Origin of the sequence: Methylobacterium sp. BE186 (assembly GCF_031457035.1) — a bacterium.
GTDB lineage: Bacteria > Pseudomonadota > Alphaproteobacteria > Rhizobiales > Beijerinckiaceae > Methylobacterium > Methylobacterium segetis.
This window is the reverse complement of sequence record NZ_JAVDVV010000015.1, coordinates 55694-110040: the sequence shown is the minus strand read 5'-3', so window position 1 is coordinate 110040 and position 54347 is coordinate 55694. Positions and strand designations below refer to the sequence as shown.

The window sequence follows — 54347 nt, the reverse complement described above, 5'->3', positions numbered from 1 at the left end:
ACCTTGCGCGCCGGGTGGGCCCGACGGTCCCTGGAGGCCAGCCGCGCCGGGCTCGCCTCGCTCGCCGGGCGAACCCTGCGCCCCCGGCGGACCTTGCGCCCCGGGTGGGCCGGGCGGTCCCTGAAGGCCGGCCGCGCCGGGCTCGCCCCGCTCGCCGGGCAGGCCCGCCGGCCCGAGGGCGCCCTCGGGCCCGGCCGGACCCTCAGGCCCGGCAGCCCCCGCAGGCCCTGGGAGACCTTGCGCGCCGGCAGGCCCGGGCGGCCCCGCAGGTCCGGGTGGCCCAGGGGGTCCGGGCGGCCCCGCGGCCTCCGTCCGGGCGGCCTGCTGACCGGCGGGACCCGGCGATCCTGTCGGTCCGGGTGGCCCGGCGGGACCGGTCAGCCCGGCGCTGCCCGGCGGCCCGGCCGTGCCGCTCGGCCCGGCGGGGCCCTGCTGACCGCACTCGCCCACCACCGCGGCGCGCTCCTGGTTTCGCGCCCGCAGGGTCACGATGCAGGTCGCCGGGTGATAGGCGAGGCGAAACTCGAAATTGCCGCCCCGGTCGGTGCGGGCGGAGAAGCGCTCGTCGAGGGTGATCTCGGCCTCGACCGGATCGACCGAGCCGAGCACCCAGAGCTCGCCGCCCGTGATCTTGGCCGCCAGCACGCGGATCTCGGCCCGTGCCGGGGCGGCGAGGGTGCCCGCCCAGAGCGCCAGGGCGAGGATCGACCGTCGCGGGCCGGTTCTGTGCCGCCTCATGCCGTGCGTCCTCCCGACGGAGCCCGAACAAACTGCCCCGTTTCCGTAGGAGGCGGAAGACGACTTCCCGCGGGTCCACACGGTTCCACGCTGCGTACGCTCGCCGACAGGGCTCGCGGCAAAGGGAAGGCCGAGGCGAGGCGGCCCGCAGATTCCCGCTTCGCCCGCATCGCGGACATGCTACCGTCGCGGCCCGGCCCGTCCTGCGGGCCGGAGCCGAGCGTCGCGCCCGACTGACGCCAGCGAGGTGGCCCGCCATGAGCGCGCAACGGACACGGTCGGCGGACGAATGGGCCGCGATCATCGCCGAGGCCTACGCCGCCAAGACGCGGCCGCCCCTCACGCCGCAACTCCTGGCCGAGATGCGGCTCGTGCTGGCCGAGGCCGTCCGCGAGGCCGAGGCGTCCCACGTGCCCGGAGCCGAGTGGTGCGAGCGGGTGAACCTCGTCCTCGACCGAAGCGAGATGTCCCTCCACGCCGCGGTGGGTCCCCGACTCGCGGCGATCGATGCGGCCGCCGGCACCGTCGCGATGGCCCACCGGTCGGAGGCCGGCCGCCCGCTGCGGGCCTTCGGCGGCCAGTGATGGGCGCAGCGAACCCGGCCCCGGCGGGCCGTACCGAAGGGCCGATTGGCGGATGGGAGTGGCGTGATGGGTGAATTGTCCGAGGATTCCAGGCCCGGCCTCGAGGCCCCGGCCGAGGCACCCCCGGCGCCCGGCGCGGAGGCCGACTGGCCGACGGTCCGCGCGTGGCGCAAGGAGACGCGCTCCGCGCTGATCGCGCAGCGGATCGCGCTGGAGGCCGAGATGCGTCTTTCGGCGAGCCGCCGGATCGACCTCGCCCTCGCCCAGGCGGTGCAGGCGACCGGGCGCGGGCTGATCGGTTTCTACTGGCCTTTCCGGGGGGAGTACGACCCGCGCGGGGTGATGGCCGCCCTGCGCGAGCAGGGCGCCCGCCTCGCGCTGCCCGTGATCGTGGCCAAGGGCGAGCCGCTGGCCTTCCGGGAATGGACGCCGGGCAGCCTGATGACCCAGGGCATCTGGAACATCCCGACCCCGGAGGCGGGCGATCCCGTCCAGCCCGAGCTCCTCGTCGTGCCCCTCGTCGGCTTCGACGGCCACGGCTACCGCCTCGGCTATGGCGGCGGCTTCTACGACCGGACCATCGCCGCGATGACGCCCCGGCCGCGGACGATCGGCGTCGGCTTCGCCATCGGGCGGCTCGAGACGATCCGCCCGCAGCCGCACGACATCGCCCTCGACCGGGTGATCACGGACGGGTAGCCGCCCCCCGCTCAGGTCCCGACCGCGTCGGTGACGCACTTCTTCGTGAAGCTCGCCTTGGCGGCGCCCGCGAGCTTCTTGTCGCCGGCGGCCGTGTCGCAGGTCGTCTGCGCGTCGCTCTCGCACTTTTTCATGAAGCTCGTGAGCGCGGCGCCTGCGAGCTTCTTCTCGGTCGCCCGGGCCTTGCAGCTGCTCTCGGCCGCCATCGCGGGCGCGGCCAGGGCCAGAACCAGGATAGCAACGGACACGGCGCGCATGATCGTCTCCTCTCGACCGTTTTGGTCAAGGGAGAGGAGCACGGCGGCGAGGTTCCGCAAAGTCCCGCGCCCGGCCGCGCCACCCTTGTGCACCGTCGATTCGGACCCGCTTCCCTCAGCGCCCCGGCAGCGAGGCGGCGGCGCTGCGCAGGGCCGCCTTGGCGTCGGCGGCGTCCGGCGCGTCGATGTGCCGGTAGCGGGCCTGGACGAGGCCGAACACGCCGAATGCGAACAGGCCCGCGGCGGTCACCGCGAGCAGCACCCAGCCGAAGGGCTGGCGGCCCAGGAACTGCAGCGCCTCGCCGAGACCCTTGGCCTCCGACGAGCGGCTGTGGACGGCGGCGAGGATGAGGAAGGCGCCGATCAGCGCGAAGACGAGGCCGCGCGCGGCAAAGCCCAGGCGCCCGATCGGCACGGCCCAGCGATGGACCTCCCGGGGCAGGACGAGGCGGCGGAGCACGTCCCCCTTCCAGCCCTTGCGCAGGTAGGCGAGCCCGACCCCGATCACGACCGCTCCGACGAGGCCGGCGAGCACCTGCCCGAAGGGCTTGGCGAGGAGCCACGCGGTCCAGTCCTGGGTCGCCCGGTCGCCGCCACCGCCGCCGGTCCCGAGCGCCAGCCGCGCGGCCGAGAGCGCGAGCCCCCCGTAGACGACGCCGCTGATTACGTGGCCTGCGCGGATCGCGAGGCCCTTGGCCGACCCGCCGTGCCGGTCCGCATCGGTCGCCGCCTCGACGATCCGCCAGATCGCGAAGCCGGCAAGGCCCGCCGCCACGAGGCCGAGCCACGCCTGCCCGAAGGGCTGCGCGAGCAGGCTGCGCAGGGCGCTGCGGCTGCCGCCCGTCTGACCGCCCGAGCCGATCGCGGCGAGCGCCGCGAGGCCGCCGACGAGGCAGTAGACGATGCCGCGGGCGCCGTAGCCGAACCGGGCCAGCCATTCGAGCTTCGGGATGTCGGCGTGGAACACGGGCAGCCTCCGAGCCGGTGCCGAGGAGGCTTGAGTAACGGGGCCGTGACCGTCCCGTTCCGGAGATCGTGGGGCCGCGACGGTGCGGCGGGGTTTCCCCCGCCGCCCGAGGCCGCGTTCGCCTACTTGTTGATGCCGACGCTGCCGGTGACGCCGCCGAGCAGCCCGCCGACCGTGCCGAGAAGTCCGCCCGCCAAGCCGCCGACCTGATCGACCACACCCGAGACCGCGCCGAGTTCCTGGCTGGCATCGACGTGCAGGCCCACGCCGAGGCCGACGTCCAGACCACCGCCGACCTCATCCAGCTCCGCGGCGTCGAGCTCACGGATGGTATCGAAGTTCTGCGACATAAATGTTCTCCTAGATTACAGGCTATTGGCTAGAACATCTCCTAGCCTCCAGAGAAGCGCTCTAAGCAACGCCTCCTCAATTAGGGGAGCATGACTGGCGTTGATCATCAACCCGGCTCGATTGTGCAGAGCAACATCGACGAAGTGGCATCCAAAATTCCGGCACCGGCCGATCCCCGGCCGGGCCGCGCTATCCCACTCGCGAAACGCTGCTTTCCGAGGCGGTGCGCGGCCCGGCCGCCCGCTCTGTGGCGACATCGTGGCGCGGCCGCATTGTCGTCCGATTTCCGGCAAGGCTCGGGGAGGGCGGCCGAAATTCCGCTGGCTGCGGTCGGATGACGCAGAGGCGACCGCGCGGTGCGGCGGGCGAGCGTTCAAACGGTCACGCATCGGCTCAGGCATCGCCCGCAAATGCCTGGAAGCCGGGAATTTTGTCCCGTTCCGTACCGAGAGCGGCTGCCCCCGGCCGGTTCCTGCTCCTCGGCGCGCCATGGTGCACTGCAGCATTCCGGCCCGCCGCCATCCGCGGCGGGATCGGTACGGTGCGGACGAAAACCCCCTTGATCTCTCCTGTGCGGTCCGGCCAAAAGGGCGCCGATGACGTCGCCGCTCTTTCGCCGCGAGGTCGCCGCGGCCCGGCGCGATGCCTGGCTCGGCGAAGCCCAGCTCGTCCAGCCGCTGCCCCTGCGCCTCGCGACCGGGATCTGCCTCGCCCTCGTCCTCGCTGCGCTCGCCTACGCCGCGCTCGGCACCTACACCCGCCGCGTCCACGCGCAGGGCCTGCTCACGCCGAATGTCGGCCTGATCACGCTGACGAGCCCCGTCGCGGGCCGGGTCAGCGCCGCGGGCGGCCGCGAGGGCGGCCGGGTCGAGCGGGGCCAGCTCCTCTACACGATCGATCTCGACGCGGTCTCCGCGCGCGGCCCGACCCAGACCCGGGTCATCGACGAGCTCGGCCGCCAGAAGGAGAGCGTCGAGAAGCAGCGCTCCTTGCGCGCCTCCACCGCCGAGACCGAGAAGCGCGCGCTCTCCGAGCAGATCGAGAACCTGGAGGCGCAGGCGCGCCAGCTCTCCGAACAGATCGACCTGCAGGAGAAGCTCGTCCAGCCGCTGCGCGAGCGCGTCGACGTTCTCGCCAAGGCGGTCACGAACGGGCTCGCCCGCGCCGCCGACCTGCAGAGCCAGAACTACCTCTACATGCAGGCGAGCACGCAGCTCGCCCAGTTCAGGCAGACGAGCCTGCAGCTCACCGGCCGGATCGCCGACCTCAGGTCCCAGCGCGCCACCTTCGACGACCGCCTCGCCCGCGACCTCGCCGACATGGACCGCAGCGCCGCCCAGCTGGAGCAGCAGCGGGCCGAGAGCGAGGCGCGCCGGGCGATCGAGGTGCGGGCGCCCGAGGCCGGGATCCTCACCTCGATCCGCGCCCAGGCCGGCCAGAGCGTCGGCGCGGGCGCCACGCTGCTCACCCTCCTGCCGAGCGAGGGGCGGCTGCAGGCGAACCTCTACGTCGATTCCGCCTCGATCGGCTTCATCGAGACGGGCGCGGCGGTGATGCTGCGCTACGCCGCCTTCCCGTTCCAGCGCTTCGGCCTCTACCGCGGCGTGGTGACGGAGGTGACCCGCGCCCCCCTCGAAGGGGGCGACGTGCCCGAGACCTCGGGCGTGCGGAAGGCGGGCGGCATCTACCGGGTGGTGGTGCGGCCCGAGGAGGACGGCGTGATGGCCTATGGCGAGCGGCGGCGGCTCGAGGCGGGTATGCGCGTCGAGGCGGACATCGCGCTGGAGAAGCGCCCGCTCTACCGCTGGCTCCTCGACCCGCTCTACCGGGTCAAGCGCAGCGTCGATCTCGTCACCGAGGGCGGCTGAGGCGTGGCCCTGCGCGACGCCCTCCAGTTCGGCTTCGGCCGGCGCCTGCCCGTGGTCCTGCAGGCGGAGGCGGCCGAGTGCGGCATGGCCTGCCTCGCCATGGTGCTCGGCCACCACGGGCACGCGATCGATCTCGGGGCGCTGCGCCGCCGCCACGCCCTCTCGCTCAAGGGCATGACCCTGCGCAACCTCATCGACCTCGCCGGCACGATGGGGCTCTCGACGCGGGCCCTGCGCGTCGAGCTCGCCGATCTCGGGCGCCTCAAGCTGCCCTGCATCCTGCACTGGGGCCTCAACCATTTCGTGGTCCTGGCCGAGGTGCGGGGCAGGGGCATCGTCGTGCACGATCCCGCCCGCGGGCGCCGCAGCCTGACCCTGGCGGAGGCCTCGCGCGAGTTCACGGGCGTCGCCCTCGAGGCGAGCCCGGCGCAGGGGTTCGTGCGCGCCGAGCCGCCGCCGGCCTTCCGCCTCGCGGACCTGTTCCGCAGCATCGGCGGCGTGCGCGGGGCGCTCGCGCGGATCCTCGCCCTGTCGCTCGGGATCGAGCTCGTCGCGATCCTGATGCCGATCGCCTCGCAGATCGTGATCGACGAGGTGATCGTGAACGCCGATCTCGACCTCCTGCTCGTGGTCGCGATCGGCGTCGTGCTCCTGCTCCTCGTCCAGCTGGCGCTGGCGGTCGCCCGCACCTGGGCGATCATGCTGGCGGGCTCGACGCTGAACTACCAATGGTCGGGCAGCCTGTTCGACCACCTCTCGCGCCTGCCCCTCGACTATTTCGAGAAGCGGCACGTGGGCGACGTGATCTCCCGCTTCGGCTCTCTCGCGTCGATCCAGAAGGGGCTCACCACCGACCTCGTCCAGGCGGTGCTCGACGGGATCATGTCGATCGGCATGCTGATCATGCTCGTCGTCTACGGGGGCTGGCTCGCCCTCGTCGCCCTCGTCTCGACGGCGCTGTCGACGGCGCTCAGGGCGGCGGCCTTCGCCGCCTACCGGGAGGGCACCGAGGAGGCGATCGTCGCCGAGGCGCGCCAGCAGACGCATTTCATCGAGACGGTGCGGGGCATGGCGAGCGTGAAGCTGCTCGGCCTGCGCGAGCGCCGCCGCAGCACCTGGATGAACCAGTTCGTCACGGCGCTGAATGCAAGGCTGCGCCTGCAGCGCCTCGACCTCGTCTTCGGCCGGGCGAACGAGCTGCTCTTCGGCGCCGACCGGCTGATCCTGCTGGTGCTCGGCGCCCGGGCCGTGATCGAGCAGTCGATGACGCTCGGCATGCTCGTCGCCTTCCTGACCTACCGGGACCAGTTCTCGCAGCGGGTCGGCAACCTCATCGAGTCGGGCTTCAAGCTGCGCATGCTCGACGTGCAGACGGACCGGCTCTCCGACATCGTGCTCGCCGAGCCCGAGGAGCAGCCCGGCGCGGCCCCGCCGGAGGTGGCCGCCCCCGCCCTCGGCGGCTCGCGGGCGGGCGCCATCGCCGTGCGCGGCCTCGCGCTCCGCTACGGCGCCGACGAGCCCTGGATCTTCCGCGGCCTCGGCTTCGAGGTGCCGGCGGGATCGAGCTTCGCCATCACCGGCCCCTCCGGCTGCGGCAAGACCACCATGATGAAGATCATGATGGGTCTGCTCGTGGCGACCGAGGGCAGCGTCGCGGTCGACGGGCGCGACATCCGCACGATCGGCCCCGCCGCCTACCGCCGCCGGATCGCGGGCGTGATGCAGAACGACGGGCTGTTCGCCGGCTCGATCGCCGAGAACATCTCCTGCTTCGACGAGCGGCCGGACCAGGGCTGGATCGAGGAATGCGCCGCCCGGGCCGCGATCCTCGCCGACATCCGCCGCACGCCGATGGGCTTCGAGACGCTCGTCGGCGACATGGGCTCGACGCTGTCGGGCGGTCAGAAGCAGCGGGTGATCCTCGCCCGCGCCCTCTACCGGCGGCCCGACATCCTGTTCCTGGACGAGGCGACGAGCCATCTCGACGAGCCGACGGAGGCCGCGATCGCCGCGGCGTTGCGCGACCTCGCCATGACGCGGGTCATCGTCGCCCACCGCCCCGCCACGATCGCCCATGCCGACCAGGTGCTCGGATTCGAGCCGCCCGAGCCGCCGCTGGCCGCGCTCCCGCGGGCGGCGGCGCGGGCGGCGGAATGAGGGGGGTTGGGGAGGCTCAGGCCTCCATCAGCACCTGCACGTGCGCGGCGACGGAATCGGCGAGCCCGGTCAGGTCGTAGCCGCCCTCCAGCAGGGAGACGACGCGGCCCTGGCACGAGCGCTCGGCCTCCTCCAGCACCTGCCGAGTCGCCCAGGCGAAATCGTCCGCCTCCAGCATCAGGTTCGCCAGCGGGTCGCGCCAATGCGCGTCGAAGCCCGCCGAGACGATGATCAGGTCCGGCCGGAACGCCTTGAGGCGCGGCAGGATGCGGCTCTCGAAGGCCTCGCGGAAGGTCTCGCCGTCGGAGCCGGGGCGGAGCGGCGCGTTCACGATGGTGCCGTGCTCGCCCTCCTCGGAGAGGGCGCCGCTGCCGGGATAGAGCGGCATCTGGTGGCTCGAACAGAACAGCACCGAGGGATCGTCCCAGAAGATGTCCTGGCTGCCGTTGCCGTGGTGGACGTCCCAGTCGACGATGGCCACGCGCTCGGCCCCGTGCGCGCTGCGCGCGTGGCGCGCCGCGATCGCCGCGTTGTTGAAGACGCAGAACCCCATGGCCCGGGTCTTCTCCGCATGGTGGCCGGGCGGGCGCATCGCCGAGAAGACGTTCTTGGCCGCCCCCGTCATCACCGCGTCGACGCCCTGCACACCCGCGCCCACGCCCCGCAGCACGCACTCCATCGTGCCCGGCGACAGGACGGTGTCGGAATCGATGCTGACGAGCCCCTCCGTCGGCGCCGCCGCCACGATCGCCTGCACCCAGGCCTCGGGATGGGCGAGGGCCACCGTGCCGAGGGAGGCCGGCTCGGGCGCGCGACGGTCGAGCCCGGCGAAGGCCTCCGCCTCAAGCGCCTTCTGCACCGCGCGCATCCGCTCGGGGCGCTCCGGGTGGCCGTGCGGCGTCCGGTGCTCGAGAGCGGCGGGATGGTGGAACAGGATGGTCATGCGGGCGCCCTCCGTTTATTGGCATTCCATATACCAGATTGGCGACGGGACGGCTACGAGGGTGTGGGCCGCCCCTGAGCCGCGGGGCCGCGCTGTCACATTCGGACGCAGACGACGCGGGAGTGGAGAGCCAGGGCTTGACGGCGGCAAGCGGCGCTGCCAAGTGGGGAGAAACAGGCTAACTCATTGAAAGTGCTGTAGATTTCAACAGTTCTAATCTAGCGGTCAAAGCGGTGCCGCAACTCGGATTTTCGATTTCCCGGGTTCGCGGCACCTTCCGATCCACCGGTCGGGCGGTCTGCCCGCACGGCCGTCCGTCACCTTGCGGCCCGTTCCGCATCCCGAGTCGCGGTCCCGAATGATCGTCTGTTCCTGCAACGTCCTGTCCGATGGTGCCGTGCGGTCCTGCCTCGGCCCGGGTCCGGGCTGCCCGCGGACGCCCGCGCAGGTCTATGCCTGCCTCGGATGCAGCCCGAAATGCGGGCGCTGCGCCCGCACGATCCGCTCGATCATGCAGAAGGCCCTTGATGAGGCCGCACATTCCTGTTCGCCCGCTTGCGCAAGCGCCTGCTCTTTGGTCAAGGTCCAAACAGCAGAGGAGGGGATCGCCGCCTGACACGCGCAGGACCGCCCCTCCCGGCTGACAAGTGCCTCAGGGAGACAGGCGGATGAAGGGCGACGCTAAGGTCATCGAGTACCTCAATCGCGGGTTGCGTAGCGAGCTGACGGCGGTCAGCCAGTACTGGCTCCATTTTCGCATGCTCAACGATTGGGGCTATGTCGAGCTGGCCAAGTACTGGCGCAAGGAATCGATCGAGGAGATGAATCACGCGGATCGCTTCGTCGACCGCATCCTCTTCCTCGAAGGCTTCCCCAATCTCCAGGAACTCGACCCGCTGCGGATCGGGCAGAACGTCCAGGAGATCATCGAGTGCGACCTCGCCGCGGAGAACGAGGCGCGGTCGCTCTACCTGGAGGCGGCGAAGTACTGCGACTCGATCAACGATCGGGTCTCGAAGATCCTGTTCGAGGATCTCGCCACCGACGAGGAGGGCCATATCGACTTCCTCGAGACGCAGCTTGAACTGATCAAGCAGATCGGCCTGCCGCTCTACGCGCAGCGCCATATCGGCGGCCTCGACAAGATCGAGCCCGAGGTCGACTAGCCCCGCACGCTCCGGACGGCGCACCGCGCGCCGGGCCGGGCCTGCTCGGACCATCGTGAGCAAAAACATGCGACGCCGTCCGGGCTGGATCCGGGCGGCGTTCTTTTTGGCGCGAAATGCTTTTGGTCGAACGGGGCGTCTTCACTGCTTTGAAATGGGCAATTAATCGAAACTATCTACATCTTGAGGAGAGAATAGCTTTTTATTGATGATGACTGATTGGACAGAGCGATGAGGTTGTCGATCAAGTCCGTCTTGATGTCGCTCTTCGGCGCGATGGCCTTGATGGCGGCGGCGCAGGGACTGTTCATCGTTCAGGAAACCGTGAAGATGCGCGGGCACCTCGATGAGATCGCGACGAACTGGCTGCCTTCCGTCGACATCGTCCACCGCATGAACACCATCACGTCGAGCTATCGGCTGCGGCAATACCGTCTGGCGACACTCGAGGCCGATGCCCGCTCGCTGTCGGAGGCGGCCGATCTCCTGGGCCGGCAGCTCACCCTTCTGGCCGATGCGCGAAAGGCCTACGAACCGATGATCGCCTCGCCGGAGGAGCGGGCGACCTACGAGACCTTCTCGACGTTCTGGGCGCACTACGTCGCCGTCACGGCGCCGATCCGGGCGGCCGCCGAGCGCGGGGATTCCGCCCGAGCCCTGGGCCTCCTCGTCGATCCCGAGGCGCGCAAGTCCTACGACACGTCCGGCGATCTCCTCGACAAGCTCGTCGAGATCAACCGCCGGGGGGCCGTGCAGGAATTGGCGGGCGGCGTCGCGAGCGCGACGCGCTCCGGGCGCGTGAGCCTCGCGAGCCTGATCCTGGCGAGCGGGCTCGCCCTCGGTGCCGCCGCCCTGTGCTTCTTCTGGATCGCCCGGCCGATCACCAGCATCACGGACGCCATGCGCGTCCTCGCGGAGGGGGACACGGGAGGGGCGATCCCCGGTGCGCGTCGCCGGGACGAGATCGGAGCGATGGCCGCGGCCGTTCAGGTGTTCAAGGACAACCTGATCCGCACCCGTCAGCTCGAAGAGGAGACGGCGCACGCCCGCGCCGATGCCGAGACGCAGCGCAAGGCGGTGATGCGTGACCTCGCCGACCGGTTCGAGCAGGCCGTCGGCGGGATCGTCGGCACGGTCTCCGGCTCGGCGGGCCAGCTGCAACGCACCGCGACGGGCATGACGGGCGCGGCGAGCGAGACGGCCGCCCAATCCGCGACGGTCGCCGCCGCGGCGGAGCAGGCCGGATCGAACGTCGCTACCGTGGCGGCGGCCGCCGAGGAGCTCGGCGCGTCGGTGGCGGAGATCGGCCGGCAGGTCGACGGCTCGTCGCAACTCGCCGCCTCCGCCGTCACGGAGGCGGACGCGACGAACACGCTCGTGCAGAACCTCGCCGAGACCGCTGCCCGCATCGGGGAGGTCGTGGCCCTGATCTCGACGATCGCGGATCAGACGAACCTGCTGGCGCTGAACGCGACGATCGAGGCGGCGCGCGCCGGGAAGGCGGGGCGCGGCTTCGCGGTGGTGGCCACCGAGGTCAAGGAACTCGCCGGCCAGACGGCGCGGGCCACCAGCGAGATCGAGCGCCAGATCGGCGCGATCCAGGCCGCGACGGCGCAGGCGGTCGGCGCGATCGGCGGCATCTCGGCCCGCATCCGCGAGATGAACGCGGTCGCCACCGCCATCGCGGCCGCGGTCGAGGAGCAGGGCGCGGCGACGCGGGAGATCGTGCGCAACGTCGGCCAGGCGGCCATCGGCACCGGGGAGGTCTCCGCCAACATCGCCGGGGTGGCGAGCGCGGCCGACGAGACCGGCGCGGCCGCCGCCCAGGTCCTCGCCTCCGCCTCCGACCTGACCGGGCAGGCCGCCACCCTCGACCGCGAGGTCAGGAGCTTCCTCGCCACGATCCGCGCCGCCTGACGGCCGCCGCCCTCGGGAGCCCCGTCCGGGGATTCCCGCCCTCCGCGTTCCCAGAGTTCGAGTTGCGTTCATGGCCGGAGGGTTGCGTTCGCGTCTGTGCGGCATGCTTCTCGCCGCAGCCCTGCCCCTCGGCGCGCCCGCCCGGGCGGCCGATCCGGTGCCGGGCCCGGCGGCCCTTGCCGCGGGCCTCGATGCCGGGCGCGCGGCCCTCAAAGAGCGGGGCGTCGAGATCGGCCTCACCTCGATCGGCGAGACGGTGGGAGCCCTGCGCGGCGGCCTGCGGCGGGGCGCCGTCTACGAGGGCCGGCTCGATGTCCAGCTCGATGCCGACCTCGAGACGCTCATGGGCTGGCAGGGGCTCCGATTCCACGCCAACGCCTACCAGATCCACGGCACCGGGCCGACGCGCTACCGCGTCGGGAGCCTCGCGCCCGTCAGCGGGATCGAGGCGCTGCCGGCGACGCGCCTGCACGAGCTCTGGCTGGAGCAGTCCTTCCTCGACCGGACGCTCAGCCTGCGGGCCGGCAACCTCGCCGCGGACGCGGAATTCCTGGTCAGCCCCTCGGCGACGCTGTTCGCGAACGGCACCTTCGGCTGGCCCGTGATCGCCGCGGCCAACCTGCCCTCGGGCGGCCCGGCCGCGCCGCTCGCGACCCCGGGCCTGCGGGTCCGGTGGGAGGCCGCGCCGAAGGCGAGCCTGATGCTCGGCCTGTTCAACGGCGACCCGGCCCATGCACGCGGGAACCGCCTCGCCCTCGATCCGCAGCGCCGCAACCCCGACGGGACGGATTTCAGCCTGCACGGATCACCTTTCCTGATCGTCGAGGCCGCGAAATCCTACAGCCTCGGCGGCCCGGGGCCGGAGCGGACGGGCGTCGTGAAGGTGGGCTTTTTCCACCATTTCGGCGCCTTCGACGATGTCCGGATCGACCGCGACGGCGTGCCGCTCGCAGCACCCTGGAGTTCCGGCCTGCCGGCCCGGCGACGGGGCGACGACGGCCTCTACGCGCTGATCGACCAGACGATCTTCCGGGAGGACGAGGCGAGCGACCGCGGCGCGGCCCTGTTCGCGCGCGTGGCCGCCTCGCCCTCGCCCGCGAGCCTCGTCAGCCTCTACGCGGATGCCGGCCTCGTCTATAAGGGCCTGCTGCCGGGCCGGCCCGACGACGTGGCCGGCCTCGGGCTCGCCCATACCCGCATCGCCCGGCGCGCCCGCCTCTCCGACTGGGACCGCGCCCTCTTTTCGGGGATGCCCCTGCCTGTCCGGCGCAGCGAGACGGCCGTGGAGCTGACCTATCAGGCGGTGGTCGCCCCCGGCTTCACCGTCCAGCCCAGCCTGCACTACATCGCCGCGCCCGGGGGCGGCGTCCGCAATCCGCTGCGGCCCGACCGCGCGCGGATCCGCGACAGCGTGGTGCTCGGCCTTCGCGCGACGGTTCAGTACTGACCGGCGGTGCGCGGGCGGCGGCCGTCACCGCGAGGCGCCTCCGCGGGCTCGGCGGTGCAGACGAAGCAGCTCAGGCGCTTGCGCGAGCCGGTCTGGACGACGGCGGCGGGCGAGTTCGCGGCCGAGGTCCTGCCGGAGGTCTCGGGCACGATCTGGGCCTGCGTCGGCGCGGCGCCGAGGACCGCGAGCGCGACGCCGGCGAGGGCGAGGGCGAGGGCGAGTCTCGCCATGGGACGCATGACTTTCATAACCCTGTCTCGTTACGGAAAACTAATGCTGGTCGCGGCTCGGCGTTGCAAGTCCCCGGCCCCCCTCGGCCAACAGCGTTTCCGGGGCCTGCGGCGGGTGGATGCGGGCCGAGATGCCGCGGTGGTTTTGAGGCGCCGGAGCGGGTAACACGCTCGTGACGCCCGCCATCAGCCCGACCCGCGAGACCCGTTGAGCAAGCTGCCCGCCCCGAAGTCGCTCCTCAATCCCGAGAGCCGCCCGGACGACGTCGACCAGTCGATCCGCCCCCTGAGCCTCGCCGAGTTCGTGGGTCAGCGGGCGGCGCGCGCCAACATGCAGATCTTCATCGAGGCCGCCCGCAAGACGGGCCAGGCCCTCGACCACGTGCTCTTCGTCGGCCCGCCCGGCCTCGGCAAGACGACGCTCGCGCAGATCGTGGCGCGGGAACTCGGCGTGAACTTCCGCTCGACCTCGGGCCCGGTCATCGCCAAGGCGGGCGACCTCGCCGCGCAGCTGACCAACCTCGAAGAGCGCGACGTGCTCTTCATCGACGAGATCCACCGCCTCAATCCGGCGGTGGAGGAGATCCTCTACCCCGCCATGGAGGATTACCAGCTCGACCTGATCATCGGCGAGGGTCCGGCCGCGCGCTCCGTGAAGATCGAGCTGCCGAAATTCACCCTCGTCGGCGCCACCACCCGCGCCGGCCTGCTGACGACCCCCCTGCGCGACCGGTTCGGCATCCCGATCCGGCTCGAATTCTACGACATCGACGAGCTGGAGCTGATCGTCAGCCGCGGCGCCCGGGTGCTCGGCCTCGGCATGTCGCCGGAGGGTGCCAACGAGATCGCCAAGCGCGCCCGCGGCACGCCCCGCATCGCGGGCCGCCTGCTGCGCCGGGTGCGCGATTTCGCGATCGTGGACGACGCGCCGATCGTGACGCGCGCGATCGCGGACCGCGCCCTCGAGATGCTCGACGTCGACCCGGTCGGGCTCGACGTGATGGACCGCAAGTATCTGACGATGATCGTCAATTCCTTCGGGGGCGGGCCGGTCGGCATCGAGACGATCGCGGCCGCCCTCTCGGAGCCCCGCGACGCGATCGAGGACATCATCGAGCCCTACCTGATCCAGAAGGGCTTCGTGCAGCGCACGCCGCGCGGGCGCGTGCTGACCCCCCACGCCTACCGCCACATGGGCTTCGCCGAGCCGCGCCGCGACCCGGCCACGCAGTTCGGTCTGTTCGCGGATGGTGGGGAGGATTGAGGGCACCCGTGGGCCGCGGTCTCAGCGGGGATCCCGGCCGCCGACCGACTGCGACGTCGCCGAGGTTTCCGACGCCTGACGTGAGGATGGTCGCGTGAGCGATTTCAGTTTCGAGGGCGCTCACGCGCTGCCGGTGCGCGTCTACTACGAGGACACCGACTTCTCGGGCTTCGTCTACCATGCGAGCTACCTGCGCTTCATGGAGCGCGGGCGCACGGAATTGCTGCGGAATCTCGCCGGCGACCAGTCGGACCTGCACCGCGACGCGGACGGCCTCGTCTTCGTGGTGCGGCGGATGGAGATCGACTACCTCAAGCCCGCTCGGATGGACGACGGCTTGACGGTGCTCACCGCCACCCGAGACTTGCGCGGCGCCTCCATGCATCTCGCGCAGGCCGTGCGCCGGGGCGACGAGACGCTGGTGCGCGCCGAGGTGGTGGTCGCCTGCGTGCGCGCCGGCCGGGCGATCCGCCTGCCCGATTCCCTCCGGCGCGCCCTCGCGCCGCCGGCCTGAGGCGCGGCCGGCAACCATTCCTTAACCCTGCCGCCCCCTTAACTCGTCCGGTCGAAGTGTTCGGGCGGGCGGCCCAAGCCTGGCCCTTACTTTCGACAGATTCGACGGCGATTCCCGTTGATATCGCTCGTGGATCTGAGCTGGGGCGGGCGGGCTGCGCCCGCGCCTCGGTGGCCCGGGGATTTGAGGAACTTGCCATGAACCCAGCCGATGCCATGCAGGCGGCGCAGGCCCCCGTCGCCGACATGACGCTGCTCGGCCTGTTCCTGCAGGCCCACTTCGTGGTCAAGCTGGTGATGCTGGGGCTCCTCGGCGCCTCGGTCTGGTGCTGGGCGATCATCGTCGACAAGACGCTCCTGTTCCGCCGCACCAAGGTGGAGATGGACGCGTTCGAGGACGCGTTCTGGTCGGGCCGCTCGCTCGAAGAGCTCTACCGCTCCTTCAACGACCGCCCGGCCACGGGGCTCGCCGCCCTCTTCGTCGCCGCGATGCGCGAGTGGAAGCGCTCCTTCGAGGGCTCCGGCCGGCAGATCCAGTCGCTCAACCAGCGCATCGACAAGGTGCTCGACGTCACCATCCAGCGGGAGGTCGAGCGCCTGGAATCGCGCCTCCTCTTCCTCGCCTCGATCGGCTCGGCCGGCCCCTATATCGGCCTGTTCGGCACGGTCTGGGGCATCATGACCGCCTTCACCTCGATCGCGGCCTCGAAGAACACCTCGCTCGCGGTCGTGGCGCCCGGCATCGCCGAGGCCCTGTTCGCCACCGCGATCGGCCTGTTCGCGGCGATCCCCGCCGTGCTCGCCTACAACAAGCTGCAGGCGAGCGTGGCGAAGTCGCAGTCGCGGCTCGAGGGCTTCGCCGACGAGTTCTCGGCAATCCTGTCCCGCCAGATCGACGAGCGCCTCTCGCTCGCCGCCTGATACCCCCGACATCCGAGGACGAGCAGCATGGGCATGGCCCACGGAGCGGCACAGGGCGGCAAGCGGCGGCGGCGCGGCCGGCGCACGGCCGCCATCAACGAGATCAACATGACGCCGTTCATCGACGTCGTGCTGGTGCTGCTGATCGTGTTCATGGTCGCCGCCCCCATGATGACGGTCGGCGTGCCCCTCGACCTGCCGCAATCGAAGGCGAGCCCGCTCAACTCCGACACCAAGCCCGTCACCCTGTCGATCCGCCAGAGCGGTCAGATCTTCCTCGGCGAGGATGAGCTGACCGACGAAGCCATCGTGCCGAAGCTGAGCGAGGTCTCGAAATCCGGCTTCGACGAGCGGGTCTTCGTGCGCGGCGACAAGCGGGTCGATTACGGCCGTGTGGCCCAGGTGATGGCGATCGTGACCGGCGGCGGCTTCAAGAAGGTCGCCCTCGTCACCGAGCCCGAGCAGAAGTAGCGGATCGACCGCCGTGGCGCTCACCTTCGACCGCAGCGAACCCGGGTTCTGGCTCTCGGCCGGCGTGCACGTGGCGCTGCTGACGCTTGCCCTCGTCGGCATCTCCGCCGAGGCTCTGCCCGAGGCGCAGGAGGGCGTGCCCGTCGAGGTCATCACCGAGAACCAGTTCTCCGAGATCACGAAGGGCGAGCGCAACGCCGAGAAGCCCCTCTCGGACGCCAAGCCCCGGGCCGACCGCAAGGCCGAGACCTTCGAGGAGCGCGAGCCCGAGAACGCCAAGGTCGACGCCCCGGCCGCTCCGACCCGCACCGCCGACATGAAGGTCGCGAGCGTCGACGAGGTGCCGCTGCGCATCGACGAGCCCGACCCGCAGGAGGTCGCGAAGGCCGCCAAGGCCGCGAAGGAGAAATCCGAGAAGGCGGCGCAGGAAAAGGCCGAGAAGGCCGCCCAGGAGAAGGCCGCGGCGGATGCCAAGGCCGCCGCCGAGGCGAAGGCCGCTGCAGAGGCGAAGAAGGCCGAGGCCAAGGCGGAGGCCAAGGCCAAAGCCGAAGCGAAGGCGGCCCAGGAGAAGGCCGAGACCGAGCGCCGCGAGCAGCTCGACAAGCTGATCGAGCGCCAGGAAGCGGAGGCCGCTGCCGCCGAGGCCAAGGCGAAGGCCGAGGCGAAGGCCAAGGCCAAGGCGGACGCCGAGGCGAAGGCCGTCGCGGAGGCGAAGAAGGCCGAGGCCAAGGCGAAGGCGGACGCCGAGGCGAAAGCCAAAGCGGAAGCCGCCAAGGCCGAGGCCGAACGCCAGAAGGAGATCGCCGAGGCGAAGGCCGAAGCGGAGGCCGAGGCGAAAGCCAAGGCGGAAGCCGCCAAGGCTGAGGCCGCCGCCAAGGCGAAAGCCAAGGCCGTGGCCGACGCGGACGCCAAGGCCAAGAAGCAGGCCGAGCTCGCCGACAAGTTCAACGCGGGCGACATCCGGCAGATGCTCGCCTCGAAGGTGCCCTCGCAATCGACCGGCGCGACGGGGCACGAGGTGCAGCGCACGGCCTCGCTCGGCGCCGCGACCGGCACGGCGCAGCGCCTGTCGCCCTCGCTCCGCGACGCCCTCGTGGGCATGCTGCAGCAGCAGATCGAGCGGTGCTACTCGGCCCCGCCGGGTGCCGCCCAGGGCGTCGTCCTGCCGATGCTCGACATCCGCCTGAACCAGAACGGCTCGCTCGCCGCCGAGCCCCGGATCATGCGCGGCGGTGCCAGCGCCGTCGACCAGTCGATCGCCCAGGCCGCGCTCCGCGCCGTTCGGCGCTGCGCGCCCTACAAGATCCCGGCCCAGTACGCGCCGTACTACAACGACTGGAAAGCCATCAACGCGGAGTTCGAGTTCTCGGCGGCCTGACGCCGCCGCCTAACCCCTCCCAGACAGCTCAGACGTTCCCGAAAAAAAGCGAAGCCCCATGCCTCATCGCCCGACGCCGCGGCGCCGCACCGTCGCCACGCTGCTCGCCGCCCTCGCGCTCGCCCTGTTCGGCGGCCTCTCGCCCGCTCTGGCCCAGCTGCAGCTGCGCATCGGCGGCGGCGCCTTCCAGCCGATGCCGATCGCGGTGACGGACTTCTCCGGCGATCCGAGCCTCGGCAGCCTCGTCTCGAGCGTGGTGACGAACAACCTGCGGCGCTCGGGCTATTTCGCGCCGCTGGAGAAGGCGCGCTTCCCCGAAGTCCCGTCCTTCGACGCGGCCCCGAGCTTCGAGAAGTGGCGGGCCACCGGCATCCAGGGCCTCGTGACGGGGCGCGTCTCCCGCGACGGGGGCGGCCGCCTCAAGGTCGAGTTCCGGCTCTGGGACGTGACGTCCGGCCAGCAGATGACGGGCCAGCAATACGCCACCGACCCGGCCAACGCCCGGCGGACCGGCCACCTCGTCTCGGACGCGGTCTACACCAAGATCACGGGGCTGGGCCCCTTCTTCGACAGCCGCATCGCCTTCGTGGACGAGTCGGGGCCGAAGGAGAACCGCCGCAAGCGCCTGATGGTGATGGACCAGGACGGGGCGAACGTGCGCGCGCTCACCACCGGCGAGACCTCGATCGTGGCGCCGCGCTACTCGCCGGCGACGCAGGACATCGCCTTCATGACGCAGCAGACCGGCCACCAGCCGCGCATCCAGGTCATCAACCTGGAGACGGGCACGCGGCAGGCGGTCGGCAATTTCGACTCGATGAGCGCGAGCCCGCGCTTCTCGCCGGACGGGCGCCGCCTCGTGCTCAGCGTCCAGCAGGGCGGCAACGCCGACATCGTGACCATGGACCTCGCCTCGAAGGCGCAGCGCCCGATCACCCAGGGCATGGCCATCGACACCTCGCCGACCTACTCGCCGGACGGCAGCCAGATCGTGTTCGAATCCGACCGCGGCGGCTCGCAGCAGATCTACGTGATGGGCGCGGACGGCGGAAACCCCCACCGCATCTCCTTCGGCGAGGGCTCGGCTTCCCAGCCGGCCTGGTCGCCGCGGGGCGACCTCATCGCCTTCACCCGCCAGCGCAAGGGCGGCTTCGCGATCTGCGTGATGAAGCCCGACGGCTCGGGCGAGCGGGTGCTGACGGAAGGCTTCCACAACGAGGGGCCGACCTTCGCGCCGAACGGCCAGTACGTATTGTTCTTCCGCGATCCGGGCGGCCAGGGCGGCGGCAAGCTCTACATGGTCGACATCACCGGCCGCGTGGAGCAGCCCGTGCCGACGCCCTCCTACGCCTCCGACCCGACCTGGTCGCCGCTGCTCTCGGGCAAGTGAAGGGTCGAGGGAGCGGGGAGCCGGCGCGGGTCAGAAGTCCAGCCGGTTCGTGACGGCGCCCGTGCCATAGCCGAGACAGACCGTGTCCCAGCGCGTCCCGACGCTCGACCCGTCGGCGAGCGTCTGGGGCGCGTCGCTCTCGAAATCGTCGGTCACCGAGCCCTCGACATTGTCGAAGGCGACCTTCGCGTCCTCGGTGTAGAAGCCGACCTTGCCCTCGCGATAGGGCCGCTCCGTGTCGGTGAAGCTCACGAGGCGGCGCCCGTCGAGCGTGACCGTCATCGTCGCATCGCTCATCCGGATCTCGAAGCGGCGGGCGACGCCGATCAGGAAGACCTTCGTGACGTCGGCAAGCGAGCGAGATCGGCGGCGTTGGGCGCGCGGCGAGGGCGGATCAGGATACGGCCGCGAGTTTGTCCGCCATGGATTGCGCCTTGTCCCGCCGGGTCGAGAAGATCAGCGTGAAGAAAGTGCGCTGGACGCCGAGCTCGGCCAGCCGCGCCTCGCAGCGCTCGGCGAGCGCGCAGATCTCGGCGAGTTCGCCCTCAATGTTCGTGCCGTTCGGATGCATCGTGGCGTCGAGCCCGCTCGCCTCGATGATGGCCTTGATTTCCTTCACGTAAGGGGAGACCGACGGTCCCACGCCCATCGGCACGATGCACAGGTCTGCGGCGACTTTCATTGGCTGGCTCCGGAGGCAGGTTTGCGGGGCGCGCGCGGCCGCGTCGGCGGATCCGAACGGCCGGCCCGACCGGAGACATGGCACGCGGCCGGCCCCGGCGCATCCTCGCCGGGGGCCTGCTTCCGCCCCTGGGGAATCTCGGCGGCCGGCGCTATCGTCTGCACCGGCACGGGCCGCGAGGGGAGGGGACGATGCAGAGCCTGATCGAGCATTACGGGCTGGCGATGGTCCTCCTCGCCGTCGCGGTGGGCATCGTGGTCGTCGCCCTGCAGAAGCCGACCCCGAAGTGACGGCGCCGGTCGCCTCAGGCGATCTGCGCGTCCTCGATGTCGAGCTGCGTGCCTCGACCGTCCAGCACGTCGACGATGCGCGCCTTCATCTCGGGGCACAGGCCGGGCACGCGCATGTGTACGGTGCTGCCCCGCGCGGTGCCGGTGACCCACATCCGGTAGCGCAGGCCTTCCGCGCGGAGCTGCGCCAGCAAGCGCTCGGAGGAATCCTGGATGATGACGTTGTTCAGCGTGATCAGCTTCTCGTCCATCGCGGACCCCGTCGATTAACCTGAGTTAACCCACAGGCCCGCGAAGGGTTGCGCCGGTCCCTCGCGAAGCGCCGGCTCCGGACGCTCACGCGCTGTTGGGGTGCGTCAACCGTCGCGATGGCCCGCGCTCACCGCCATGCCCGTCAGAGGGCGGCCTGCGAGGCGGCGCGGACCCGGCGCGTGGACTGGTCGACGGTCTCGGCCTCCCGCGCGATCGCCTCGAGACCTTCCGCGACGCCGCCCGCGCCCCTGGAGGCGGCCTGCATCGACTCCGACATCTCCCGGGTCACGGCGGATTGCTCCTCGACGGAGGCGGCGATGGCGGCCGCGATGTCGTCGAGCGTCCGGATCGTGTCCTGGATGGAGCCGATCGCCGCCACCGCCTCCTGCGTCGCGGATTGCGTCGCCTCGATCTGCTCGGCGATCTGATGCGTCGCCCGCGCGGTCTGATCCGCGAGCAGCTTGACCTCCTGCGCGACGACGGCGAAGCCCTGGCCGGCGCTCCCGGCACGCGCGGCCTCGATCGTCGCGTTGAGTGCCAGCAGGTTGGTCTGCCGTGCGATTCCCTCGATCAGGGCAATGATCGCGGTGATCCGACCCGCCTGATCGGTGAGGCCCGCCACGACGCGGCCGGTGCGATCCGCCTCCTGCACGGCCCGCCCCGAGATCTCGGATGCGTGCGCGACCCGCTGACCGATCTCGCCGACCGAGGCCGCCAGTTCCTCGGCGCCCGCGGCCACCGCGGCGACGTCCCGGGAGATTTGACGCGCTTGCCCGGAGGCGTCCCCGGTCCGGCGCATCACGCCGTGCACGGCCTCGCCGATGCCGGTCAGGTCGGCGTCGATCGTCTGCTGCGCCGCGGCGCGGCGCTGCCGCTCGCGGACCTGGGCGGTGACGTCGGTGGCGAACTTCACGACCTTGATCACGCGGCTGTCGGCATCGGTGATCGGGTTGTAGGTGGCCTGGATCCAGATCTCGCGGCCGCCCTTGCCCAGCCGCCTGTACTCGGCGGCCCGATACTCTCCGCGCGCGAGCGCCTGCCAGAAGGCGGCATAGGCGGTGGAACCCGCCTCGGCGTCGTCTACGAACAGGCGGTGATGGCGGTCCTGCACCTCGTCGAGCGCGTAGCCGGTCACGGCGAGGAAATTCGCATTCGCGGTGATCACCGTGCCGTCGGGCCGGAAGGCGATGACGGCGAGCGAGCGCTGCAGGGCGGAGATCTGGCCGGCCGTGTCGATCTCCCGCCGCTTCTGCTCCGTGATGTCCGTCGCGAACTTCACGATCCTGACCGGCCGTCCGTTCCGGCCGAGAATCGGGTTGTAGCTCGCCTGAATCCAGATCTCGCGCTGCCCCTTCGCGAAGCGCCGGAAAACGGCGCTCCGGGTCTCGCCCCGGCGCAGATCCTCCCAGAAGGTGCGATAGCCCGCACTGTCGCGCTCCTCCGGCGCGACGAACAGGCTGTGGTGGCGGCCGCGCAGATCCGCGAGCGTGTAGCCCATCACGTCGAGGAAGGCGGAATTGGCCGTCAGCACCGTGCCGTCGGGATCGAACTCGATCACTGCATGCGAGCGATCGATCGCCGCGAGTTGAGCACGGGCCTGTCCGGCACCGAAGGAAAGCATCCGTACGTCTCCGAAAGCGCAGAAGATCCGCAGCTCATGCCGTGCCGGCCACTTGGCCAGCCGCGGCATCCGCGGCGCAGGCCCCGATGATGGGGCAGCGGCGCTAACGGCATGTGCAGATCAGGCGCGAAAAAGACGCGCAGTGCCGCAATTTTCGTCCAGAACTCTACTTCAAGTTGTGCTTTGAATGTGCTGACGACACGAAATGATCACTTGATGACCATCGCGCGCATCCGGGTATCTCTGCGCGGGTTTCGGGGCTGCGGGTCCCCGTCGCCCCGCCGACCAGGATCGCGCGCTCGCTGCGGCCTCACTGCCCCGGATCCCGAGCCGGCGTCGCACCGGCTCGGCCTCGCTCACGAGGTCGACCACTCGCGCTTGACCTCGTCGGCCGGCCGGTCGAGGCGCACGGTGTTGCCGTCGATCGACTGCACGAAGTCGACCGGGATGAAATGGTGCAGGCCGCCGGCATCCGGATCCTTCCGTGTGAGCTTGATCTCGCCGTGCTCGACATGGTCGACCGTTCCGACATGGGCGCCGTCCGACCCGACCACGTCGGCGTGTTCCTTGATCTGCGAGACATCGACCATCGTTTCACTCCCTGTCCGTTCGCCAACGGAGAGGGCCCGCCGCGGTTCCTGTCCTATCTACCGGGCGGCTGATCGGAGGGGCTGTTGGGGAACCGCTACGGATTGGAGATCCGCACCGCGACGGCGGCGGACGCGGCCGGGCTCGCCGAATTGATGGGCGCAGCCGGGCACCCGGTGCCCGTGCACGCCCTGGCGGAGCGCCTCGACGCGATGCGCTACGGCCACGGAACGGCGCTTCTCGCCCTCGAATGGGGGCCACCGAGCGGGATCGTCGCGCTGCATTGGTATCCCGACCTGAAGCAGGCTTCGCCCGTCGCGCAGGTGACGATGCTTCTGGTCGGGCCGGAGGAGCGCCGCCGCGGCATCGGCCGGCAACTTCTGAAGGCGGCCTCGCAGGCGGCGCGGATGGCGGGTTGCGCCACGCTGCAGCTTCTGGCGGAGGCGGACCAGCCGGACCTGCGGGCGTTCTGCGCGGCGACCGGCTTCTCGGAGGGCGCGGGCTGCCTCGTGCGGCCCCTGCGCAAGAAGGGCTGAGCGGCGCCGGGCCGGGGGCGGCGCGACCCGGCAGGGCTTGCGCCCGGCGCATGAAAAAGGGCCGTCCCGGATGCGGGGCGGCCCGTGTCTCGCGTGCCGGCTCTCGCCGGGCGGTCGCCGGTTACTTGATCTTGGCTTCCTTGAAATCGACGTGCTTGCGCACGACGGGATCGTACTTCTTCATCGAGAGCTTCTCGGTCTGCGTGCGCGAGTTCTTCTTCGTGACGTAGAAGTAGCCGGTGTCGGCGGTGGAGACGAGCTTGATCTTGACGGTGACGGCCTTGGCCATGGCGCGGCGCTCCTGTGGATTGCGGCATTCCGCATGAGAGCGAAACGCAAAAGGGCCGGGGAAGCCCGGCCGAATACCGGCGCGTCCATGCCCGATCGGGCGCCGTCCGTCAAGGCGGGGCGGCCGGGCGCAGCCTCCAGAGCACGACCAGGGCGTAGGCGGCGAAGAGGCCGCAGAGGGACCACGCGAAGCCCTGCGGCGGCACGAGATCCATGCTGCCGCCGATGATCGGGGGGCCGAGCATCAGGCCGATATTGTAGAGCACGACGAAGGCCGCGTTGGCCCCCGCGAGCTCCGCGCCGCGGACGTTCGCCCCGAGATGGGCGAGGCCGACCGTGTAGAGCGTGCCGGCGATCCCGCCCCAGACGAAGAGCAAGGCGATCAGCGCCGGGACGGACGCCGAGGCGGCCGGGATGAGCGCGGCCCCGAGCCCGCCGCCGAGGGCGGAGATCAGCAGGACCTTGCGCCGGTCCATCCGGTCGGCGAGCCAGCCGAAGGGGATCTGGAACAGCACGTTGCCGAGCGAGATCACGCTGACGAGGCCGGCCGCGGCCTCGGCCTCAAGGCCGAGGCGCAGGCCGTAGAGGGGCAGGATCGCGAAGCCGCCCGTCTCCACCGCGCCGTAGACGAGGGCGGCGAGCGTCGCGGCGGGGGCGAGGCGCAGGTAGCCGAGGAGGCGCCGGCTCGGCGTCTCGTCGATGCGCGGCGACAGGCGGCGGGCGAGGAGGAGGGGCACGAGGCCGGCGAGGAACAGGGCGGACCCCGCGAGGTAGGGCCGGAACCCCTGCGTGCCGAGAAAGGCGAGCAGCGTCGGGCCGATCGCGAAGCCGAGCGCCAGCACCGTCGCGTAGATGCCCATCACGAGCCCGCGCCGCGCGGGCGGGGCCGCCTCGTTGATCCAGAACTCGGACAGCACGAACAGGATGCCCAGGCTCGCCGAGAACACGAAGCGCAAGGGGAACCACCACGCGATGTCCGGCACGATCCGGAAGGCGACGAGGCTCGCGGCACCGACGATGATCGCGATCATCAGGAGCCGCAGGACGCCGAGAGACCGGGCGAGCCGCGGCACGAAGGGCACTACGACGATGCTCGCGAGCCCCGCGACCGCGGTGTTCACGCCGATCAGCGTGCTCGACGCACCCATCCGCTCCATCTCGATCGAGAGGAGGGGAATCGACAGGCTGAGGCCGATCCCGACCACCGCGATGCAGATGATGGCCGCGCCGATGGCGGTCAGGCGGGTGCGGTCGGCGTCGAGGCTGGGACGTCTGTCGAGCATCGTGTCGTCGGCGCGCCCGGGAGGCGGCGATCCGGAGGGAGGGGCGGATGGGCGGGATGCGGGACCGGAGCGGCCCGGATGGCTCCGGACTCCTCAGAGCAGCGTCCGCACCCGCTTGCCGTGACGCATCGTGTGGAAGGGGATCGCCCGATGGGGCGCGAAATCGAGCTTCAGCTGCTCCTCGAGCTCGTCGAGGATCAGGGTGGTGATGAAGGGCAGGTCGAGCTTGCGCGCATCCGTCAGGCGTACCCAGGCGAGTTCGACGAGCTCCGCCGCCTCGCCGACGATGCCGGGCTCCTCCGCCGCCACGGACGCCCGGTCGACGGCGAAGAAGCGGGTGTCGAAGCGGCGCGGGCGTCCCGGCGGGGTGATGGCGCGGGCGACAAGGTTGAGGGCCTCGAGGTCCGGCATCACGCCGTGGCGGCCGAAGGCTTCCCAGGCTCCCTCGGGCACCCGCTCCGGCGGCCCGTATTCGCGGGTGCCGAGGAGAAGGCCCGTCTCCTCGTAGGTCTCCCGGATCGCGGCGAGCGCCAGCACGCGGCCGAGATGGCGCGGTGGCCGCGTGACGCGCGCCTCGAGCGCCGCCTCGTCGCGGGCGCCGAGCGCGCCGGCGACGGGCATGTGCCGGTCGCCCCCCTCGATGCGGCCTCCGGGAAACACGAACTTGCCCGGCATGAAGACGAGGCCGGGGTTGCGCCGGCCCATCAGAACCTTCGGGGCGCGCCCGCGCCTGTCGAGGACGATCAGCGTGGCCGCGTCGCGCGGGCGCAGCGCGGCCGCCTTGCGGGCGGGCTCAGGCCCGGCCGAGTCCGGCTCGCGCGTCGGGGGCTCGTTCGTCCGCTGGTCCAAAACGCGACTCCTCCGGCCCCTCGCTGCCCGCGCTCGGTAGCTTGGCGAAGCCGTGCATGCCAAGGGCATATTGCAGCCCGACGACCGCGCCCTTGACGGGCTGGAGCAGGGCGAGCGCCATCCCGAGCGTCGCCAGCGGCCAGAAGGTGAACTGGAACCAGAGTGGCACGTCGTAGCCCATCTCCAGCTCCAGGATCAGGTAGCCGACGACGTGGGCGACCAGGAAGATCACGACGTAGGGCGGCAGGTCGTCGGCGCGGTGGTGGTGCAGTTCCAGGCCGCACCGCTCGCATTCGGGCCGCACCTTGAGGAAGCGGCCGAAGATCCGGCCCTCCCCGCAATGCGGGCAGCGGCCGAGAAAGCCGCGGGCCATCGAGCGGATCAGGCCGGTGCGTGAGGCGGATGTCTGCGGAGGCGGGTGATCCATTCTGAAAACCTCAGCCGGCGGAGGGCTGGTGCGGGCCGGCCTCGTGCGGGACCCCTACCACAGGTTCGCTCCCACCACCGAAGGGTGATCGTCGCACCTGCAGCAGGCGGCCCCGAGAAGCGGGGTCCGAAATGTCAGCGCCGCGAGCCACGGTGCCGCGTCCCGCCCGTCTTGATGCCGGCGGGGCGCCCCCGCGGGCCCTGCTTGCGGCCGCGCATCGGGCCCTTGGCGCCGCCGCGGCCCGCGCTGCGCCCCTCCGAGAGCAGCTCGAAGCGCAGCGCGCCGGCCACGGCCGCGGCTTCCACGAGCTTCACCTCGACGCGGTCCCCGAGGCGGTAGGTCTCGCCGCTACGCTCGCCGACGAGGGCGTGGCGGGCCTCCTCGTGACGGTAATAGTCGGCGCCGATGGTCGAGACCGGCACGAAGCCGTCGGCCCCCGTCTCATCGAGCTTCACGAACAGGCCGGCGCGGGTCACGCCCGCGATCTGTCCGGCGAAGGTGGCGCCGACATGCGCGGCGAGATGGTGCGCGATGAGCCGGTCGATCGTCTCGCGCTCGGCCGCCATGGCGCGGCGCTCGGCCGCCGAGATCTGCTCGCCGATCTGGTTGAGTTCCCCGACCGACACGTCCGGCGAGATCCCGTCCTTGCCCAGCCGGCAGGCCGTGATCAGGGCGCGGTGGACGATGAGATCGGCGTAGCGCCGGATCGGCGAGGTGAAATGCGCGTAGCGGCGCAGGTTCAGCCCAAAATGACCCAGATTCTCCGCCGCGTAGACGGCCTGGGCCTGGCTCCTGAGCACCACCTCGTTGATGAAGGTCGCGTGCTCGGTCTCGGCCACCGCGCCGAGGATGCGGTTGAACAGGGCCGGGCGCAGCGCACCCTCCTTCGGAAGCTTGATGCCGACCGAGGCCAGGACCTCGCCGAGCGCGCGCATCTTCTCGAGCGCCGGCTCGTCGTGGACGCGGTAGACGAGGGGCTGGCGCGCGCTCTCCAGCGTCTCGGCCGCGGCGACGTTCGCCTGGATCATGAATTCCTCGATCAGCCGGTGGGCGTCGAGGCGCTCGGGCACGATCACCCGGTCGACTGCGCCCTCCGGCGTCAGCAGCACCTTGCGCTCGGGCAGATCGAGGGCGAGCGGGCCGCGCTTGTCGCGCGCCGTCCTCAGCGCCGCGTAGGCCGCCCAGAGCGGGCGCAGGATCCCGTCGAGGATCGGGCTCGTGCGCTCGTCCGGGTAGCCGTCGATCGCGGCCTGGGCCTGCGCGTAGGCGAGCTTGGCGCGCGAGCGCATCAGGATGCGGTGAAAGCTGTGGCCCCGCTTCGCCCCGTCCGCGTCGATGATGAGGCGCACGGCGAGCGCCGGCCGGTCCTCCCCCTCGCGGAGCGAGCAGAGGTCGTTCGAGATGCGCTCGGGCAGCATCGGCACGACCCGGTCGGGGAAGTAGACCGAGTTGCCGCGCAGGAGCGCCTCGCGGTCGAGGGCGCTGCCGGGCCGGACATAGGCCGCGACGTCCGCGATCGCGACCGTGATGCGGAAGCCGCCCGGATTGCCGGGATCGGGGTCGGCTTCCGCGAACACGGCGTCGTCGTGGTCCTTCGCGTCCGGCGGATCGATGGTGAGGAGGGGCAGGTCCCGCCAATCCTCGCGGCCCTTGAGCGACGCGGGCTCGACCGCGTCGGCCTCGGCCAGGGTCTCGGCCGCGAAGACGTGGGGAATGTTGTGCAGGTGAAGCGCGATGAGGCTCACCGCCTTCTCGGAGCCCAGCGAGCCCAGGCGCTCGCGCACCCGGCCGCGGGGCGGGCCGAAGCGGGTCTCGCGCTCGACGGTGGCGCTGACGAGATCGCCGTCGCGGGCCTCGCCCTCTTCGCCGGGCGGGATCAGGATCTCGCGCCCCTGCGCGCGCTTCTCGACGGGCTCGACGCGGCCGCCCTGCGCGCCGGCGCGGAAGACGCCGACGATCTCGGCCTTGTTCTTGCCGACCACCTTGATGACGCGGCCGGTGTAGCGCCCCGGCACGCCCGGCTCCGGCTCGACGCGGATCAGGGCGCGGTCGCCGATGCCCGGCATCGGGCGGTTCGGCTTCCGGCCGCCGCGGGGCGCCGTCAGCACGATCGTCGGCGGCTTGCCGGCCCCGGATTCCCAGTTGGCGGGCACCGCCAGGAACTCGCCGTCCCGGTCGCGTGAGCGGATGTCGGCGAGCACCACCGGCGGCAGGCGTCCGGCCGGAGCCAAGCCGCCGCGCCCGCGCTCGATCGCGCCCTCCTCCTCGATCGCGCGCAGCAATTTGCGCAGGGCGACCCGGTCCTGCCCCTTCAGGTTGAAGGCCAGCGCGATCTCGCGCTTTCCGACCTTGACCGCCGATGTTTCGATGAAGGCGAGGATCTGCTCGCGGGTGGGAAGCGGGGCGGGCCCCGTCTGAGGATCGGTACGTCTGGCCAAGAAGCGGGCTCGCGGCGGCGCCCCCTGCGGGGGCGGCGTCCTGAGGGGGGAGGGGCGTTTCGCCCGGTCCCCCCAACATGGTGTGACGCGCCGGTCCCGACAACGCCCGGTCGCGCGTCCTCAACAGGCCGCGCCGTCAGCCCGTCGCGGCGGATTTCCGGATGCGCTCCACGCCCTCGTCGATGTCGAAGCCGGGGGCTGCCAGCTCGTCCAGAGACAACGGGCTCTGAACGGGGAGGGTGAACGAGACCCGCCCCTCGCCCGGGCGCAGGTCCGGCGCCTCGGCCTCCTGCACGGCGAGGCTCCAGAGCCCGTCGATCTTCAACGCGGCGAGTCCCGCCGGCTTCGCCCGCAGGCTCGCCAGCGCCTGCGCCGCCTCCTCGCGCCAGAGGAGGCTCGCGCGGTCCTCCGACATGAGGGCCGCCTTCACGAGGTTCGCCAGAAGCGTGCGAACCGTCCGTCCCGTCCCGTCCTGACCCATCATGTGCCCGTCGCTGCCCGTTGTTGCGCTGCCGCCGGGGCAAGGGTGGTGCCAAGCGGCGCGGGGCTCAGTAGGGCGTGCCCGCCTCACGCCGCGCGCGCAGGGCCTCGGCGTACCACGTCAACTCGTCGAGGAACTTGCCGGCATTGCGGGCGAGCCGTTCCTCGGCGGGCCTGCCCTCCTCGTCGAGGGCCTTGTGGATCTGCGGGATCGGCAGCAGCGAGGGGATGCTCGGGGTGCCGAGCTCGGAGAGCATCGCCCGAAGCTGCATCGCGGCGCGCACGCCGCCGAAGCCGCCGGCCGAGTAGCAGCAGATCGCCGAGGGGCGCCAGAAATACTCCTCGAGGAAGTGGTCGAGGGTGTTCGAGAGGGCGGGCGGGATCGAGTGGTTGTACTCGGCCGAGACGATCACGAAGGCGTCGGCCCGCCGCAGGAGCCCCGCCAGATCCTCCAAAACCTTCGGCGCCTCGCCCTTCGGGTATTCCTTGTACATCCGGTCGAGGAGCGGCAGCTTCAGCTCGGCCGGGTCGACGAGGGGCGCCTCGTGCCCCCGCGCCTCCAGCGCCCGGGTGACGAAGCGGGCGGCGCGAATGCCCTGCCGGTCCGAGCGGACCGAGCCGAGGATCACGGGGCAGAGGAGGGACATCGCGGCCTCGCTGGATTCGGGAGCCAAGCGGCATCATGGCGCGCGGTCGGGTGCCGGGCAATGCGGCCCGCCCAGGACAAGCGTTCGAGCACGTGCTGGAACATGATGCGGACACCCGCTCCGCCGCCGAAATCGAGATCGGATTCCGAATTGTGCCAAAGCTGGCCAAGTTCTGCGTCCGAGACGCTGCGTTGTGTTGCTGCTGTCAAGAAAACGCGCAGTCGTTCTCGTTCGTCTTTATCAAGGTGTCTCAATAAAAAATCATGCATTCCCTCTTCTGTATCAGCAAAATATTGATATCTTGGAAAAATACAAAGGAAATTTATTGAATTCCGGAGTAGATTTCACTTTATCAAGGTCCATCGTTGTAATATATGCAGCTTGCGCGCGGTAAACACGCGAAGATTGTGCATCGCGAACGATGTAGACGCCAGCGCCGTATTCTCGCGGATATAAGGAGACGCATCCGAGGGTCTATAAGCGTCTCGACCCGTCCGGTGCGGATCCTCCTTTCAGCCAGCGGCCGACCTGCCACAGAAGCTGTGGCTTGAGATCGTGCCCCCCACGCCGCAGCGCGTGGTCGGCTCCGGGCACGATGAGCACGGACACGTCGTTCCGCCCCTCCGCAGCCATCGCCTCCTGCAGGTGTCGCGCGGATTCGACCGGAACGCTCTCGTCCTCCGCGCCGAACAGCACCAGGATCGGCATCCGCGCCCGCCTGTAGAGGGGAAGCGGATCGACGTCGAGGAACGATGACCAGTAGGCGTGGCTGTGCCCGAACACCGTCCTGCTGATCGACGCGGGATCGGCCGCGACCTCGGCGAAGGCGGCCTCGACGTCGATGGGGAGGGTGCCCCGCCGGGCGAGTAGGCGCAGGCTCTCGCGCAGGGGCATTCCGCCGCTGCCGACCACCACCACCCGATGAACGGTCTTCGCGCCGACCTCCGCCGCGAGCGCTACGGCGATGCCACCGCCCTCGGACACGCCGAAGAGCGTGACCGGCCCCGCCTGTGCTCCCTGCTTCAGCCATGCGAGGGCGGCGCGGTTGCGGGCCAGGATGGCTGGAGCCGTCGAGGCGCGATGAAAGGCATCCGAGCACAGGAGGCCGAGGTCGCTGTCCGCCACGCCGGGCTTCTGGACGGCATAGACCGTGTAGGATGTCTCGATGCCGAAGAAGTAGGGGCCGAGGAAGTGCTTGAGGCTCGTGCAGCCCGAGCCGCCGATGAACAGCATGCGTCCGGTCGTGGCGGAGGGCGCCGCCGATCCGAGGCGCACGCTGAACAGCGTCAGTTCGGTGCCGTCCGGAGCCGCAACCCTGATCTGGTCAGGTGGATGACCGGCGCTGGCGACGCGGTAGGTCATACCGGTCACCGCGGAGCAGGCCGCAGCGAGCGCGGCAACGATCAGCACGCCGAGAGCATCCGCCATCCTGCGACGACGCGATCGTGATGGCCGCACCGCTCCCGCTCCCAATATTGGTGCGAACGCGGCCTCGCCTCATCGGACGGCCGCTCAAACCATCGCAGAATATGGGACGAGACACCGATGATCAATCCGGAATAGAGTAACTATTCCTAGAACGCGCGGCGCCGGGGACTCTCACGAGTCTCCGGCGCCGGGCTTCCTGATCTGCAAGGCGCCGGGCCGCGCATCGCAGCCCGGCCTCGCCTCAGAGCGAGTAGTACTGCACGAACTCGATCGGGTGCGGGGTCATCTCGTAGCGCAGCACCTCGGTCATCTTCAGCTCGATGAAGGAGTCGATCTGATCGTCCGTGAAGACGTTGCCGGCCTTGAGGAAGGCGCGGTCCTTGTCGAGGTTCTGCAGGGCCTCACGCAGCGAGCCGCAGACGGTCGGGATCTTCTTCAACTCGCGCGGGGGCAGGTCGTAGAGGTCCTTGTCCATGGCCGGACCCGGATCGATCTTGTTGATGATGCCGTCGAGGCCGGCCATCAGCAGGGCCGCGAAGGCGAGGTAGGGGTTCGCCATCGGGTCGGGGAAGCGGACCTCGACGCGCTTGGCCTTCGGCGAGGTCGTCCACGGGATGCGGCAGGAGGCGGACCGGTTGCGGGCCGAGTAGGCCAGCAGCACGGGCGCCTCGTAGCCCGGCACGAGGCGCTTGTAGGAGTTCGTGGACGGGTTGGTGAAGGCGTTGAGCGCCTTGGCGTGCTTGATGATGCCGCCGATGTACCAGAGGCATTCCTGGGAGAGATCGGCGTATTTGTCGCCCGCGAAGAGCGGCTTGCCGTTCTTCCAGATCGACTGGTGCACGTGCATGCCCGAGCCGTTGTCGCCGTAGACGGGCTTCGGCATGAAGGTCGCGGTCTTGCCGTAGCTCTGCGCCACGTTGTGGATGCAGTACTTGTAGATCTGCATGTGGTCGGCGAGCAGCGTCAGCGTGTCGAACTTCATGCCGAGCTCGTGCTGGGCGCTCGCCACCTCGTGGTGGTGCTTCTCGACCTTGACGCCCATCGACTGCATGGCGGCCAGCATCTCGCCGCGCATGTCCTGCGCCGAATCCTGCGGCGGCACGGGGAAGTAGCCGCCCTTCATCTGCACGCGGTGGCCGAGATTGCCGCCCTCGTACTCGGTGAAGCCGTTGATCGGCAGTTCCGTCGAGTCGAGCTTGAAGCCGGTCTGGTAGGGGTCGGCGGCGAACTTCACGTCGTCGAACACGAAGAACTCGGCTTCCGGGCCGACATAGATCGTGTCGCCGATGCCGGACGATTTCAGGAACGCCTCGGCGAGCTTGGCCGTGCCGCGCGGGTCGCGGGAATAGGGAGCGCCCGTCGAGGGCTCGAGCACGTCGCAGACGATCGACATGGTCGAGGCCGAGAAGAACGGGTCCATGCAGGCGGTGGCGGGATCGGGCATCAGCAGCATGTCGGACTCGTTGATCGCCTTCCAGCCGGCGATCGAGGAGCCGTCGAACATCGTGCCCTCGGAGAAGATCTCCTCGTCGACGAGGGAGACGTCGAAGGTGACGTGCTGCCACTTGCCGCGCGGGTCGGTGAAGCGGAAATCGACGTACTTGACGTCGTTGTCCTTGATCTCCTTCAGGACTTCGGTCGCTGTCTTTGCCATCCCGGGTGTTCTCCTCATCTGGCGGCACGTAGCCGTGGTTGTTCCGCGGACCGAGTACAGGCCGCGGTTCTTTTGATTCCGTCAGGCTCTTGGGAGTACAGCGGCCGCCCGGTCCGGCGCTAGATGGCGTCGGCGCCCGTCTCGCCGGTGCGGATGCGGATCGCCTCTTCGATGGTGGACACGAAGATCTTGCCGTCGCCGATGCGGCCGGTCTGGGCCGACTTGCGGATCGCCTCGACGGCGCCCTCGACCATAGCGTCGGCGAGCACGATCTCCAGCTTCACCTTGGGCAGGAAGTCGACCACGTATTCCGCCCCGCGGTAGAGTTCGGTGTGGCCCTTCTGACGGCCGAAACCCTTCGCCTCGATCACGGTGATGCCCTGGAGGCCGACCTCCTGGAGAGCCTCCTTCACCTCGTCGAGCTTGAAGGGCTTGATGATCGCTTCGATCTTCTTCATGCCGAACGGGCCTGACCTGTGCTGCACTGAGCCGTTTTCTAACATCCCGGTCCGGGCTCCGCCACGCCGATTTCTCGGGGAAGACGCCGAAACTGCCTCGTCAATGTGCATCATCTGCACATCGTTTAGGCATTTTCCGGTCAGGGAGTCTTAATCGGGGCAGGGCATGTCCGGCCTTCGGGCAGTTCGACGGAGGCGGCGATGGGACGGGGACGGCTGCTCACGGTTGAGGCGATGCGGCGGGTCGATGCCGCGGCGATCGCTGCGGGCACGCCCGGCATCGCGCTGATGCGCGCGGCCGGCGCCGCGGTGGCGGAGCGCGCCCGCTCCCTCCTGCCGGAGGGCGGCTCGGTCCTCGTGCTCTGCGGGCCGGGCAACAACGGCGGCGACGGCTTCGTCGCGGCACGCATCCTCGCGGAGGCGGGACACCCGGTCGAGATCCGCCTGCTCGGGCAGCGCGCCGCGCTCTCGGGCGACGCGGCACTCGCGGCCGCCGAATGGCGGGGAGACCTGACCGAAGGCATCGGCGGGGACGACCTCGCCCGGTTCGGTCTCGTGATCGACGCGCTCTTCGGCGCCGGGCTCTCGCGCGATCTCGACGGCGAGGCCCGCGGCCTCGTGGAACGTGTGAACGCGGCGGGCCGGCCGGTGCTCGCGGTGGACGTGCCAAGCGGCATCGACGGGAATACAGGCGCGGTGCGCGGCGCCGCGATCCGCGCCCGCGAGACCGTCACCTTCGTCGCCCTGAAGCCCGGGCACCTGCTCCTGCCGGGCCGTGCCCATTGCGGGGTGCTCCACGTCGCCGAGATCGGGACGGGCGCGGCGGCCCTGGCCGAGGGGTTCGCGGCCTGCGAGCCGCCTCTCCACGCCAACGGGCCGGACCTCTGGGGCGCGGCCTTCCCGCGCCACGAAGCGGAGAGCCACAAGTACACGCGGGGTCACGCCCTCGTCCTGTCGGGGCCGGCCTATCGCACGGGGGCGGCGCGCCTCGCCGCGCGCGGGGCGCTGCGGGTCGGGGCCGGCCTCGTCACCCTGGCCTCGCCCGCGTCGGCGCTTGCCGAGAACGCGGCCCACCTCACCGCGATCATGCTGCGCGCCTGCGAGAGCGCGGACGATCTCGACGACCTCCTCGTGGACGAGCGCCTCAACGTGGTGCTCGCCGGACCCGGCCTCGGCATGGGCCAGCCCACCCGCGACCTCGTCGCGGTGGCCGCCTCGGCCGGCCGCGCCCTCGTCCTCGATGCCGACGCGCTGACGAGCTTCAAGGGCGAGGCGGCGGCGCTGGCCCGCCACCTCGCCGAGGGCGGCGCGACGGCCGTCCTGACGCCCCATGCCGGCGAGTTCGCACGGCTCTTCGGCGGCACGCACGCGGTGGAGGAGGGGCTCGGCAAGGTGGAGCGCGCCCGACGGGCGGCGGCCCTCTCGGGCGCCGTCGTCGTGCTCAAGGGCGCCGACACGGTGATCGCGGATCCCGACGGGCGCGCCGCCATCAACGACCACGGCACGCCGCATCTCGGCACGGCGGGCTCGGGCGACGTGCTCGCCGGGCTGATCGCCGGCCTCCTGGCGCAGGGCATGCCGCCCTTCGAGGCCGCGTCGGCCGGAGTCTGGATCCACGGGGATGCCGGGTGCCGCCACGGCCCGGGCCTGATCGCGGAGGACCTGCCCGAAGGGATGCCGCGGGTGCTCGGGGCTTTGGAAGCCCGGCTCAGGTGACCTCGAAAGAGGTCCAGAGCCCGGTGTCGAAGCGCTCCAGGACCGTCGAGCTGAGCAGCCAGCGGCCCGGGTTGTCGGCGAGGAAGGCGATGCGGGCGGTGCGGCCCTCGAGGAGCTGGAACGTGTCGAGCCAGTAGGGCTCCCAGCCGTCGTCGAGGGGGTGGAGCAGGCGGAAGGCGTGGCCGTGCAGGTGCAGCGCCTGCGGGAAGGCCGTGTCGTTCTTGATCGCCAGCACCACCACCTGGCCGCGCTTGACCGAGAAGAGCGGCGCGACGCCGGCCATGCCGTTGGCGCCGTTGACGGCCCAGATCCGGGCCGGGTCGCCCTTGAAGACGGGCTCGGCGTCCGGCTTCTCCTTGTCGAGGGTGGCGCCCCCCGTGATCGTGATGTCGCGGCGCACCGCGTTCTGCAGCTTGACCTCGGCGGGCAGGAGCTTGTTGTCGCCGATCGGCGCGATGGGCGGGGGCTTCTCGGTGACCGGCTCGCCCTCCGCGACGAGGTTCGCGAGGACGAGGCCGCCGCCGACGAGGGCCGTGACGCTGCCCTTGGCCCCTGCTTCCCCGGGCATGTCGAGGAGGAGGTCGTAGCGGGTGCCCGGCGGGAAGGGGAGGGTGGCGCGCAGGGGCTCGAACGTGTCGGTCGGCTGCCCGTCCACCGCCGCGACGTAGACCTTCACCCCGTCAAAGCGGATGCGGGTCGCCCGGGCGTTGCAGGCATTGCCGAGGCGCAGGCGCAGGCGCGATCCGGGGCGTTCAGCGATCACCTCCGGGACAGGTCGGCCGTTGATCGCGATCATGTTGCCGAGCCGCCCGTTCGAGGCCGCGAACAGGGTCTGGCCGAAGGGCAGGAGGCTCGCATCGTCCTGCAGGCGCCAGTCCTGCATCAGCAGCGGCAGGTCGCGCTCGACGGCGGGCGGGGCCTTCTCCTCGACGACGAGGAAGCCCGCGATCCCGCGGCCGGACGGCTCGCTCGAGCCGCCGACGACGAGGGGGCGGATCAGGAAGGTGCCGGCATCGGGCGGCGTGAAGACGTAGGTGAAGCTCGCCCCCGGCTGGATCGGCGGCTGCGTCACGCCGCCGACGCCGTCCATCGGGTTCTGGTTGCGCACGCCGTGCCAGTGCAGCGAGAGCGGGCGCTCGGTCCGGTTCTCGACCTTGAGCCGGACCGTCTCGCCGAGCTTCACCCGCAGCGCCGGCGGCACGCCCTTGCCGTCGAGGCACCAGACCTGCGTCTCGGGCGCGGGCTCCGGGCGGAGGCGGACCTTCGCCGCCTCCGCCGGCAGCGGCCGTGCCTCGGGCTGCGGCCGCGCTTCGGGCTGCGGGCCGGCGGGCGCGGAATCGGGCTTCGAGCCCTGCGCCGCCGCGGCCCCGGGCATCAGGCCGAGGAGGGCGGCGCCGCCGAGGAGGGAGCGGCGCGAGGGGCGGCCGGGCGAATCGGCGGCCGAGGCGGGGGCGGCTTCGGGCGCGAAATCGTCTTGCGGCATGGCTCCTCGGGCGGATCGGGGGCGTGTGGGAGGGCGCGGGCGGACGGCCGCTTGTAGCGGCGCCACCCGGCCGAGGCTACTGCCCGTGCCTCGCCGTGCCTCGCCGCGCCTGTGCCCCCGGAGGGGCTGAAGTTTTTTGCTGCGGCCCCGGCCCCGCATGCTATAGAGCCGCCCTCCGGCGGCCGGAAGCGCGCCGGGTGACGGCGCTCGCGGGCGTGGCGGAACTGGTAGACGCGCTGGATTTAGGTTCCAGTGTCGCAAGACGTGGGGGTTCGAGCCCCTCCGCCCGCACCAGTGCCGCCGACGGGAACGGAATGGCTCCCCCATCGGAAGGCCGGCCCGCCCAGCCGCTCTGAGCCGGCCGGCGATCGGGCCTTCGGGCCGGCCCAAGCGCGCTTCCCCGCACCGGCCCACGGGACCGCCGCGAGGCCGGTCCGCGCGGGCCTTCGCAGTTTTTGACGACACGGACTTGAGAGCGGAAACACGACGATGCAGGTGACCGAGACACACTCCGAGGGGCTGAAGCGCGAGTTTCAGGTGCTCCTCGCCGCCCAGGAGCTCGAGGATCGCCTGACGAACGAGCTCTCCGGCCTGAAGGACAAGGTGCAGCTCAAGGGCTTCCGGCCCGGCAAGGTGCCGGTGGCGCACCTGCGCAAGGTCTACGGCCGCTCCGTGATGGCCGACGTGCTGCAGAACGCCGTCAACGAGGCCAACCAGAAGATCGTCGCGGATAACGGCCTGAAGCTCGCGCTCGAGCCCCGCGTCGAGTTCCCCGAGGACAAGGCGGTGGTCGACAAGGCCCTCGACGCCAAGGCCGACCTCGCCTTCAAGGTCGCGGTCGAGGTGCTGCCGAGCTTCGAACTCGCCGACCTCTCGGACGTGAGCCTCAAGAAGCTCGTGGCCAAGCCCTCGGATGCCGAGATCGACGAGGCCCTGCAGCGCATGGCCGGCCAGAACCGGCCCTTCGCCGAGAAGGAGGAGGGCGCCGAGGCCCAGAACGGCGACCGCGTCACCATCGACTTCGTGGGCCGCATCGACGGCACCGAGTTCGAGGGCGGCAAGGGCGAGGGCATCGACCTCGAGCTCGGCTCGGGCAGCTTCATCCCGGGCTTCGAGGACCAGCTCGTCGGCGCCAAGGTCGGCGAGAGCCGCCTCGTCAAGACGACCTTCCCGGAGGCCTACGGCGCCGAGCAGCTCGCCGGCAAGGACGCCGAGTTCGACGTGACGGTGCAGAAGATCCAGGCGCCCGGCGAGGCCAAGGTCGACGACGAGTTCGCCAAGGGCCTCGGCCTCGAATCGCTGGAGAAGCTGCGCGAGGCCGTCTCCAACGCGATCGGCGGCGACTACGAGGCGGCCTCGCGCCGCAAGCTCAAGAAGGAGCTCCTCGACGCGCTGGACGGCAAGTACGCCTTCGACCTGCCCCCGAGCCTCGTCCACCAGGAGTTCGCCTCCGTCTGGGCGCAGGTCGAGCAGGACCTGAAGACCCGCGGCAAAACCTTCGCGGACGAGGACACCACGGAGGAGAAGGCGCAGGCCGAGTACCGCAAGATCGCCGAGCGCCGCGTTCGCCTCGGGCTGGTGCTTGCGCAGGTCGGCGAGAGCGCCGATATCAAGGTCTCCGACGAGGAGGTGAACCAGGCCCTCATCGCCCGGGTCCGGCAGTTCCCGGGCCAGGAGCAGCAGGTCTGGGACTTCTACCGCAAGAACGCGCAGGCGCTCGCCGAGCTCCGGGCGCCGCTGTTCGAGGAGAAGGTGGTTGACCACGTCCTCGCGCAGGTCAAACTGGTCGAGGAGCCCGTCTCGAAAGAGGCGCTGTTCTCCGACGAGGACGGTGAGCCCGAGGCCGACGAGAAGCCGGCCACCGACCAGAAGGCCGAGTGAGCCGCCTCTCCTTCAAGGGACGGCGGCCACCGGTGAGGCGGCGTTAAGCGCCGCCGGTGTTCGCTGAATTTCGCCCGGCCAAGCCTGATTCGCTCGGCCGGGCCCCTTGAAGCCCTGGGGCACGATGATGAGAGATCCGGTCGATTATTATAACAGCGCGCTCGTGCCCATGGTGGTCGAGCAGTCGAGCCGCGGCGAGCGCGCCTTCGACATCTACTCGCGCCTGCTACGCGAGCGGATCATCTTCCTCACCGGCCCGGTCGAGGATTACGGCGCGTCGCTCATCGTCGCGCAGCTCCTGTTCCTCGAGGCCGAGAACCCGAAGAAGGAAATCTCCTTCTACATCAACTCGCCCGGCGGCGTGGTGACCTCGGGCCTGTCGATCTACGACACGATGCAGTTCATCCGCTGCCCGGTGACGACGCTCTGCGTCGGCCAGGCCGCCTCGATGGGCTCGCTGCTGCTGACCGCCGGCGAGCCCGGCCATCGCTTCGCGCTGCCCAACGCCCGCATCATGGTCCACCAGCCCTCCGGCGGCTTCCAGGGCCAGGCCACCGACATCCTGATCCACGCGCGCGAGATCGAGGCCCTCAAGAAGCGCCTCAACGAGATCTACGTGAAGCACACGGGCCGGGATTACGACACGATCCACCAGGCGCTCGAGCGCGACAATTTCATGACCGCGGACGCCGCCAAGGAGTTCGGCCTCATCGACGAGGTCATCCAGAAGCGGCCCGAGCCGGCGGCGGCCTGAGGCGTCCGGCCGGGGTAGCTCCGATGCGCCCCGGCCACACCCCGCCCTCCATGCGTCGAAACGGAGGGGTGGGGCGTTGATAGACCGGCTTGATCGCGGGGCGGCCGCGTGTTTGCATCGCGATTCTGGCCAGTCGGCTCGGCAGAAGCGCGCAGGTGACTGTTTCTTTAGGCGGATGTCCTTACGTTTGAACGATGCGCGTGCGCCCCTGGCTGGCACCGCGCGCATGAATCGGAGACCGATATGAGCAAGACTGGCGGCAACGACTCGAAGAGCACGCTGTACTGCTCGTTTTGCGGCAAGAGCCAGCACGAGGTCCGCAAGCTGATCGCGGGCCCGACGGTGTTCATCTGCGACGAGTGCGTCGAGCTGTGCATGGACATCATCCGCGAGGAGTCGAAATCCTCCCTGGTGAAGTCGCGCGACGGCGTGCCCACCCCGAAGGAGATCCGGCGCGTCCTCGACGACTACGTCATCGGCCAGGACTTCGCCAAGAAGGTCCTCTCGGTGGCGGTGCACAACCACTACAAGCGCCTCGCCCACGCCTCGAAGCACAACGACGTCGAGCTGGCGAAGTCCAACATCATGCTGATCGGCCCGACGGGCTCGGGCAAGACGCTGCTCGCGCAGACGCTCGCCCGCATCCTCGACGTGCCCTTCACGATGGCGGACGCGACGACCCTCACGGAAGCGGGCTACGTCGGCGAGGACGTCGAGAACATCATCCTCAAGCTGCTCCAGGCCTCCGACTACAACGTCGAGCGGGCGCAGCGCGGCATCGTCTACATCGACGAGATCGACAAGATCTCCCGCAAGTCGGACAACCCCTCGATCACCCGCGACGTCTCGGGCGAGGGCGTGCAGCAGGCGCTCCTGAAGATCATGGAGGGCACCGTCGCCTCCGTGCCTCCGCAGGGCGGCCGCAAGCACCCGCAGCAGGAGTTCCTGCAGGTCGACACCACGAACATCCTGTTCATCTGCGGCGGCGCCTTCGCGGGGCTGGAGCGGATCATCTCCCAACGCGGCAAGGGCACCTCGATCGGCTTCGGCGCGAGCGTGCAGGCCCCCGACGACCGCCGCACCGGCGAGATCTTCCGCTCGGTGGAGCCCGAGGATCTCCTGAAATTCGGCCTCATCCCCGAATTCGTCGGCCGCCTGCCGGTGCTGGCGACGCTGGAGGACCTCGACGAGGCCGCCCTGAAGCGGATCCTGCAGGAGCCGAAGAACGCGCTCGTCAAGCAGTACCAGCGCCTGTTCGAGATGGAGAACGTCGACCTCACCTTCCAGGAGGAGGCCCTCTCCCTCGTCGCCCGCAAGGCGATCGAGCGGAAGACCGGCGCCCGCGGCCTGCGCTCCATCCTGGAGACGATCCTCCTCGACACGATGTACGACCTGCCGGGTCTCGACTCGGTGGAGCAGGTCGTGATCGGTCCGGAGGTGGTCGAGGGCAAGTCGCGCCCGCTCTTCATCCACGGTGACCGCAACAAGGACGCGCCCGCCAGCGTGAGTGCGTGAGCGCACGTTTGAAACTGCGCTAAGTCGCTGGTCGGGCATGCGGAATTCGCAGGGCCCGGCCGGCACGAGGGCCCCGGGGCGCCGCTTGAAACAGGCGCTTCCGAGGACCAATTGAGGGACAGCGCAGTGGCCGTACGCTCCCTTCGAGGTGCGGTGCCGCGCCACCAGCCGCAAAGTCCCCAGACATTTCCGACCCTCGCGGCCCGGTCGGCCCCTGGCAGGATGCTTGCTCCTGACGACGGAGGAGCGACTGCCCGGCGTCCATGATGAGGAAGTCAGCCATGACTCAGTCGAAATCGCGTCAGCCGGTCGTTCCGGGCTCGACGGGCGCTTACGCCGTCCTGCCGCTGCGCGACATCGTCGTGTTCCCGCATATGATCGTGCCGCTCTTCGTTGGCCGCGAGAAGTCGATCCGCGCCCTTGAGGAGGCGGTCCGCACCGACCGGCACATCCTGCTCGCCACGCAGATCAACGCGGGCGACGACGACCCGGCCACCGACGCGATCTACACGATCGGCACGCTCGCGAGCGTCCTGCAGCTCCTGAAGCTGCCCGACGGCACCGTGAAGGTGCTGGTCGAGGGCGCCGGCCGCGCCAAGATCCTCGGCTTCGAATCGTCCGAGGAGTTCTACGAGGCGCGCGCCCAGACGCTGACCGACGATCTCGGCGACCGCGTCGAGGCGGAGGCGCTCGCGCGCTCGGTCGTGTCCGAGTTCGAGAACTACGTGAAGCTCAACAAGAAGATCTCGCCCGAGGTCGTCTCCGCCGTCACGCAGATCGACGAGCCCTCGAAGCTCGCCGACACGGTCGGCTCGCACCTCGCCGTCAAGATCGCCGACAAGCAGGCGATCCTGGAGATCCCCACGGTGGCGCAGCGCTTGGAGCGCGTGCTGTCGCTGATGGAGAGCGAGATCTCCGTGCTCCAGGTGGAGAAGCGCATCCGGACCCGCGTGAAGCGGCAGATGGAGAAGACCCAGCGCGAGTACTACCTCAACGAGCAGATGAAGGCGATCCAGAAGGAGCTCGGCGACGAGGACGGCCGCGACGAGCTGGCCGAGCTCGAGGACAAGATCGAGAAGACGAAGCTCTCCAAGGAGGCCCGCGAGAAGGCGACGGCCGAGCTGAAGAAGCTGCGCCAGATGTCGCCGATGTCGGCCGAGGCCACGGTCGTGCGCAACTACCTCGACTGGATGCTCGGCATCCCGTGGGGCAAGCGCTCGAAGATCAAGAAGGACCTGCTCGGCGCCCAGGTGCTCCTCGACGAGGACCATTTCGGCCTCGACAAGGTGAAGGAGCGCATCGTCGAGTATCTCGCCGTGCAGCAGCGCGCCAACAAGCTCACGGGCCCGATCCTGTGCCTCGTCGGCCCTCCGGGCGTCGGCAAGACCTCGCTCGGCAAGTCGATCGCCAAGGCCACGGGGCGCGAGTTCGTGCGCATGTCGCTCGGCGGCGTGCGGGACGAGGCCGAGATCCGCGGTCACCGCAGGACCTATATCGGCTCGATGCCGGGCAAGATCGTGCAGTCCATGCGCAAGGCCAAGACCTCGAACCCGCTCATCCTGCTCGACGAGATCGACAAGATGGGCATGGATTTCCGGGGTGACCCGTCGGCCGCGCTCCTCGAGGTTCTCGACCCCGAGCAGAACGCGACCTTCAACGACCATTACCTCGAGGTCGATTACGACCTGTCGAACGTGATGTTCGTGACGACGGCCAACACGCTGAACATTCCGGCCCCGCTCATGGACCGGATGGAGGTGATCCGCATCGCCGGCTACACCGAAGAGGAGAAGCTGGAGATCGCCCGCCGCCACCTGATCCCGGGCGCCACGAAGAAGCACGGGCTCGACGCGAAGGAATGGTCGGTCTCGGACGAGGGGCTGCTCATGCTCATCCGCCGCTACACGCGGGAGGCGGGCGTGCGCAACCTGGAGCGGGAGATCTCGAACCTGATCCGCAAGGCGGTGAAGGAGATCCTGATCACCAAGGTGAAGGCCGTCGCGGTGACGCCCGACACCCTGCCCGAGTTCCTGGGGCCGCCGAAGTTCCGCTACGGCGAGATCGACCCGGACGATCAGGTCGGCGTCGTCACGGGTCTCGCCTGGACCGAGGTCGGCGGCGAGCTCCTGACGATCGAGGGCGTCATGATGCCCGGCAAGGGCAAGATGACGGTCACGGGCAACCTGCGCGACGTGATGAAGGAGTCGATCTCGGCGGCGGCGAGCTACGTTCGCTCCCGGGCCATCGATTTCGGCATCGAGCCGCCGCTGTTCGAGCGCCGGGACATCCACGTCCACGTGCCGGAGGGGGCGACCCCGAAGGACGGGCCCTCGGCCGGCATCGCGATGGCGACCGCCATCATCTCGACGCTCACCGGCATCCCGGTGCGCCGCGAGGTGGCCATGACGGGCGAGGTGACGCTGCGCGGCCGGGTGCTGCCGATCGGCGGCCTGAAGGAGAAGCTGCTCGCCGCGCTCCGCGGCGGCATCAAGACGGTGCTGATCCCCGAGGAGAACGCCAAGGACATCGCCGAGGTGCCCGACAGCGTGAAGAACGGCCTCGAGATCGTGCCCGTCTCGCGGATGGATCAGGTTCTGGCCCGCGCTCTCGTGCGCCAGCCCGAGCCGATCGAGTGGGACGAGCCGATCCCCGCGGCCAAGCCCGCGCGGTCCGACGACGACGGGGCGAGCCTCGTCGCCCACTGACCGGATCGAACCCGCACACTGAACGGACGGCCCCCGGAAGCCTCGGCTCCCGGGGGCCGTTCCCGTTTCAGAGGACCGCAGGCGGGCCGCGCGCACGAAGTGCTTGCGCGGCCGGGGCAGCTTGCTTAACCCGTGCGGCGCGGGCGGTTAGCTCAGTTGGTAGAGCGTCTCCTTTACACGGAGAGGGTCGGGGGTTCGAGTCCCTCACCGCCCACCATATTTTGCAAGGACTGAGCCGAAAGTGCTGTCGAACTTCGCCCCGGGCGGCTTCCGCCAGCCGAGATGAACGCCGTCGAGGCCCTCGTCCACATCCGCGCGCGGTCCGAGACTGAGCTACGCCGACGGCGAGAAGCCCGTTGACCCGATCTTCGACATGATCCGCGTCCTGGTCGGCAAGGTGCTCGAGTGCCCGAACGCAGCGCGGGCTGCTCGTGGAAGCCGCGGGAGAGCCGTCGCTGCGATCGGCCGGCCTAGCGGCCCGCGAGCCCGCTCCGCATGCCCGGCGCCCCCTCAGCCGCTCCTGCGTTTGCGATCGCGACTGCCACGATGGGTGAACGGACCGCGTAGAGGGCGTTGGTGAGGACGATCGCGATCCAGGCCACGAGGCCGCCGGCAAGGCAATCCAGGATGTAGTGGGCACCATTCGGAATCGCCGTGAGCATGAAAATCACGCCGGCAGGACCCAGCACAGGGCGCGCCCACCAGATGCGCCGGGTCCAGTAGACGATCAGCAGACCGAGGCCGACATGCAGGGACGGGCAGGTGATCAGGCCGCCCATTCGCTCCGGCATCACCCTGATCAGGCCCTCGCGAACCGCGAAGAACTGGTCGAGGGGCGTGGCGCCCGTCGCCATCTTGGCCATTTCCGGGTCGAGGAGTGTGACTGCGCTGGTCGCGGGGACGAGTCCTCCGATGAGGCAGGTGATCATCACGGTGATCAGGAGCGAGGCGAGATAGCGCTCGCCGATCCGCTCTGAGCGGCGCGCCAGGAGGCCCACCACGAAGGTCGCGAGGGTCGCCTCTCCCAACAGACCGTAGACCCAGGTGAGGGCTCCGTAGACGGCCGGGAAGCCCGTATACCAGTGCATGAAGGCCACGTAATCGAAGCCGAGCAAGCGGTCGAAGGCCAGGAAAACGTCATCCTGCAATGGCCACGCGAAAGCATTCATGGCGAATTGCAGCCGACCGCCCATGCGCTGGCAAAGAAAAACGATCACCCAAGCCTCGTAGATGCGGCCCGGCATCAGGAGCAGCGGGTAGCGCCGCGCCACGACGGGTAGCCGATAGGCGAGGCTGAACAGAAGCGGCACGGCATCGACTTCATTCCAGCCGATCATTTCGAAACCGCTCGCCAGACAAGCAGCGTCGCTCACGAGAGCGAAGACGATTAGTACAATGTAGAATTGCAAAAGCATCGTATATTACCCGTAATCTGGGAAAATATACGGCTCAGCATTTAAGGATGTGGGATGTACTGGCCGACGAGCTCGCCGCATTGGGCGCGATTGCTGTTCAATGCGGCCTGCCGACGCGCGAGCGCGCCGAGAGGGCCGCGCGCATCTGCGCGGCGCCGGAGCGGTGCGGATGGACGGGGGGTGGGACAAAGCCGCTGCCGAAGTGGCGGCGGGCTCCCGAAACGACGAAAGCGCCCCCGCCGAAGCCGGGGGCGCCTGAGGGTGTGGACGGGTGTGGAGAAGCTGTGGATCAGCGGTTGGCCGTGATCGCCTTCAGCGCGGCCTCGCGCATCTCGCTGTGCACGCCAGACACCCTTATCGTCGAGCCGAACGTCGGAGAGACCGGCCGATGGGCCGACCCGCCACACGCAAACACGGCTTCGACGATGCCCGGATCGGCGAGGGTCGGGCCGTCGCCCGGATAGGGGGCCGCCAGTCAGGCGCCGGATCGCGTATCGCAGCCAAACCGCTCAGAGGCCGCCCAGCCTTCGTGCGCCGGCCGCCGGGGCGTGACGGTCAGGGGGCTGCCGTCGCAGCCGCGAAGTCGACGAGGCCGGCGTCGGTGAGATTGACCCGTCCGGGGGCGCGGCGCGCGCAGGATCTCGCGGACGGTCGTTCACGCCCAGCGATGATCGATCAGCCGGCACACGCGCTCGAGCCGCCGCGCGGCCCGATCCGGCGGCCGACCGCCACAGGAGGGCTCCAAAGGGCCTCTCGCAGAGGCGAAGGCAGAGGATGACCCAGTAACGCCAATCCTTTACAGGGAGAGGGTCGGGGTTCGAGCCCCTCGCCGTCCACCATCGGGATGGACTCCTGGATCAGGCTTCCCGCGGGGGGCCGAAGCGGGTCCGGCGCGGGCCCGAGAGGCTCCGCGCCGCGTTGGCCCCTATCCGACATCCCGGACCCGTTCGCCGGATCGGGCCGCAGCAGGACCCATACGTGCCGATGCAGCCGCCGTTTCCCTTCGACAACAGCTATGCCCGCCTGCCCGCCCGCTTCTTCGCGCGGCTCCCTCCGACGCCGGTCTCAGGGCCGAGTCTGATCCGCGTGAACGGGCCGCTCGCCCGCGACCTCGCCCTCGATCCCGCTTGGCTTGCGAGCGGGGAGGGCGTCGCCGTGCTGGCCGGCAACCGCGTCCCCGAGGGGGCGGAGCCGATCGCGACGGCCTATGCGGGGCACCAGTTCGGGCATTTCGTGCCGCAGCTCGGCGACGGGCGCGCCCTCCTGCTCGGCGAGGTCGTCGGCCGGGACGGAGCGCGGCGCGACATCCAGCTCAAGGGCGCGGGCCCGACGCCTTTCTCCCGCGCCGGCGACGGGCGGGCCGCCCTCGGGCCGGTTCTGCGCGAGTATCTCGTCAGCGAGGCGATGGCGGCCCTGGGGATCCCGACGACCCGGGCGCTCGCCGCCGTCGCGACGGGCGAGCGCGTCATCCGGGAGAGCGTGCTGCCCGGTGCGGTGCTCACTCGGGTCGCGGCGAGCCATATCCGGGTCGGCACGTTCCAGTTCTTCGCGGCCCGTGGCGACACCGAGGGCCTGCGCGCCCTCGCCGACCACGTCATCGCCCGGCACGACCCGGAGGCGGGCGCGGCGGAGGCGCCCTACCGCGCCCTCCTCGACGGCGTGATCGCGCGCCAGGCGGACCTCGTCGCGCGCTGGCTGCTCGTCGGCTTCGTGCACGGGGTGATGAACACGGACAACATGTCGGTCGCGGGCGAGACGATCGATTACGGCCCCTGCGCGTTCCTGGACACCTACGATCCGAAGACCGCCTTCAGCTCGATCGACCGGCACGGGCGCTACGCCTACGGCAACCAGCCGCGGATCGCCCTGTGGAACCTGACGCGCCTCGCCGAAGCCCTTCTGCCGCTCCTGGCCGACGACGAGGCGGCGGCGGTCGCCGAGGCGGAGGCCGCGCTCGGCGGCTTCGCGCCCCGCTTCGAGGCCGCCTACCACGAGGGTCTCAACCGCAAGCTCGGCCTGGCGACGCGGCGCGAGGGCGATTCGGATCTCGCGAGCGATCTCCTGGCGCTGATGGCCGAGAATCAGGCGGATTTCACGCTGACGTTCCGGCGCCTCGGCGAGGCCGCCGCCGGCCCGGGCGCGGGCGAGCCCGTCCGCAGCCTCTTCGTCGATCCGACGGCCTTCGACGGCTGGGCCCTCCGGTGGCGCGAGCGGCTGGCCGCCGAGGCGCGGGATCCGTCCGCGACCGCGGCCGCGATGCGGGCCGCGAACCCGGCCTTCATCCCGCGCAACCACCGTGTGGAGGAGATGATCGAGGCGGCGGTCGAGCGGAGCGACTTCGCTCCGTTCGAGAACCTTCTGCGGGTCCTCTCGCGGCCCTACGACGACCAGCCGGCCGGGGCGCGCTACGCTGAGCCGCCGGAGGGGGGCGGGGCCGGATACCGGACCTTCTGCGGAACCTGAGCGGGGCGCAGCGAGGCCCGGGAACGTCCTGGACCGACCGTGTGGATCCTAGCCGCGGTGCGAGGCGCCCCGGTCGAAATCGAGGGAGGCGGCGCACAGGGCGACCTGCGTGCGGTTGCGGACGCCGAGCTTGCGCATGATCTCGGAGACGTGCGCCTTCACCATCGAATCGCCGATGCCGAGTTCGAAGGCGATCTGCTTGTTGATCAGCCCGCGCCGGATCAGGGTCAGCACGTTCATCTGGGCCGGCGTCAGCGAGGCGATCCTCCGCGCTGCGGGGTCGGGGCTCTCGTCGGCCGCGAGCGGCCGCCCCTCGATCGCGGAGGGCACGAAGATGTCGCCGCTCATCACGCGCTCGACGGCCTGCAGGTAGGTCGCCCGCCCCGACGATTTCGGCACGAAGCCCGCCGCGCCGAGCTGCAGCGCTTCCCGGATGATGCGGGGCTCGTCGAGCGCCGAGCAGACCAGGATCGGCACCCGCGGGAAGCGCCCGCGCAGGCCGATCAGGCCCTCGAAGCCGGCGACGCCCTTCATCGAGAGGTCGAGCACGATCAGGTCCATGCCGGGCCGCGCCGCGAGGATCGTCTGCGCCGTCTCGATCGATTCCGCCTCCTCGATCCGGGCTGCGGGAATCCCGAGCCTCACCATGCTGCGCAGAGCTTCACGGAACAGGGGGTGGTCGTCGACGAGGATGATGTGCACGGCAAGCTCCCGGATTCCTGCTGCACCGGCTCGGGACTTGATCGATGGAAGTAAAGCGCGTCAAGACGCGCGGATCAAATATAAATCTTATGACAAAATCCCGAGATCGATTGCCGGTTGTGGCAATATATGCGCGTAAAATACCCTTATAATAAGAAATTAATATGCGACATATACGAAAGTTAGGATGCCGGGCCGTGTTTTTCCTTCCATAACAAGTTGAGAGGTCGTTCGGTCAGGAGGCCGGAGCACCTCGAACAAGACGGCCCGCGGGCAAGCGGGACCGCTAGGGAGAGACGCATGGCTTATCCGACCGCGAGGACCTCGCCGCGCAGGCTGCTGCTGGCGACCGCATCGTCCCTGATCGCCACCACGCTGGCCCTGTCCGGCCCCTCCCAGGCCAAGGATGCCAAGGAGGCCAAGCCGGTCACGTGGGAGGACATCCTCAACGACCAGCAGAGCAACGACAACGTCCTGATGTACGGCATGGGCATTAAGGCCCAGCGCTATTCGAACCTCGAGAAGATCAACGTCAACAACGTCGGCCAGCTGCGGCCGAAATGGTCGTTCTCCTTCGGCGACGAGAAGCAGCGCGGCCAGGAGGGCCAGGCCCTGGTCCATGACGGGATCGTCTACATCACCGCGTCCTACTCGCGCATCTTCGCGCTCGACATGAAGACCGGCAAGAAGCTCTGGTCCTACGCCCACCGCCTGCCCGACGACATCCGCCCCTGCTGCGACGTGGTGAGCCGCGGCGCGGCGATCTACGGCGACAAGATCTTCTTCGGCACCCTCGATGCCTCGATGGTCGCGCTCGACGCCAAGACCGGCAAGGTGGTCTGGAACAAGAAGTTCGACGATCACGGCGCCGGCTACGCCTATACGGGCGCGCCGAACATCATCAAGGACAAGACCACCGGCAAGGTGCTCCTCATCCACGGCAACTCGGGCGACGAATTCGGCGCGCTGGGCAAGCTCTACGCCCGCGATCCGGAAACGGGCGAGGAGATCTGGATGCGGCCGATGGTGGAGGGCCATATGGGGCGCCTTAACGGCAAGGATTCGACGCCCACCGGCGACGCCAAGGCCCCGTCCTGGCCCGACAAGGACGGCAAGAAGGTCGAAGCCTGGAACCACGGCGGCGGCGCCCCCTGGCAGACCGGCGTCTACGACGAGAAGACCAACACCTTCGTCATCGGCACCGGCAACCCCGCGCCCTGGAACCACCATTACCGCTCGCCCGGCGACAGCCTGTTCACCTCGGGCCAAGTCTACATCGACCCCTCCAACGGCGAGCCGGTGGGCTTCTTCCAGCACACGCCGAACGACGCCTGGGACTATTCGGGCAACAACGAGATCATTCTCTTCGATCTCGAGAAGGACGGCAAGAAGATCCGCGCCGGCGCGCATGCCGACCGGAACGGCTTCTTCATCCTGACCGACACCGACAAGCTCACCGCCCGCGACGGGAAGATCAACAAGCCCGAGGCGCTGATCGCCGCCTATCCCTTCGTGAAGGACATCACCTGGGCCAAGGGCTACGACCTCAAGACCGGCCGGCCGATCGAGGTCGAGGGCCAGCGCCCGCCCGCGCCGGAAGCCGGCCAGGCGAAAGGCAAGTCCATCGTCGTGACGCCGAACTTCCTCGGCGGCAAGAACTGGAGCCCGATGTCCTACAGCCAGCAGACCGGGCTGTTCTACATCCCATCGAACGACTGGACCGAGGATTACTGGACCGAGAACGTCACCTACAAGGCGGGCTCGGCCTATCTCGGCCAGGGCTTCCGGATCCACCGCAAGTTCGACACCCATGTCGGCGCGCTGCGGGCCCTCGACCCGAAGACCGGCAAGATCGTCTGGGAGCACCTGGAGAACATGCCGCTCTGGGGCGGCAGCATGACGACGAAGGGCGGCCTCGTCTTCCAGGGCACGTCGGACGGCTTCGTGAAGGCCTTCGACGCCAAGACCGGCAAGGAGCTCTGGGCCTTCCAGACCGGCTCGGGCGTGGTCTCCGTTCCCATGACCTGGGAGGACGGCGGCAAGCAGTACATCGGCATCGCCTCGGGCTACGGCGGCGCGGTCCCGCTCTGGGGCGGCGACATGGCCGACCAGACGAAGCTCGTCTCGCAGGGCGGCTCGTTCTGGGTGTTCGAGCTGCCGACCACCACGGCCTCGGCCGAGTGACGATGCGGGCCTGAAGGCCCCGCGACCCCGGGTCCCGGAAGCCCGCTTCCGGGACCCGATCCTCCCGTTCCTCCTCCCGCGGACATGTCCGGAGCCGAACCGATGACGCTGCCCGTCCCGCGCTCGCTCGTCCTCGCCGGCCTCTGCCTGGCGGCCCTGGCCCCAGGGGCTGCCGCGCAGACGGCGGTCCAGAACCGCGACGAGCGGCCGGATCCGTGGGTGGTCAACGGCTGCACGGTCGGCCCGCGGACGGTGTGCCCGGGGGCGGATCTCCGCCACGCCGACCTGAGGAACGCCGATCTCGGCGGCGCCGACCTGACCGGCGCCAACCTCGCCCGCGCCGACCTGCGCGGCTCGAACCTGCGGGGCGCCAAGCTCGACGGCGCCAACCTCTCCGGCGCGAAGCTGCAGATCGCCTTCATGCAGGGCCTGAAGGCGCGCAGGGCCTCCTTCGTCGGCGCGAATCTCGACCATGCCCGCGCCTCGGGCGCCGATTTCAGCGGCGCGGATTTCACGGTCGCGGATCTGGAGATGGTCCAGGCCAAGCGCGCGCAGTTCGTCGGCGCGACCTTCGTGAACACCGACCTGCAGGAGGCGAAGTTCTACGAGGCCAACCTCGCCAACGCGGTGATGGAGGGCGTGAAGATTCGCTTCGCGATCTTCCAGGATGCCTGGATGAAGGATTGCCGCGGCTGCCCCGACCATTGGCAGCACGGCAAGCCTGTCTGGGAGACCTATCCGGAAGCCTCCGCCCCGGCGCCCGACCCGCAGGCGGACCCGTGAGGGGCTCCGCGATGCTGGCGCTCGCGACACTCGGCTTCGGCGCGGTGCCCGCGCCGGCCCTCGACCCGGGCGCGGAACCGGGCCTGCGCGCGGCCTTCGCCCGGTGCCGCGCCGTCGAGGAGGAGCAGGAGCGGCTGCGCTGCTACGACCGCCTCGCCGCCCGTCTCGCGCCGCCCCGGTTCCAGGGCCGCCTGACCCAGCAGACGGACTCCTTCGCGATCACCGCCCCGACCGTGCTGCGCTACGAAAGCGATGGCCCGATCTTCGTCATGTACCTCAAGGACGCGCAGGGCGGCGTCGTCCAGAACCTGCACATCGGCGGCGGCGGCAGCGCCACCTACCTCATCGACACGCCCGGCACCTACTCGCTGCAGATCAGCGGCTCCGAATCCTGGCGCGTCTGGCTCCTCCCGCAGCGCTGAACCCCGCCTGCGGCGACCGAACATCGAGGCTCCCATGATCCCCCAAGCCCTGCGGGCGCTCGCCCTCGGACTGCCCCTCGTGCTGGCGGCGCCGGGCCTCGCCCGCGCCCACGGCGATGCGGCACCCCAGCCCATCGACACGACCGGCCTGCCGCCCCTCGGCGACGATGTCCGAACGGCGAACCCCTATGCGGGCAACGCGCTCGCCGTGCAGATCGGCGCCGGCGGCTACAATCAGAACTGCGCGCGCTGCCACGGCCTCGACGCGAAATCGGGCGGCATGGCGCCCGACCTGCGCGAGGTCGAATCCGGCGAGGCGGGCGACGGCTGGTTCATCACCCGCGTGCTCCACGGCGCCAAGAAGGACGATCGCTACCGCATGCCTCCCTTCGAGGGGATCCTCAGCCAGGAGGCGATCTGGGCGATCCGGACCTACGTCGAGGCCCAGCCGAAGAACTGAGCGGCCGGTGCGCCCGATCCTCGCCTCGCTCCTCCTCCTCGCCGCCGCCGCGATCCCGGCCCGCGCGGAGGTCAAGGAGTACCAGATCCGGCGGATGCTCATGCTGAGGACGGAGTGTCAGGTCAGCGGGCTCGACAGCGAGCAGAGGGGAACGGAGAGCCGGTTCCGGGCGGAATGCGAGAACCTCAGCCATTATCCGGACGGCGTCGAGATCCTGTGTCCCGACACCGAGGACGAGCGCGACTGCCGCATCGCCACGGCGAAGCGCGACTTCCCTCATCTGCGGGCCCTGCAGCGATGACCGCGCGGGCGGATATCCCGCTTTCCGCTCCCCTGAGCCTGCCGACGCGCCTGCTCCACTGGAGCGTCGCCCTCGGCATTCTCGTCATGCTGGCCTACGGGCTCGCCCTGCAATGGGTGCCCTCGGGACCGGCGAGAACCGCGTCCGTGCAGGTCCATAAGTCGCTCGGCCTCCTCGTGCTCGCTCTCGCCGCGGCGCGACTCCTCTGGCGCTGGCGCGAGGGCTTCCCGCCTCCGGGGCCGGCGCGGGGCGCCTGGGAGCGGCGCGCCGCGCGCGGGGTCCACGCCGCGCTGATTGCGGCGAGCCTGCTGATGCCGCTCTCCGGCATCGTCCGCTCCCTCGCCTATGCCCGGCCGGTCGCCCTGTTCGGCCTGCCGGTCATCCCGCAGATCTTTGCCGAGAAGCAGGAGCGCCTCTACGCACTCGCCGCCGGCCTGCACGACGGGCTGGCCTGGGTGCTCGCCGGCCTCGTCGCCCTCCACGGCGCGGCCGCGCTCAAGCACCATTGGCTCGACCGTGACGGGACGCTGCGGCGCATGCTGGGCCTCGGGCGATGAGGGCGGCCCGCCGGCTGAGCCTCGCGGCCGGGATGCTGGCCGCCGCGCTGCTGCCCGCCGCGCCGAGCCGGGCGCAGGGCAGCGAGCCCGACACCGACGCCGCCACGGGCTACCGGGTCCGGAACTACCGGGCCCCGGTCAACCTGCCGGTCCGCGGCGGCACCCGCGTCGGCGTCGCGGAGGTGGACCGTCTGCGCGGCGAGGGCGCGGCGATGATCGACGTGATGCCCCAGCGCGGCGGCTACGATCCCGAGACCGGCGCCTGGCGGATCGTCGACCGGCGGGACACGATCCCGGGTGCCGTCTGGCTGCCCGAGACCGGTCGGGGGACGATCGAGCCGCGGCTCTCGGCCTATCTGGCGGCCTGGCTCTCGCGGCTGAGCGGCGGCGATCCCGGGCGGCCGCTCGTGTTCTTCTGCAAGGCCGATTGCTGGATGTCCTGGAACGCCGTGCGGCGGGCGGCCGAGCTCGGCTACCGCCGCGTCTACTGGTTCGCGGAGGGCACGGACGGCTGGAGCGAGGCCGACAGGCCGCTGGAGCGTGCCAGCCCGCCCCCGGTCCCGCTCGCCGCCGACACGCGCGGCGAGCGCCCCGCCGAACCCTCCGATGGACCCTGAGGCGCGCCCGCATGCCCGCATCCCCCCTCGTCCCGAACGCCAGCACCATCCGCGACCCCCTCGACTCGCCGCTCTGGCCCTCGCTGACCGAGCGCCATCTCGGCGGCCGCCCGGCCCTGTTCGACGATCGCGTCGCGGTCATGCTGCCCCCCGTCACCGAGGATCAGACCCAGGTGCCCGTCACCGTCGACGCCCGCCCGCTCGGCGCCGTCGACGAACTCCTCGTCATCGCCGACCTCAACCCGTTCCCGCTGACCCTGAGGCTCCGGCCCGGCGCGGCCCAGCCCTTCGTCGGCCTGCGCATGAAGATCGAGCAGGGCACGCCGATCCGCGCCGCCGCCCGCTGCGGAGATCTCTGGCACGTCGGCGGGCGCTACCTCGATGCCGCGGGCGGCGGCTGCTCGGTGCCGCCGGTGATCGAGAAGGCGGTCGACTGGAAGAACCTCGGGGCCCTGCGCGCTCGGGCGTGGCGCGAGGAGGAGGGCGTGCGCCTGCGCCTGCGCATGACCCACCCCATGGACAACGGCATGATCGCGAACGTGCCGCTGTTCATCGTCGAGACCCTGCGGGTCTCGGACGCGTCGGGGCGCCTCCTCGCCGAGGTGAGCCTGTCCGAGGCGGTGGCCGACAACCCGACCCTGACGCTGATCCTCGACCGGACCGGGAGCGATGCGCTGATCCTCGCCGCGCGCAACAGCGCGGGCAGCGACTTCCGGGCCCGCCTGCCGATTCCCGCCCCTAGTCCCGCCGCACGGGCGGGGGGCCAGCCGGAGAGCCCGTGATGCGAGCCGCCGACCTCCTCCCGGCCGGGGCGACCCGGCGGCGCTGCCTCGCGCTCGGGCTCGGCGCCGCCGCGGCGATCCTGCCGGCCGCGAGCCGCGCCGCGCCCCGGCGCTACGCCCTCGAGCCCGTTCCCGTGGCGGAGGGCGCCTGGACGATCTACGGCGCCGCGGAGCCGATCACGGCGCAGAACGGCGGGGCGATCGCCAATGTCTCGATCCTCGACACGCGCGAGGGCGCCGTGCTGATCGATGCCGGCCCCTCGCACCGCTACGGCGAGGCGCTCGAAGCGCTGGCGCGCAGCCTCACGGGCAAGCCCGTGGCCCGCGTCTTCCTCACGCATCTCCACGCCGACCACAGCCTCGGTGCATCCGCCTTTGCGCCCGAGACCGTCTGGGCGGGGGCGTGGCTCCAGTCGGATCTGAAG

Annotated in this window: 55 protein-coding genes and 2 tRNA genes (2 of these 57 running past the window's edge); 33 read left to right on the top strand and 24 right to left on the bottom strand. The window is 70.5% G+C overall.

Annotated elements, in window-relative coordinates; all coding sequences use genetic code 11:
- Positions 1-738: the 5' portion of a hypothetical protein gene (locus tag J2X36_RS16410; RefSeq protein WP_310351588.1), read on the bottom strand. It extends 228 nt beyond the left edge of the window; 738 of the gene's 966 nt are visible here — the first part of the coding sequence; the start codon lies at positions 736-738; its stop codon lies beyond the left edge, outside the window.
- Between the two features lie 257 nt (positions 739-995).
- Here J2X36_RS16410 and J2X36_RS16405 point away from each other — a divergent pair, with 257 nt between their 5' ends.
- The gene (locus tag J2X36_RS16405) at positions 996-1322 is read left to right on the top strand and encodes a hypothetical protein (protein ID WP_132250568.1); all 327 of its coding nucleotides are present in this window, start codon (positions 996-998) and stop codon (positions 1320-1322) included.
- A 66-nt stretch (positions 1323-1388) separates the two neighbouring features.
- On the top strand, positions 1389-2021 hold the full coding sequence (locus J2X36_RS16400) for a 5-formyltetrahydrofolate cyclo-ligase (protein ID WP_310351586.1): 633 nt from the start codon (positions 1389-1391) through the stop codon (positions 2019-2021).
- Between the two features lie 11 nt (positions 2022-2032).
- Here J2X36_RS16400 and J2X36_RS16395 read toward each other — a convergent pair whose 3' ends face one another.
- The 3 genes from J2X36_RS16395 to J2X36_RS16385 all read right to left on the bottom strand — a co-directional run bounded on the left by J2X36_RS16395 (position 2033) and on the right by J2X36_RS16385 (position 3595).
- Positions 2033-2278, bottom strand: coding sequence for a PsiF family protein (locus J2X36_RS16395; protein WP_310351583.1), 246 nt, complete (start codon positions 2276-2278; stop codon positions 2033-2035).
- A 115-nt stretch (positions 2279-2393) separates the two neighbouring features.
- Positions 2394-3245, bottom strand: coding sequence for a DUF1206 domain-containing protein (locus J2X36_RS16390; protein ID WP_132250564.1), 852 nt, complete (start codon positions 3243-3245; stop codon positions 2394-2396).
- 122 nt (positions 3246-3367) lie between these two features.
- Entirely contained in the window at positions 3368-3595 is a 228-nt protein-coding gene (locus tag J2X36_RS16385; protein WP_132250562.1) for a hypothetical protein, read from the bottom strand.
- A gap of 597 nt (positions 3596-4192) precedes the next feature.
- On the opposite strand from J2X36_RS16385, the gene J2X36_RS16380 reads away from it, so the two are divergent.
- Both J2X36_RS16380 and J2X36_RS16375 read left to right on the top strand, forming a co-directional pair.
- Positions 4193-5464 (top strand): HlyD family secretion protein, encoded by a 1272-nt coding sequence (locus J2X36_RS16380; RefSeq protein WP_132250560.1) that lies wholly within the window; start codon positions 4193-4195, stop codon positions 5462-5464.
- Between the two features lie 3 nt (positions 5465-5467).
- A complete protein-coding gene (locus J2X36_RS16375; protein WP_310351577.1) occupies positions 5468-7621 on the top strand; it encodes a peptidase domain-containing ABC transporter in 2154 nt (717 codons plus the stop codon).
- Positions 7622-7637: 16 nt separating this feature from the next.
- Here the strand turns inward: J2X36_RS16375 and J2X36_RS16370 are convergent, their stop codons facing one another.
- Positions 7638-8564, bottom strand: coding sequence for a histone deacetylase family protein (locus tag J2X36_RS16370; RefSeq protein WP_310351575.1), 927 nt, complete (start codon positions 8562-8564; stop codon positions 7638-7640).
- Between the two features lie 358 nt (positions 8565-8922).
- On the opposite strand from J2X36_RS16370, the gene J2X36_RS16365 reads away from it, so the two are divergent.
- From J2X36_RS16365 to J2X36_RS16350, 4 genes are all read left to right on the top strand, one after another.
- Positions 8923-9180 (top strand): bacterioferritin-associated ferredoxin, encoded by a 258-nt coding sequence (locus tag J2X36_RS16365; protein ID WP_132250554.1) that lies wholly within the window; start codon positions 8923-8925, stop codon positions 9178-9180.
- A 52-nt stretch (positions 9181-9232) separates the two neighbouring features.
- Positions 9233-9730, top strand: a complete 498-nt coding sequence (bfr, locus tag J2X36_RS16360) for a bacterioferritin (RefSeq protein ID WP_132250552.1) — start codon at positions 9233-9235, stop codon at positions 9728-9730.
- Between the two features lie 231 nt (positions 9731-9961).
- Positions 9962-11647 (top strand): methyl-accepting chemotaxis protein, encoded by a 1686-nt coding sequence (locus tag J2X36_RS16355; RefSeq protein ID WP_310351571.1) that lies wholly within the window; start codon positions 9962-9964, stop codon positions 11645-11647.
- Between the two features lie 70 nt (positions 11648-11717).
- Positions 11718-13094, top strand: coding sequence for a carbohydrate porin (locus tag J2X36_RS16350; RefSeq protein WP_310351568.1), 1377 nt, complete (start codon positions 11718-11720; stop codon positions 13092-13094).
- Here J2X36_RS16350 and J2X36_RS16345 read toward each other — a convergent pair.
- Positions 13085-13324: a hypothetical protein gene (locus J2X36_RS16345; protein WP_310351565.1), complete on the bottom strand. Its 240-nt coding sequence runs from the start codon at positions 13322-13324 to the stop codon at positions 13085-13087. The two genes, J2X36_RS16350 and J2X36_RS16345, sit on opposite strands and share 10 nt — an antisense overlap.
- Before the next feature lie 208 nt (positions 13325-13532).
- On the opposite strand from J2X36_RS16345, the gene ruvB reads away from it, so the two are divergent.
- From ruvB to tolB, 6 genes are all read left to right on the top strand, one after another.
- Complete coding sequence (gene ruvB, locus J2X36_RS16340) at positions 13533-14588, top strand: Holliday junction branch migration DNA helicase RuvB (protein WP_405029804.1); 1056 nt, start codon at positions 13533-13535, stop codon at positions 14586-14588.
- 94 nt (positions 14589-14682) lie between these two features.
- Complete coding sequence (gene ybgC, locus J2X36_RS16335) at positions 14683-15102, top strand: tol-pal system-associated acyl-CoA thioesterase (RefSeq protein WP_132250540.1); 420 nt, start codon at positions 14683-14685, stop codon at positions 15100-15102.
- Between the two features lie 197 nt (positions 15103-15299).
- Positions 15300-16022 (top strand): protein TolQ, encoded by a 723-nt coding sequence (tolQ, locus tag J2X36_RS16330; RefSeq protein ID WP_310351561.1) that lies wholly within the window; start codon positions 15300-15302, stop codon positions 16020-16022.
- A gap of 27 nt (positions 16023-16049) precedes the next feature.
- Positions 16050-16493, top strand: a complete 444-nt coding sequence (locus J2X36_RS16325) for a biopolymer transporter ExbD (protein WP_132250536.1) — start codon at positions 16050-16052, stop codon at positions 16491-16493.
- Between the two features lie 13 nt (positions 16494-16506).
- Positions 16507-17871: a cell envelope integrity protein TolA gene (gene tolA / locus J2X36_RS16320; RefSeq protein ID WP_310351559.1), complete on the top strand. Its 1365-nt coding sequence runs from the start codon at positions 16507-16509 to the stop codon at positions 17869-17871.
- Between the two features lie 58 nt (positions 17872-17929).
- On the top strand, positions 17930-19261 hold the full coding sequence (gene tolB, locus J2X36_RS16315) for a Tol-Pal system beta propeller repeat protein TolB (RefSeq protein WP_310351558.1): 1332 nt from the start codon (positions 17930-17932) through the stop codon (positions 19259-19261).
- Positions 19262-19291: 30 nt separating this feature from the next.
- Here the strand turns inward: tolB and J2X36_RS16310 are convergent, their stop codons facing one another.
- From J2X36_RS16310 to J2X36_RS16290, 5 genes are all read right to left on the bottom strand, one after another.
- Positions 19292-19558: a hypothetical protein gene (locus J2X36_RS16310; RefSeq protein WP_310351555.1), complete on the bottom strand. Its 267-nt coding sequence runs from the start codon at positions 19556-19558 to the stop codon at positions 19292-19294.
- Positions 19559-19655: 97 nt separating this feature from the next.
- Positions 19656-19943, bottom strand: a complete 288-nt coding sequence (locus tag J2X36_RS16305; RefSeq protein ID WP_310351553.1) for an MTH1187 family thiamine-binding protein — start codon at positions 19941-19943, stop codon at positions 19656-19658.
- 304 nt (positions 19944-20247) lie between these two features.
- Entirely contained in the window at positions 20248-20484 is a 237-nt protein-coding gene (locus J2X36_RS16300; protein WP_132250526.1) for a hypothetical protein, read from the bottom strand.
- A gap of 143 nt (positions 20485-20627) precedes the next feature.
- The gene (locus J2X36_RS16295) at positions 20628-22106 is read right to left on the bottom strand and encodes a PAS domain S-box protein (RefSeq protein WP_310351550.1); all 1479 of its coding nucleotides are present in this window, start codon (positions 22104-22106) and stop codon (positions 20628-20630) included.
- A gap of 356 nt (positions 22107-22462) precedes the next feature.
- Positions 22463-22696 (bottom strand): DUF2171 domain-containing protein, encoded by a 234-nt coding sequence (locus J2X36_RS16290; protein WP_132250522.1) that lies wholly within the window; start codon positions 22694-22696, stop codon positions 22463-22465.
- An 84-nt stretch (positions 22697-22780) separates the two neighbouring features.
- Here J2X36_RS16290 and J2X36_RS16285 point away from each other — a divergent pair, with 84 nt between their 5' ends.
- Positions 22781-23230: a GNAT family N-acetyltransferase gene (locus J2X36_RS16285; RefSeq protein WP_310351547.1), complete on the top strand. Its 450-nt coding sequence runs from the start codon at positions 22781-22783 to the stop codon at positions 23228-23230.
- 121 nt (positions 23231-23351) lie between these two features.
- Here the strand turns inward: J2X36_RS16285 and rpmG are convergent, their stop codons facing one another.
- From rpmG to J2X36_RS16250, 7 genes are all read right to left on the bottom strand, one after another.
- Positions 23352-23519: a 50S ribosomal protein L33 gene (rpmG, locus tag J2X36_RS16280; protein WP_132250518.1), complete on the bottom strand. Its 168-nt coding sequence runs from the start codon at positions 23517-23519 to the stop codon at positions 23352-23354.
- A 109-nt stretch (positions 23520-23628) separates the two neighbouring features.
- A complete protein-coding gene (locus J2X36_RS16275; protein WP_310351541.1) occupies positions 23629-24801 on the bottom strand; it encodes an MFS transporter in 1173 nt (390 codons plus the stop codon).
- Between the two features lie 93 nt (positions 24802-24894).
- A complete protein-coding gene (locus tag J2X36_RS16270) occupies positions 24895-25650 on the bottom strand; it encodes an NUDIX hydrolase (protein ID WP_405029803.1) in 756 nt (251 codons plus the stop codon).
- A complete protein-coding gene (locus tag J2X36_RS16265; RefSeq protein WP_310351538.1) occupies positions 25595-26077 on the bottom strand; it encodes a DUF983 domain-containing protein in 483 nt (160 codons plus the stop codon). Before J2X36_RS16265 ends, J2X36_RS16270 begins: the two co-directional genes overlap by 56 nt.
- A gap of 134 nt (positions 26078-26211) precedes the next feature.
- On the bottom strand, positions 26212-28515 hold the full coding sequence (gene rnr / locus J2X36_RS16260) for a ribonuclease R (RefSeq protein WP_310351535.1): 2304 nt from the start codon (positions 28513-28515) through the stop codon (positions 26212-26214).
- Positions 28516-28651: 136 nt separating this feature from the next.
- Entirely contained in the window at positions 28652-28999 is a 348-nt protein-coding gene (locus tag J2X36_RS16255) for a hypothetical protein (RefSeq protein ID WP_310351532.1), read from the bottom strand.
- A gap of 64 nt (positions 29000-29063) precedes the next feature.
- A complete protein-coding gene (locus J2X36_RS16250) occupies positions 29064-29642 on the bottom strand; it encodes an NADPH-dependent FMN reductase (protein ID WP_310351530.1) in 579 nt (192 codons plus the stop codon).
- A 35-nt stretch (positions 29643-29677) separates the two neighbouring features.
- Between J2X36_RS16250 and J2X36_RS16245 the strand changes: the two genes are divergently transcribed.
- Positions 29678-29899, top strand: coding sequence for a hypothetical protein (locus J2X36_RS16245; RefSeq protein WP_310351528.1), 222 nt, complete (start codon positions 29678-29680; stop codon positions 29897-29899).
- Positions 29900-30116: 217 nt separating this feature from the next.
- On the opposite strand, the gene J2X36_RS16240 is transcribed toward J2X36_RS16245, so the two are convergent.
- The 3 genes from J2X36_RS16240 to J2X36_RS16230 form a co-directional block, all read right to left on the bottom strand.
- Positions 30117-31070, bottom strand: coding sequence for an alpha/beta hydrolase (locus J2X36_RS16240; protein WP_310351526.1), 954 nt, complete (start codon positions 31068-31070; stop codon positions 30117-30119).
- Between the two features lie 241 nt (positions 31071-31311).
- On the bottom strand, positions 31312-32724 hold the full coding sequence (glnA, locus tag J2X36_RS16235) for a type I glutamate--ammonia ligase (protein ID WP_109890481.1): 1413 nt from the start codon (positions 32722-32724) through the stop codon (positions 31312-31314).
- A 119-nt stretch (positions 32725-32843) separates the two neighbouring features.
- Positions 32844-33182 carry a P-II family nitrogen regulator gene (locus J2X36_RS16230; RefSeq protein ID WP_109890483.1) on the bottom strand — a complete coding sequence of 113 codons (339 nt, stop codon included), beginning with the start codon at positions 33180-33182 and terminating at the stop codon, positions 32844-32846.
- Between the two features lie 201 nt (positions 33183-33383).
- Here J2X36_RS16230 and J2X36_RS16225 point away from each other — a divergent pair, with 201 nt between their 5' ends.
- The gene (locus J2X36_RS16225) at positions 33384-34898 is read left to right on the top strand and encodes an NAD(P)H-hydrate dehydratase (RefSeq protein WP_132250500.1); all 1515 of its coding nucleotides are present in this window, start codon (positions 33384-33386) and stop codon (positions 34896-34898) included.
- Here J2X36_RS16225 and J2X36_RS16220 read toward each other — a convergent pair.
- The gene (locus J2X36_RS16220; protein ID WP_310351522.1) at positions 34891-36381 is read right to left on the bottom strand and encodes a multicopper oxidase family protein; all 1491 of its coding nucleotides are present in this window, start codon (positions 36379-36381) and stop codon (positions 34891-34893) included. The two genes, J2X36_RS16225 and J2X36_RS16220, sit on opposite strands and share 8 nt — an antisense overlap.
- A gap of 209 nt (positions 36382-36590) precedes the next feature.
- Between J2X36_RS16220 and J2X36_RS16215 the strand changes: the two genes are divergently transcribed.
- The 6 genes from J2X36_RS16215 (at position 36591) to J2X36_RS16190 (ending at position 43453) form a co-directional block, all read left to right on the top strand.
- Positions 36591-36675: transfer RNA gene (locus J2X36_RS16215), tRNA-Leu, on the top strand.
- A gap of 195 nt (positions 36676-36870) precedes the next feature.
- Positions 36871-38262 (top strand): trigger factor, encoded by a 1392-nt coding sequence (gene tig, locus J2X36_RS16210; protein WP_310351520.1) that lies wholly within the window; start codon positions 36871-36873, stop codon positions 38260-38262.
- 127 nt (positions 38263-38389) lie between these two features.
- The gene (locus J2X36_RS16205; RefSeq protein WP_109896380.1) at positions 38390-39016 is read left to right on the top strand and encodes an ATP-dependent Clp protease proteolytic subunit; all 627 of its coding nucleotides are present in this window, start codon (positions 38390-38392) and stop codon (positions 39014-39016) included.
- A gap of 243 nt (positions 39017-39259) precedes the next feature.
- On the top strand, positions 39260-40531 hold the full coding sequence (gene clpX, locus J2X36_RS16200; protein ID WP_132250494.1) for an ATP-dependent Clp protease ATP-binding subunit ClpX: 1272 nt from the start codon (positions 39260-39262) through the stop codon (positions 40529-40531).
- Positions 40532-40812: 281 nt separating this feature from the next.
- Complete coding sequence (lon, locus tag J2X36_RS16195) at positions 40813-43236, top strand: endopeptidase La (protein WP_132250492.1); 2424 nt, start codon at positions 40813-40815, stop codon at positions 43234-43236.
- Positions 43237-43377: 141 nt separating this feature from the next.
- A tRNA-Val gene (locus J2X36_RS16190) sits at positions 43378-43453 on the top strand.
- A gap of 253 nt (positions 43454-43706) precedes the next feature.
- On the opposite strand, the gene J2X36_RS16185 is transcribed toward J2X36_RS16190, so the two are convergent.
- The gene (locus J2X36_RS16185; RefSeq protein ID WP_310351511.1) at positions 43707-44573 is read right to left on the bottom strand and encodes a phosphatase PAP2 family protein; all 867 of its coding nucleotides are present in this window, start codon (positions 44571-44573) and stop codon (positions 43707-43709) included.
- Positions 44574-45635: 1062 nt separating this feature from the next.
- On the opposite strand from J2X36_RS16185, the gene J2X36_RS16180 reads away from it, so the two are divergent.
- Positions 45636-47114: a protein adenylyltransferase SelO family protein gene (locus J2X36_RS16180; protein WP_310351627.1), complete on the top strand. Its 1479-nt coding sequence runs from the start codon at positions 45636-45638 to the stop codon at positions 47112-47114.
- 48 nt (positions 47115-47162) lie between these two features.
- Here J2X36_RS16180 and J2X36_RS16175 read toward each other — a convergent pair whose 3' ends face one another.
- A complete protein-coding gene (locus J2X36_RS16175) occupies positions 47163-47816 on the bottom strand; it encodes a response regulator transcription factor (RefSeq protein ID WP_310351508.1) in 654 nt (217 codons plus the stop codon).
- A 300-nt stretch (positions 47817-48116) separates the two neighbouring features.
- Here J2X36_RS16175 and J2X36_RS16170 point away from each other — a divergent pair, with 300 nt between their 5' ends.
- The 9 genes from J2X36_RS16170 to J2X36_RS16130 all read left to right on the top strand — a co-directional run.
- Positions 48117-50000: a PQQ-dependent methanol/ethanol family dehydrogenase gene (locus J2X36_RS16170; protein WP_132250465.1), complete on the top strand. Its 1884-nt coding sequence runs from the start codon at positions 48117-48119 to the stop codon at positions 49998-50000.
- A 102-nt stretch (positions 50001-50102) separates the two neighbouring features.
- Positions 50103-50783 (top strand): pentapeptide repeat-containing protein, encoded by a 681-nt coding sequence (locus J2X36_RS16165; protein ID WP_310351507.1) that lies wholly within the window; start codon positions 50103-50105, stop codon positions 50781-50783.
- Complete coding sequence (locus J2X36_RS16160) at positions 50780-51205, top strand: hypothetical protein (RefSeq protein ID WP_245516413.1); 426 nt, start codon at positions 50780-50782, stop codon at positions 51203-51205. Before J2X36_RS16165 ends, J2X36_RS16160 begins: the two co-directional genes overlap by 4 nt.
- Positions 51206-51239: 34 nt before the next feature.
- Positions 51240-51665, top strand: coding sequence for a cytochrome c-550 PedF (gene pedF / locus J2X36_RS16155; protein ID WP_132250461.1), 426 nt, complete (start codon positions 51240-51242; stop codon positions 51663-51665).
- A gap of 7 nt (positions 51666-51672) precedes the next feature.
- The gene (locus tag J2X36_RS16150) at positions 51673-51966 is read left to right on the top strand and encodes a hypothetical protein (protein WP_310351503.1); all 294 of its coding nucleotides are present in this window, start codon (positions 51673-51675) and stop codon (positions 51964-51966) included.
- Positions 51963-52523 carry a cytochrome b gene (locus tag J2X36_RS16145; RefSeq protein WP_310351501.1) on the top strand — a complete coding sequence of 187 codons (561 nt, stop codon included), beginning with the start codon at positions 51963-51965 and terminating at the stop codon, positions 52521-52523. Before J2X36_RS16150 ends, J2X36_RS16145 begins: the two co-directional genes overlap by 4 nt.
- Positions 52520-53140, top strand: coding sequence for a rhodanese-like domain-containing protein (locus J2X36_RS16140; RefSeq protein ID WP_310351500.1), 621 nt, complete (start codon positions 52520-52522; stop codon positions 53138-53140). The genes J2X36_RS16145 and J2X36_RS16140 overlap by 4 nt, the downstream gene beginning before the upstream one ends.
- 11 nt (positions 53141-53151) lie before the next feature.
- On the top strand, positions 53152-53922 hold the full coding sequence (locus J2X36_RS16135; protein WP_310351498.1) for a quinoprotein dehydrogenase-associated SoxYZ-like carrier: 771 nt from the start codon (positions 53152-53154) through the stop codon (positions 53920-53922).
- Positions 53922-54347: the beginning of a quinoprotein relay system zinc metallohydrolase 1 gene (locus tag J2X36_RS16130; protein WP_310351494.1), read on the top strand. It continues 552 nt past the right edge of the window; the window shows 426 of its 978 coding nt (coding positions 1-426); it begins with the start codon at positions 53922-53924; the stop codon falls past the right edge of the window. The genes J2X36_RS16135 and J2X36_RS16130 overlap by 1 nt, the downstream gene beginning before the upstream one ends.

Excerpts from the sequence above, each read along its gene's own strand:
- J2X36_RS16405 (WP_132250568.1), top strand. The coding sequence starts at position 996 with ATGAGCGCGCAACGGACACGGTCGGCGGACGAATGGGCCGCGATCATC.
- J2X36_RS16400 (WP_310351586.1), top strand. The coding sequence starts at position 1,389 with ATGGGTGAATTGTCCGAGGATTCCAGGCCCGGCCTCGAGGCCCCGGCC.
- J2X36_RS16395 (WP_310351583.1), bottom strand. The coding sequence starts at position 2,278 with ATGCGCGCCGTGTCCGTTGCTATCCTGGTTCTGGCCCTGGCCGCGCCC.
- J2X36_RS16385 (WP_132250562.1), bottom strand. The coding sequence starts at position 3,595 with ATGTCGCAGAACTTCGATACCATCCGTGAGCTCGACGCCGCGGAGCTG.
- J2X36_RS16380 (WP_132250560.1), top strand. The coding sequence starts at position 4,193 with ATGACGTCGCCGCTCTTTCGCCGCGAGGTCGCCGCGGCCCGGCGCGAT.
- J2X36_RS16370 (WP_310351575.1), bottom strand. The coding sequence starts at position 8,564 with ATGACCATCCTGTTCCACCATCCCGCCGCTCTCGAGCACCGGACGCCG.
- J2X36_RS16365 (WP_132250554.1), top strand. The coding sequence starts at position 8,923 with ATGATCGTCTGTTCCTGCAACGTCCTGTCCGATGGTGCCGTGCGGTCC.
- bfr (WP_132250552.1), top strand. The coding sequence starts at position 9,233 with ATGAAGGGCGACGCTAAGGTCATCGAGTACCTCAATCGCGGGTTGCGT.
- J2X36_RS16355 (WP_310351571.1), top strand. The coding sequence starts at position 9,962 with ATGAGGTTGTCGATCAAGTCCGTCTTGATGTCGCTCTTCGGCGCGATG.
- J2X36_RS16350 (WP_310351568.1), top strand. The coding sequence starts at position 11,718 with ATGGCCGGAGGGTTGCGTTCGCGTCTGTGCGGCATGCTTCTCGCCGCA.
- J2X36_RS16345 (WP_310351565.1), bottom strand. The coding sequence starts at position 13,324 with ATGGCGAGACTCGCCCTCGCCCTCGCCCTCGCCGGCGTCGCGCTCGCG.
- tolQ (WP_310351561.1), top strand. The coding sequence starts at position 15,300 with ATGAACCCAGCCGATGCCATGCAGGCGGCGCAGGCCCCCGTCGCCGAC.
- J2X36_RS16325 (WP_132250536.1), top strand. The coding sequence starts at position 16,050 with ATGGGCATGGCCCACGGAGCGGCACAGGGCGGCAAGCGGCGGCGGCGC.
- tolB (WP_310351558.1), top strand. The coding sequence starts at position 17,930 with ATGCCTCATCGCCCGACGCCGCGGCGCCGCACCGTCGCCACGCTGCTC.
- J2X36_RS16310 (WP_310351555.1), bottom strand. The coding sequence starts at position 19,558 with ATGAGCGATGCGACGATGACGGTCACGCTCGACGGGCGCCGCCTCGTG.
- J2X36_RS16305 (WP_310351553.1), bottom strand. The coding sequence starts at position 19,943 with ATGAAAGTCGCCGCAGACCTGTGCATCGTGCCGATGGGCGTGGGACCG.
- J2X36_RS16300 (WP_132250526.1), bottom strand. The coding sequence starts at position 20,484 with ATGGACGAGAAGCTGATCACGCTGAACAACGTCATCATCCAGGATTCC.
- J2X36_RS16295 (WP_310351550.1), bottom strand. The coding sequence starts at position 22,106 with ATGCTTTCCTTCGGTGCCGGACAGGCCCGTGCTCAACTCGCGGCGATC.
- J2X36_RS16290 (WP_132250522.1), bottom strand. The coding sequence starts at position 22,696 with ATGGTCGATGTCTCGCAGATCAAGGAACACGCCGACGTGGTCGGGTCG.
- rpmG (WP_132250518.1), bottom strand. The coding sequence starts at position 23,519 with ATGGCCAAGGCCGTCACCGTCAAGATCAAGCTCGTCTCCACCGCCGAC.
- J2X36_RS16275 (WP_310351541.1), bottom strand. The coding sequence starts at position 24,801 with ATGCTCGACAGACGTCCCAGCCTCGACGCCGACCGCACCCGCCTGACC.
- J2X36_RS16265 (WP_310351538.1), bottom strand. The coding sequence starts at position 26,077 with ATGGATCACCCGCCTCCGCAGACATCCGCCTCACGCACCGGCCTGATC.
- J2X36_RS16255 (WP_310351532.1), bottom strand. The coding sequence starts at position 28,999 with ATGATGGGTCAGGACGGGACGGGACGGACGGTTCGCACGCTTCTGGCG.
- J2X36_RS16250 (WP_310351530.1), bottom strand. The coding sequence starts at position 29,642 with ATGTCCCTCCTCTGCCCCGTGATCCTCGGCTCGGTCCGCTCGGACCGG.
- J2X36_RS16245 (WP_310351528.1), top strand. The coding sequence starts at position 29,678 with ATGGCGCGCGGTCGGGTGCCGGGCAATGCGGCCCGCCCAGGACAAGCG.
- J2X36_RS16240 (WP_310351526.1), bottom strand. The coding sequence starts at position 31,070 with ATGGCGGATGCTCTCGGCGTGCTGATCGTTGCCGCGCTCGCTGCGGCC.
- glnA (WP_109890481.1), bottom strand. The coding sequence starts at position 32,724 with ATGGCAAAGACAGCGACCGAAGTCCTGAAGGAGATCAAGGACAACGAC.
- J2X36_RS16230 (WP_109890483.1), bottom strand. The coding sequence starts at position 33,182 with ATGAAGAAGATCGAAGCGATCATCAAGCCCTTCAAGCTCGACGAGGTG.
- J2X36_RS16225 (WP_132250500.1), top strand. The coding sequence starts at position 33,384 with ATGGGACGGGGACGGCTGCTCACGGTTGAGGCGATGCGGCGGGTCGAT.
- J2X36_RS16220 (WP_310351522.1), bottom strand. The coding sequence starts at position 36,381 with ATGCCGCAAGACGATTTCGCGCCCGAAGCCGCCCCCGCCTCGGCCGCC.
- tig (WP_310351520.1), top strand. The coding sequence starts at position 36,871 with ATGCAGGTGACCGAGACACACTCCGAGGGGCTGAAGCGCGAGTTTCAG.
- J2X36_RS16205 (WP_109896380.1), top strand. The coding sequence starts at position 38,390 with ATGAGAGATCCGGTCGATTATTATAACAGCGCGCTCGTGCCCATGGTG.
- clpX (WP_132250494.1), top strand. The coding sequence starts at position 39,260 with ATGAGCAAGACTGGCGGCAACGACTCGAAGAGCACGCTGTACTGCTCG.
- lon (WP_132250492.1), top strand. The coding sequence starts at position 40,813 with ATGACTCAGTCGAAATCGCGTCAGCCGGTCGTTCCGGGCTCGACGGGC.
- J2X36_RS16185 (WP_310351511.1), bottom strand. The coding sequence starts at position 44,573 with ATGATCGGCTGGAATGAAGTCGATGCCGTGCCGCTTCTGTTCAGCCTC.
- J2X36_RS16180 (WP_310351627.1), top strand. The coding sequence starts at position 45,636 with ATGCAGCCGCCGTTTCCCTTCGACAACAGCTATGCCCGCCTGCCCGCC.
- J2X36_RS16170 (WP_132250465.1), top strand. The coding sequence starts at position 48,117 with ATGGCTTATCCGACCGCGAGGACCTCGCCGCGCAGGCTGCTGCTGGCG.
- J2X36_RS16165 (WP_310351507.1), top strand. The coding sequence starts at position 50,103 with ATGACGCTGCCCGTCCCGCGCTCGCTCGTCCTCGCCGGCCTCTGCCTG.
- pedF (WP_132250461.1), top strand. The coding sequence starts at position 51,240 with ATGATCCCCCAAGCCCTGCGGGCGCTCGCCCTCGGACTGCCCCTCGTG.
- J2X36_RS16145 (WP_310351501.1), top strand. The coding sequence starts at position 51,963 with ATGACCGCGCGGGCGGATATCCCGCTTTCCGCTCCCCTGAGCCTGCCG.
- J2X36_RS16140 (WP_310351500.1), top strand. The coding sequence starts at position 52,520 with ATGAGGGCGGCCCGCCGGCTGAGCCTCGCGGCCGGGATGCTGGCCGCC.
- J2X36_RS16135 (WP_310351498.1), top strand. The coding sequence starts at position 53,152 with ATGCCCGCATCCCCCCTCGTCCCGAACGCCAGCACCATCCGCGACCCC.